Here is a 57671-nt window from a genome sequence, read left to right as displayed (position 1 = left end):
TTCACCGAACTGGTGCAGATCAAGATGCGCCTGGAGATGAATGATCCGACCCTGACTCCGGAGGAGATCGCCCGTGTCGAAACCGTGGTGCCGTACAACCTGGATGCCTGGGACGGCTACGCGTATGAGCGCGAGGTGCTGCTCGGCCTCAGCCGCTCGCTGGACAAGAATCTGGTCGTGCTGGCAGGCGATACACACAACGCTTGGGCAAGTGATCTGGAAACGCTCGACGGTTCGGCAGTAGGCGTGGAGTTTGCCACGGCATCGGTGTCATCCCCTGGGCTGGAAAGCTATCTGGCCGTGCCGCCCGAGGCGGTCGGTCAGACCGAACAGGTCATCACCACGCTGGTGGATCCCCTGCGTTATCTCAATGCCAACCAGCGCGGTTATCTGATCGTCACCTTCACTGATGAGCAGGCTCAGGCCGACTGGCGCTTCGTCGACACCGTCAAGCAGCGGGATTATGCGATGGATGATACGCGCGCCAAGACGCTCGTTACCCGCATCGGGGCAGCCAACCGGCGATTGATCAGCAGCGGCGTGTTCTGACCGCCCTCGAGGCCGGTCAGGGATCGATGCGCCCGCGCAGCGCCTTGATCTTGCCCCGAGACGTCTTGCTGTCGACGCGCTTGCGCTTGGCCGCTCTGCTGGGCTTGGTCGGGCGACGCTGTTTGCGGATCACTACCGCCTCGTTGATCAGCTCCTGCAATCGGCGGATCGCGTCTTCCCGATTCTGTTCCTGATTACGATACTGCTGCCCCTTGATGATGATGACACCGTCACGGGTAATGCGATGATCTGATAGCGCCAGCAGCCGTTCCTTGAAAAAGTCCGGCAGGCTGGAACGACGAATGTCGAAGCGCAGATGGATCGCACTGGATACCTTGTTCACGTTCTGGCCGCCAGCGCCCTGCGCGCGGATGGCGGCGAACTCCAGTTCCGACTCATCCAGCGTTACATTGTGAGACAGTTCGATCATTGCTATTCCCGATTGAACTAAGCGAAGCGGATAGGACTCAACAGCGTAAAGGAGAAAAGGACGATGCACAAAACGCCGTTGATCAGTGCACTCTTGCTCGCTTCGAGCCTTGCGCATGCCCAACAGACCCCGGTCGAGGAAGATGATTCGGATTTACCGGACTGGACCGTAGACAGAATCGACCCCTGGCATGACAACGTGTCACGCTGGGTTACCAATACCTCACGCAGTATCGATGGATTCTTCGGAACCGACGATTACCGCGCGGTGAACAATGAGTCGTACCTGCGTCTGACGCAGGAGTTCGAATACATGCAGCGCGAAGGCTTCGATTCGGACACAGGAATACGCTTCAAGCTCGACCTGCCCACTACCAAGGACCGGTTGCGTCTGATCATCGAAAGTGATCCCGAAGAGAACCGCGGCACATTGTCCGAAGAACCCGGACAGCGCATCCTGCGCGACCGCAACGTCAGCAGTAGCTCGATCATCGGTCTCAGTCAGTTCGGCGGTGATGACAAGACGCTGGGCTGGGAGACGCGTGCGGGTGCCGGGGTGAAGTTCCGCTTTCCGCTCGACCCCTATGTGCGGCTGACCGCAGAACGCCTGTGGGATGTCGGTGACGGTCCGTGGCAGCTCGATTCGTACAATCGCGCTTCCTGGTTCAACAGCGATGGCTACTCCGTGCGCACCCGCTGGGACTTCGGCAGACCATTGGATGAAGCCCGGCATCTGCGCTTCATCAGCAATGTACAGTGGCGCGAGGAGTACGACACCCTCGAGTTCGCTCAGAGCGTCGAGCTCAATCGGATTCTCAGCGAACGCAGCGCCCTGCGCTACGCTGCGGCAGCGGTCGGCAGCAGCCTCTCGCGCCCACGCATGGATGACTACGTCGTGCTGGCGCAGTACCGCCGCGACCTGCACAAGGACATCCTGTTCTTTGATGTGGTGCCGGAGCTGCGTTTCACCCGCGAGCACGATTTCGACCCACGGGTGGGCATCACCTTTCAGTTCGAAATGTATTTCCGCGGAGAAATCAGCAACAGGAACCGGTCAAGCGCCGGGCTGGACGGCTCCAGCAGCTCAGTAGCCCGCGATATCGCGCTCGCCGGCCGCCGAGCCGGCCCTCAGGGCATGGTGGCGCGCGGCCCCGCGCTGGAGGAAGGACACTATCCAGCGCATCATTAACGGGCCGTCAATCTCCGCATTGAGCGAGGCGTGCCCTGCACGCAGTCGCTCGGCGGGGATCATCCCTTCGCGCGCCGTCATGAGGTCTCGCGAGTAGCCCTTGCAGAATTCCGGGTGGCCCTGGACGCTCATGAAGTGCTCACCGTACTGCACCAGGTAGTAATTACAGAATTCACTCTGCGCGAGCACCTCGGCCTGCGGCGGTAACAACATGACCTGGTCCTGGTGACTGACGATCAGATCCAGCTTGTCCTGCCACGGCTCCATCCAGGGTTTGCGGTCCATGACCCGGTTGAACGACACCCCTACGCCCCAGCCCTTTTCCGATTTGCGCACCTCGCCACCCAGGGCCTGCGCCATCAGCTGATGACCGAAGCAGATACCCACCAGCGGCTTGTGCCGCTCCCACAGTTCGACAACGAAAGCCTGCAACTCGGCAATCCACGGCAGCCCGTCATACACCCCATACTTGCTACCGGTTGTCAGGTAGGCGTCACAGTCGTCGATCCGCGCCGGCAGATCACCGTCCTGAGTACGGAACACTTGAACCTCGGCCGCCGGTATATGCTCGCGCAGCAGTCGCAGGAACATTTCGGGATAATTTCCGTGTCTGGCCTGCAGACTGGCGGTCACATCATCGCACTGCAACAATCCAAGCTTCATTCAACGCCTCGCAACCTGCTTCGTATCAGTCCCGCTCGCCGATATCTTCATTCCACACCTGCGGCTGCTCGCGGATGAACTCGCGCATCAGCTTTATGCAGGTTTCATCCTGCAGCACCGTCACCTCGACGCCGCGCGAGCGCAGCAGCGCTTCTTCGCCCTGAAAGGTGAGGTTTTCGCCGACTATGACCCTGGGGATTCCATAGAGCAAGATCGCACCGCTGCACATTGGGCACGGTGACAGCGTGGTATAGATCACCGATTCGGCGTACACCTCAGCCGGTTGCCGGCCTGCGTTCTCGAAGGCAGCCATCTCGCCGTGCAGGATGGCACTTCCATCCTGCACACGCAGATTGTGGCCCCGGCCGATAATTCGCCCGCGATGTACGATGACCGACCCTATCGGGATGCCGCCTTCGCTCAATCCTTCGCGCGCCTCGTCGATCGCCGCTTGCATGAACTCGTCCATCTCTTTTCTCCGCCAGATTTCTGCCGTTTGTACCATCTCTGCAAACAATGCGCCGCCTCAGGGCTGATCGGTCCAGCCCGGCACACCGCGGCGGATGACCTGCGAGAAGTCTTCACCGTCCTCGATGGCACGTGCCCGCTCGGTAAAGTCGCCCCGCGCCCTGAGCTCCTGCAGCGGCTCATCCTCGAGCCCGCCTACGTCCTTCACGTACTCCGGGAGCCGCGCAGACAGCAGCAGCCGATGATCCAGAGGCAACCCGTCAACGATGCGTCGCATCATGTTGTAGACGATGATGGTGCAGTTGGCGGTGACCGTGTGATAAAAGCGGGCCTCGCCGGCCAGCTCGTTGGCCTCATCGACGTAGGCCATGAACAGATCACGCATGGCCGTTTCGGGCATGGTCACGCGGTAGATGTGCGTAGCCTCGCCGCGCACGTTGCTACGTACCCGCACGGCATCGTTTTCATCAGTCGCCAGCACGTTGAGTTCGAACTGTTTGAAAAATCCGCCAATCGCCGAGAAGCTTTCATTACGTTCGCGGCGAATCTCGACGGTGAAGGTGATGAACTCGCCGTCATCAAAGCCGAAGGACACCAGGATGTGGGCGATGCCGGGCATGCCCCATTCCGACGTGATCAGATCCACAGAGCGCAGCCTGGACAGGTCGAACCGACGCGTCTCCCAGCGCACGTCGTAATCTTCCTGGGTGCGCCAGGTGAAATTGCGCACGTTCTCGAGCGTGACTATGTCGCCCTGGACCTGCCCTGTGGTGATATGCGCCAGATCATCCGCCCACTGACGGTCATGTGAAGGATCGAGACGGCCCCACCAGATCATCAGCACTGCGAACATGAGGATGTACAGGCCGGCTCCCGGCCATGCGCGGCCGCTCCAGACCAGCCAGACCGCCATCAGCGCCAGTATGGCCCATCCTGTGCAGACACCGGCGCGTAGCGGCGCCGGCCAGGGCAACTGATACCACAGGGCAAGCACTGCCCAGGCGCTGGACAGCAGAACAACGAGGATGAACAGAACGAAGACAATCATGCGCAGCATCGGAAGGCTCAGGTGTAGCGCCTACATTACTGCAACGAGGCGGAGAACGTATCGCACTCTTGCACGTTTCCGCTATCGAAGCCGCGGCGGAACCACGCCATACGCTGTTCGGAGGTGCCATGGGTGAAGCTGTCCGGCACCACATCCTGGCCCGAGCGACGTTGCAGCCGGTCGTCACCGATGGCTGACGCGGCAGTCAACGCCTCAGCCAGATCGCCAGGGTCGAGCAGATCGCGCTGATTGTTCGCGGCATGCGCCCAGATGCCGGCGAAACAGTCCGCCTGCAATTCCTGGCGCACCGACAGCTCATTGATCTCGGCTTCGCTCTTGCCGCGACCCGCCTGCCGAACCCGTTCCCCGATACCCAGCAGATTCTGGACGTGATGACCTACTTCGTGCGCAACGACGTACGCCTGAGCGAAATCCCCCGGCGCCCCGAGTTGCCTGTCCAGATCGCGGAAGAACGACAGATCCAGATAGACCTGGTTATCGGCAGGACAGTAGAACGGACCCACGGCTGCGCTGGCAGTACCGCAGGCAGACCGGACACGGTCGGCGAACAGCACAAGCGTCGGTTCCTGGTAGCGTTCACCGGACTGGGAAAAGACCTGATTCCAGGTCTCCTCGGTGTCAGCCAGTACCACCGAGACAAAGTCGGTCAGCTCCTGCTCTTCGGCTGTCAGCTCACGCGACGATTGCGCTACCCCGGGGCTCTCCCCTTGCAGCGCTGGCAGCAGATCGATACCCAACATCTTGGCCCCAATGAAGGCCAGCACGCCCAGCCCCAGGAGGATGCGACCGATCCTGGTACGCAGCAGAAACGGCAAAAAGCGCAGCAGCATCATCATCCCCGCTCCGCTGGCACCTCCGCGCAGGGGTTGGCCACGTCGATCTTCGATGTTGTTGCTCTGCCGCCTGCCTCGCCAATCCACTCTGCCGCTCCCTTTCGTTTGGGCCACACCCGTATACCAGTCGATGAGGCAGCGTCGCAACGCTCTCTGATCGTTAGGGTCCAACGAAGCGGAAAAATTCAGCCGGGTATTGCGGTTAGTTGACCGCCGACGGATGGCGGAACGGTTAAAGCCAATCGAGAGAGGCAATGCGGCGACTACGCCAGCTGCAGCAGGTTACCGCGGCGATCAATGGCGATGAACTGGGACACTATGCCTGCCTGGATCTGTTCGGTCATCAAGCGCAGCGGTTTCTCCGCTTCGTCACTGTTGGGGGCGATGCCCCCGCGGCCGTTCATTGTAGATACGAAGGCCACATCCCAGCTCATGCCGGTGCGTGCCGACTCGTCGATCAGGGTCTGAAAGTTCGCGGCCTCCTGCGGTGTCTTGTCAACGCACAGGACCGGGGCCAGCGCCCCACCCTCGCCCTGTTCGAACAGCAGACGCTGGTCCTCTGTCGCCCCGTCAGGCAGTTCGGCACGGGCGAAAACGAACAGCAGCCGCTGCGGCTCAGGCTGCGCCCGAGCCGCGTTAATGAGGTCTGAGTAAGAATGAATGTGCATGGGTCTGATCCGAACAGATAACGTTCGTTCAGGCTAACAGAGACGCCGACCGGCATCTGGAGCAAAAGGGGTGGCTTCGATATGCATCAAGAGGTACTGCTTCCTGCAAGAGGTACTTACTGAAGGTTCACCCAGACAGCGAAGCCGCCCAGGAACAACCAGAACGACGAAAAGAGCCACGGCGTGCGTTTGGAAAACACAAGGCTCTTGCGCTGCCCCGAGTGGCTCGATTCCCAACTGGAGAATAGCGGCGAATCATCATAGGCCTGACCGATCGAAGGCTCGTAGCTGAGCAGGCCGGTCTGCTTGTGGTACCAGTGGTCGATGATGTCGCAGGCGGCCTTGATTCCCGGCCAGGCGCTGATCGAACTGAGAATGCCGAATAGCGCGAGCGTTGCCGGAACCACCAGCGTGAAGATGTCGCCCCATTCGGGGTTGGTATTGGCCATGGAAGAGGAATAGGCGATTACCAGAAATGACTGCGCAGACAGATACGCATTGGTGCGGCTGGACAGATTGCTGGTTTCGTTGTGAATTTCCCGACGATAGAAATCCAGCCGATCCTTCGGGGAGACGAACATTTCCGTCTCGATTTCCCGTATGGCCTTTTCCGGCGTCTGTGGCGTGATGATCATGTGCAACCTTACTGCTTGGGCTGATCTTCTATAGAAGCGCCGTCGGCCAAGGAGTTCACCTCATTCGGCCGACAGGTCTCAGGGGCCGGCCAGCGCAGGTGGCCGCAGCCGACGAGCGAGGTTCTCGGTAAAGGCCTGCGCGGCGGGCCAGCGTAGATGTATGGCGTCCACGAATCCGTCCTCGTCAGGCGCCCACTCCCGATCGGCGTTCCAGTACTGTCCCCCGGTACCGGCCAGAGCCGCCATCAGCTTGGCGTCGAAGCTGCGGAGTAATTGCCCATCCGGGTCGACCTGCGCCTTCCAGGCGGGGTGCAGCGGCGTCGACACCACCGTGAATGTGCGCCCCTCCCGCTCCAGACGCCTGGCCAGCTGACTCAGCGCGGTGAAACACTCGGGGTCGAGCGGCTCGGGCTCGCCATAGAACAGGCCTCGATTTCTGGCCGTGGTCAGCGGTCCCGCCCCGGATGGGGTAAACCGCAAAGGGTCCATGCTCTGCGGATCGGTCCTGCGTTCCTTGACGACGGCTGCGTTGCGCAGCAGCGACGCAGGCGCGAAGTAACGCATGTAGTACTGCCATGGCCAGGTGTCTTCATACACATAGCGGTCAGCATCTTCACGATTGAACACGGCATCGCGATTGACCGAGCACTGTCCGAAGTCGATCGGATCGACCACCATGACCACATCAGTGACCCCCGGCTCACGATCGAGCAGCCAGTCGGCGACATACAGCGTCTGATTGGCGTGCAGCCCGCAGAACGCGCCATTCATCGGTCGCAGTCCGGGCGCGTGTCGAGACAGGGTCGAGCTGTCCACATGACGCCAGGCTACCGACGAGCCGATGATCAGCAGATTCGGATCGACGACCGGATGATCACGCATGAAAGCGAGCTTTTCGTCGATACAGATGCTGTTGGAAAACGCCGGCGCGGGTAGATGGCCGGTTTCACCAAGCGCGGCCAGCAGGCCGGCGAACGCGACCATGCTCAGCAGCAGTCCCGCCAGCATGCCGACGAAATAACCTCCAGTACCACGTTCACCGCCGATATCCGGCTCGGCCGAGGCGGCATCACGGGCGTTCATGCGAGTTACCCTCCACTGAGTTTGCTGCTGATCAGCTGTGCGAAATGCCCGACGTTGCGCAACGACTCGAGCTCCGCAGTACGGAATTTGACGCCGAAGCGTTGCTCGGCGGCCACGATCAGGCTGACGTGAGCCAGGCTGTCCCACCCTTCGACATCCGGGGCCGATGTATCCCGCGTGATGACCAGCTCATCGTCGTCGAAGACGTCCTGAAACAGCGGCTGCAGTTCGTTCAAAACCTTGTCTTCAGTCATGCGATATGAATCTCGATGTGATGGGATTGAGGTGCGGCCGATCCAAGGTCGAGCCGCCAGTAGGTGCTGTTCGCGTCGGCGTGCGCAGGGCTGGCTTGCTGGGCGAATCCGAGACTCGGATAATGCTCTGCGACCATGCCGTTGCGCTCGGTCGGCCGATACTCGCCCATCATCGAACGATACCCGGCTGCGACCGCGAGCCGGACCAGCACCTCCAGCATGGCAACGTCCACCTGGCGGCCGAGGACGCGGCAGCTCATCAGCCAGCTGTCGATGAACAGCGCACCGTCGACGTGCTCGTCCGGGCGACCGAGAATGACGGCAATCAATCCGTTGTCACCGAACTTGTCTGCCAAGCGGAAGGCCAGCGCCAGGCAACGCGCATCGCTGGCGAAGCGGTCGACCTGCGCCTCGCTGTAGCGCCGTGTGGTGAGATTGAACTGGTTGGTCTTGTTGATCAGCTGAGCGGTGCGCGGCAGCTCGGCGGGACCGACGCGTGCGGCCTGCATCACCATCTGCAGGCCGCGCAGATAACCGTCCATATCGGACGCCTGGCCAAGTGCGGCCTTGCGCTCGGCGTTCAGCGCATAGCTGCGACCGCGCGTGGCGTCGTCAGCCGTGAATGACACCGCTTCGAAATACCCGCCGGCCGCGACCCGGGCGGGATACCCGGCGATATCATCGGGTAGTTCCGGAACCGCAACCTGAGGCAGTTCGCGGCGCACGATGTCGCGCTCGGCCGGGTTGTCATCAACGAAAACCAGACTGTCGAGTCCGATGTCGAGCATCGAGGCGATGCGCCGCAGATTGCCCGCCTTGTCCTCCCAGTTGGCAACGAAGGCTGCGACATCACTACGTTTGAGCACCATTTCCGGGTGCTCGAAAGCCGCCTCGGCGACCGCCATATCGTTCTTGCTGCACACCGCCAGGATGATCCCGCGGTTGGCCAGCTGGGCTACATAGTGTTGGAATGCCGAAAACGCTTCGCCCGTCGGGCTGCCCTGCCCCAGCTGAATGCCGTTCACGCCATCGTCTCCGACCACGCCGCCCCACAGCGTATTGTCCAGATCCAGCACCAGGCATTTGCGGGCGAGTCCGGCACCAGCGGCAAGGATACGAGCAAGATGGTCGGCATACAGCGGCGCCAGGTTCGGGCTGACCAGTTGCTTGGCCTGATGCCAGCGAACCGGGTCGGCCAGTCCTTCGCCATAGGAGCCCTGCACGGCGTGCCAGGCGAGATCGAGTAGCAGCACACCCTCGTCACGCGCTGCGTGACGGATGGCATCGTTGAGACGCAGCAGCACGTTGAGCGGAGCTGCGGGCACCAGCGCCTCGTAGGAGCCGAACAGCGGCGGGTCCATCGGCACCAGCGTCTGCTGGATCACCTGCGCAGCGAAGCGCTCCCGGGCGCGGCGCCAGAGCATGCGCAGCTCTGCCACCCGGTCATGGATGGCCGCGGCGACCTCTTCGACACCCGCCTGCAGCGGCAGGCGGATGGGCGCATCGTATGCATCGAGCGCCAGCAACACGACCTCCGGGGCAAACCCGGCAAGCGGCGCGTCGTCCGCCAGCAGCGCCTGGTGATACATGCCGTAGGGCGCCACATGTACCGACAGAGCCAGGCGGCGTTCGAGTGCCGCGACACGCAGGGCGGGCACCAGATGGTCAACCGTATGCGAGGCGAGTATCGCCACGCGCAGCGGCGTCAGGCCGGCAGCGCGGGCGGATTCATCGCCGAGCTGTGAGAAGCCTTCGCTGGCCAGACGATCGAGTTTGTTGGTGAGCATGAAATCGCGACGAAAGCCCGCGAGCCGCGCCACGGTCAGCAGCCGCTGCACGGGCTCGGTCTGGCGTTTGGCTTCAGCGATTGCCGCGCCAAGATCCTCATGCGCAGGCAACCAGGACAACTGTTCCATCAAGGACACTCCGAGCAGGGTCAGAATTGAAAGTAGAGGAACTCGGTCGGTGCTTCGGAGAAGGCCACGGCCAGCGCGAAGAACCCGGCGACACCAACCGCCGCGCCCATGACCGGGGTCGGGCGCCAGGTCATCAGCGGCACCCAGCGTTCCGTCCAGCTTGGCTGGGCATCGAAGTTCAGCGCGGTCCGCACCTGCCGCATCCACTGCTCCACATTCGGCAGCGCCCAGATCACCACCAGCAGCGCCGCGACCATGAGCGCATCACCACGGGCGAGATTCCCCCGCTCACCGGACAGCCCGAGCATGCCGGACAGCATTGCCATCGCCGCCGACACGCTCTCGGCCCGAAAGAACACCATGGCGATCACCACGCAGCCGAAGGTCAGCAGAACCGCCGTCACGCGATGCACGATTCGGTCGCTATCGAGCTCCCAGCCCCGGCGGACTTTCCACGCGCGCCAGCCGTGCGCGACGACCAGATAGAAGCCGTGCAACAGGCCGAATACGGCGAACTGCCACCCTGCCCCGTGCCACACCCCCGAGATGAACATGGTAAGAATCGTCGGGTAGGCCACCAGCGCAGCGAACGTGCCGGCGGTCATCTTTCCGCGACGCGGCTGCGGCTTGCCGGCCGCCATGCGGGCCCGGGTCATCCGCAGCACGATCGGGTTGTAGATGTACGCTGTGAGAAAGCGGGTCAGGGTCATGTGCCAGCGTGACCAGTAGTCGATGACGTTGCGCGCCTTGAACGGACTGTTGAAATTGACCGGAAGACTGATACCGAACAGCAGGGCCAGACCGATGGCCATATCGCTGTAGCCGGAGAAGTCGAAGTAGATCTGCAGCGTGTAGCCTACCGCGCCGGTCCAGGCGTCAAGAAAGCCTGGGATGGTGCCCGCAGCCGCTTCGGCGAAACTCGGCGACGCCATCTCGCCAAGCGGGTCGGCGATCACCACCTTCTTGAACAGGCCCAGCAGAAAAACCGTGCCGCCGATGGCCAGGCCGGCGAGTCGCGGGCGGAACATGTCGCGGTCGCGAAACTGCGGGAGCATCTCGCCATGGTGGGTAATCGGGCCGGCTATCAGCTGAGGGAAGAAAGCGATGAACAGGCAGTAGTTGAAAAAATCATGTTCCTGCACCTCGCCGTCATGCGCATCGACCAGATAGGCGATCTGCTGAAACGTAAAAAAGGAAATCGCCAACGGCAGGATGATGTCGTCAATGCCCCAATGCGTCCCAAACGCTGCATCGAGAGTGCCGAACAGGAACTCGGTGTACTTGTAATACCCCAGCAGCGCCACGTTCGCCGCGACCCCAGCGATCAGCACCCCGCGCGACGGGTGACGCAACAGGTAGCCGCCGAGCAGAAAGTTGGCCACGATGCTGCCGAACAGCAGAGGCGTGTAGGCAGGATTCCACCAGCTATAAAAGAACAGGGAGGCCAGGGCCAGCCAGATCACCGCGCCGCGTTGGCGACCGGTTCCGGCCAATAGGAAGAAACCGAAGAGCACCACTGGCAGGAAGCCGGCAATGAAGATCGTCGAATTGAACAGCATGGTCCATGCCTCGTTCGTCGCGTCTGCCCTTATGTCTTTCCACTGGCGACGCGTCACCGCTGTCTCGATACGTCCCTGCGAGCTGTCTCCATGCCGAGTCCGACCGGGCCTGTAACTTTAAGTTTCGAAACATCCGGACGAGTGGCGAGCGGAACGCCAGCCGGTAGCAGCTGTCGAGGGATTACCAGCAAACACCATCGAAGCACCCGGTCCAGCGCCCTCGGAGCCTGTGCCAAGATCCAGGAGCACAGATGATTTCCCCAGTGGTGAGGTACTCCGTTCTGCTCATGTCCACCCTCCTCGCAGCCTGCTCGGATGACGCAGATCAGCAGCAGGGATCACGGCCGCCGCCTGAGGTGGCCGTGATGACGATCGAGTCGCAGCCCGTGCAGAACGTCATCGAACTGCCTGGCCGCGTAGAAGCGGTCCGCACCGCCGAGGTGCGGGCTCGGGTCACCGGAATCGTGCAACGCCGGCTCTATGAGGAAGGGACGGAAGTCGAAGCGGGCCAGGAGTTGTTCCATATCGACCCGAGGGAAACCCAGGCCAATCTGAACTCGGCCCAGGCCGCGCTGAAAAGCGCACAGGCCAATGCTGCCAACGCCACGCGCAACGCCGAGCGCTACGAGGAACTGGTGCAGCGCTCGGCGATCAGCCGGCAGGATTACGACGCTGCGGTCGCCGAGGCGCGTACCGCGCGCGCCAATGTGTCCCAGGCCCAGGCTGCCGTGGAAAGCGCGGAGCTGAGCCTGGAATACACCCGCGTCACCGCCCCGATCGACGGTGTCGCCGGTCGCGCCGATGTGACCGAGGGCGCGCTGGTCAGTGCTGCCAACGCCACCCTGATGACCCGCGTCGAGCAGAACGATCCGATCTACGTGAACATCGCCCAGTCCAATTCCGATCTGCTTGCGCTGCGCGCGCAGTTCGCCGCAGGCCAGCTGGTCTTGCCCGAGGACGGCAAGGTCGAGGTGCGTTTGGTGCTGGAAAACGGCGCCGAGTACCCGCATCCCGGCTACATCGACTTTCTCGCCATGACTGTCGACCGGTCCACCGGAACCGTCGCTGCCCGAGCCCAGTTTCCCAACCCTGACCGGTCGCTCCTGCCAGGCCAGTTCGTGCAGGCCCGGGTACTGGCCGGCTCCCGGCCCGAAGGGATTCTCATCCCGCAGCGTGCAGTGATGATGAACAACCGCGGCGGCAGCGTGATGCTGGTCAATGATGCCGGCGAGACAGAGAGCGTGCAGATCGTTCTGGGCGACATGCGCGGCAGCAACTGGGTGGTGCGCGGCGGGCTTGAGCCCGGCCAACGGATCATCGTTGATGGCTGGCAGGGTGTGCGTCCGGGGACCGAGGTCCGCACCCGCCCCTTCCAGCGGGAAGAGACGCCGACGCAGAACGCGGCCACCACCGGCGAGCAGAACTGACATGTCGCCAACCTTCTTCATCCGCCGGCCGGTTCTGGCCTGGGTCGTCGCGCTGGGCATTCTGCTCGGCGGTCTTATCGCGCTGCGCGATCTGCCCGTCGAACAGTACCCGGAGATCGCTCCCCCGGCGCTGAACATCAACGTCACCTATCCGGGCGGGGATGCCCAGGTGCTGGAGACCAACGTCACCCAGGTGATCGAGCAGGAGCTCAACGGCGTCGAAGGCTATCTGTACATGGATTCGACCAGCCGCTCCAACGGCAGCGCGCAGATCGAACTGACGCTGGAGCCCGGCACCGACATCGACACCGCCCAGATGGATGTGCAGAACCGCCTGAGCCGCATCGAGCAGCGCTTGCCGGAAGAGGTCCGGCGCCAGGGGATCCGTGTTTATCAGGCCAGCTCGAGCTTTCTGCTGATCATCGCCATCCGCTCGGAAAGCGGCGCCATGAGCAGCCTGGATCTCGGTCACTTCGCCACGACCGACATCGTCGATGAACTGCGCCGGGTGCAGGGGGTCGGTGACATCCGTGAGTTCTACACGCCTTACGCCATGCGCATCTGGCTGAACCCCGATCGGCTGGCAAACTTCGGCATGTCGGCCAGCGAAGTGCTGGCCGCAGTGCGCGAGCAGAACAGCCAGGCCGCTGGCGGCGCGATTGGCGACACGCCTCTAGCCGAAGGCATCGAGATCAACGCGCCGATCGAGACCCAGGGCCGCTTCACCACACCCGAGGAATTCGGCGAGATCATCCTGCGGGCCAATCCCGACGGATCGGCCGTGCGTCTTCGCGATGTTGCGCGCGTCGAGCTCGGTGCGCAGGACTACACCTCGCGCAGCGAACTGAACGACAAGCCGATTGCCGGGCTCGCAGTGCAACTGTCGCCCGGCGCCAATGCGCTGGAAACGGCCAGCGCCGTCAAGGCGCGCATGGCTGAACTGGAAAACAGCTTTCCCGGGGGTATCAGCTGGAGCGTGCCGTACGACTCCACACCGTTCATCTCATCGTCGATCAAACAGGTGCTGATGACCCTGGGCCAGGCGATGCTGCTGGTGATTCTGGTCATGCTGGTCTTCCTGCAGAACTGGCGCACCACGGTCATCCCGACCATCGTCATCCCCATCACGCTGATCGGCACCTGCCTCGGGCTCTGGCTGCTGGGTTTTTCGATCAACCTGCTCAGCCTGTTCGGCATGGTACTGGCGATCGGTACCCTGGTGGACGACACCATCGTGGTGGTGGAGAACGTCAAACGGTTGATCGACGAGGAAGGCCTCTCGCCCTACAAGGCGACAGTGCAGGCGATGAATCAGGTCAGCGCTGCGATCATCGGCACCACCCTGGCGTTGATCGCGGTATTCGTCCCGCTGGCGTTCTTTCCCGGGTCCACCGGGGGCATCTATCGACAGTTCGCGGTAACGCTGTCGATCGCCGTGGCCATCTCCACCTTTCTCGCGCTCACGCTTACACCCGCCCTCTGTGCCAGTCTGCTCAAGCCGCGTGACGACAGCGGCAACAAGCGCCTGAGCCAGCGCGTATTCAAGCCGTTCAACCGCTTCATGGACGCCACCACCACGCGCTACCACGCCGGCGTAGGAAAGATGCTCGCGCACCCGCTGCTGTTCCTGCTGGGCTTTGCGGCGTTATTGGCGCTTACCGCGTTCCTGTTTTTGCGCATGCCAACGGCGTTCCTGCCGGAAGAGGATCAGGGCTCGGTGATGACGGTGGTGCAGGCACCGCCGGGCGCTACCATCGACCGCACCGCGGAGGCCATGAAGCAGGTCAAGCGTTTCTACCAGGAGCAGCCGGTGGTGGACAATGTCCTGGCCGTGTACGGCTTCAGTTTCTTCGGCCAGGGCCAGGCCCATGCGATGTCTTTCGTCCGCTTGACCGACTGGGAGGATCGCCCCGAGCCGGAACAGAGCGCGCCGGCGCTGGTACGCAAGGCCATGGGTGCGCTGTCGCAGGTCGCCGAAGCCAGGGTGATCGCGCTCAATCCGCCGGCTATCCCCTCGCTCGGGGTCGCCGGTGGCTTCAGCTTCGAGCTGGAGGACCGCGGCGGTCGCGGGTACGACGCACTGGTCGAGGCGCGCAATCAGCTGCTGGGCATGGCCAGCCAGAGCGACATTCTGGAAGGTGTACGTCCCGAGGGCGCGGAAGACGCACCCCGCCTGCGCGTGAGCATCGACCGTATTCGCGCACGGGCACTCGGGCTCTCGATCAGCGAGGTCAATTCCACCCTCAGTTCCACCTTCGGCAGCGCCTACGCCAACGACTTCAACCTCGATGGACGGGTTCTGCAGGTACTGCTGCAGGGCGACGCACCGCATCGCATGACACCGCAGGACGTCCTCGATCTGAAAGTGCCCAACGAGGACGGCGAAAACGTGCCGTTCGGCTCCTTCGCCAGCGTGGAATGGACGCAGGGCCCGACGCAGCTGCATCGTTACAACGGCTATCCGGCAATGAGCATTTCGGGCAGTGCCGCCCAAGGCCATACCAGCGGGCAGGCCATGGATGAGATGGCGCGGCTGGCCGAGCAGTTGCCCGAAGGCTTCGGATACGAATGGTCCGGCGCCTCGTTCCAGGAGCAGCAGGCCTCCGGCCAGGTCGGCCTGCTGCTGGGCCTGTCGTTCATCATGGTGTTGATGGTGCTGGCAGCGCTGTACGAAAGCTGGACCATTCCGATTGCCGTGCTGCTGGTGGTCCCGTTGGGCGCACTGGGCGCGATCCTGTTCGCGATGATGCGCGATCTGCCGGCCAACGTGTACTTCAACGTCGGGCTGGTGACCATCATCGGGCTGTCGGCAAAAAACGCCATTCTGGTGGTGGAGTTCGCCATCGAGCAGGAAGCGCAGGGCAAATCGGTGACCGACGCCGTCATGGATGCCGTACGCATGCGCTTTCGGCCGATCCTGATGACGTCGCTGACCTTTATCCTCGGCATGCTGCCGCTGGTGCTATCCAGTGGCGCCGGCGCCGCTGGACGCATCGCCGTGGGCACCGGCGTCATGGGCGGCATGATCGTCGCCACCGCCTTCGGGCTGTTCTACACGCCGCTGTTCTACCTGGTGATACGCCGCTGGCTGAGCAAAAAGAAAATCCAGCCGGATGAGGACGAGCCGGACCAGGCCCAGGCGTAACCCCTTCGCGTCGAGCCCGCCCCCCCCGTAGGAGCGGGCATGACCGCGAAGAAGAATGCACCAAACCCTTCGCGCCCAGGTGCGCTCCTACATCATCAGAGTGCCAACTGGTAGGAGCGGCGCCCTCGCCGCGATGGGTTTATCGGGCTCTGCTTTAGCGCCCGGCCGACGCACCTACCACCCCGCCGGGTTCGTATGTCTGTAGGAGCGGACCTGGCCGCGAAGAAGAATGCACCTTACCCCCTTCGCGCCCAGGTGCGCTCCTACATCACCAGAGTGCCAACTGGTAGGAGCGGCGCCCTCGCCGCGAAGGGGTTTATCGGGCTCTGCTGTCGCGCCCGGCCGACGCGCCTACCAACCCCTGGGCTCACACTTTTGTAGGAACGGGCATGACCGCGAAGAAGAACGCACCAGCCCCCTTCGCGCCCAGGTGCGCTCCTACATCGATGCGTCTGGACCATCGTAGGAGCGGGCATGACCGCGAAGAAGGATGCACAGAACCTGGTAGCGCACGAGACTGCTGCTACAAAAAACCGCGGGCCGCTGGGTTACTCCGCCTCGATCTCGATCCAGGTCGGTGCATGGTCGCTGGCCTTGGGCAGGTCGCGCACCCAGCGGTCGACGCCGGCGGCACGCAAACGCGGAGCAAGCTCGGCATTGAGCAGCAGATGGTCGATGCGCATTCCGGAATTCTTCGGCCAATGCTGGCGAAAGTAGTCCCAGAAGGTGTAAATCCGCTCCTCCGGATAGAGGTGCCGCAGCGAATCAACCCACCCCTGGTCGAGCAGACGCTGATAGCACTCGCGGCTTTCAGGCTGCAACAGCGCGTCCTTCTTCCAGGATCGCGTGCTGTAAATGTCGAAATCAGTCGGAATCACGTTGTAATCGCCAGCCAGCACCACCGGATGTCCACAATCGAACAGCCCCTGGGCATGCGAGATCAGTTGCTCGAACCAGGCCAGCTTGTAATCGAACTTGGGCCCCGGTTGCGGATTGCCGTTGGGCAGATACAACCCACCAACCACCACGCCATGGGCGGCCGCCTCGATATAACGGCTCTGCGACGTGTCGGGATCGTCCGGCAACCCCTGTCGAATCGGCAGTGGGTCCATACCTCTGGCAAGAATGGCCACACCGTTCCAGGACTTCTGGCCCTGCCAGATGGCGCCATACCCGGCCGCGCGAATCTCGTCGATGGGGAAGGCATCGTCCGGCGCCTTGAGTTCCTGCAGACAGGCGATATCGGGCTGCTCCCGCTCCAACCATTGCAACAGGCTCGGCAGGCGCGAACGAATACCGTTGATATTGAAGGTGGCGATCTTGAGCGTGCTCACGGAGGCTCCCGAACTGGGAAAAATCTGAAGTGACACGCGGCGCTGGCACGCCGCGCGCGGGCGACTTATTCGCCGTTTAGACGTTCCTGCTTGGCGAGGAAGTCCTCTTCGAGCATGGCGTCCTTGACCTCTTCTGGGGACTCATCCAGCAGCGGATCGGCCAGCCGGCCTGGTGATACCGGATGCGTATCCAGTCTGCCGGTCAGATGATCGAGCGCATGCCGTGCCTTCTCAGCGGCACCTTCGACTGCCAGCAGGAGTGAATCGGCCTTGTGCGTAACCGACATCGACTGATGCCCCTTGGGCCGGAACTCGATCTGGCATCGCTTGTCATCCGCACCGGATTTATGTGCATTTTCATCGCTGACGTGAACCTCCACCCGCGTCAGCAGCTCATCATAGCGCTCGAGGCGCTCGACCACGGTCGAACCCACCCATTCCTGTAGATCAACGCTGCCCTGGATCTGATTACTGTTTACCTGAACTTGCATAGGGGTCTCCTCGTGGTGACTGCGTATACCTTTGAGGCGGTCAGTCGCCCGAGGTTCAGGTCGAGTGCCGAATGGTTCAAGCCCGCCAGCGCAACGGAACTCCTGCCGGCAACGGGCTATCACACCTGTGATATCCGGCCGTTCAGCCCTGCGCTGCCACCAATTCGAAAAACAGGCTCGCCTCCATGATCACAGCTCGCCCCTTCTACGCCCTGCCGCTGATTATCAGCGGTGCCGCCGTTGCCCAGGATCCGGTACAGGAACAGACCGATGATCTGAAAGCCTCCGAAGTCGAAATTGTCGGGCATGTCCTGCAACCTGCGGAAACATCCGTTTCGCCCGACCAATTGGCAGTGCCAGCCGGATTCGAGGTGAACGTGTTCGCCGAGGATCTGGTCAACCCGCGCATGATTGCCGTGAGTGACGACGGCACTGTGTATGTCACCCGGCAGAAGACCGGCGACGTGATGATGCTGCGCGATACCGATGGTGATGGCACCGCCGACGAGCGACGTATCGTCGCCAACCGACCGAACATGCATGGCATCGCCATCGATGGCAACACCGTGTACCTCGTGACCATCAAGAACCTGTACCGCACCCGGATCCTCGAAGATGGCAGCTTCGAGCCGCTGGAGCGGCTGCTCGATGATCTGCCCGATGCCGGTCAGCATCCGAACCGGACCGTGGTGATCGGGCCGGACAAGGCGCTGTATCTGAGCGTCGGTTCGACCTGCAACAGCTGCAACGAGGCCAATCCGGAGAACGCCACAATGCTGCAGGTGAAGCCGGACGGCTCGTCGCGCAAGGTGTTCGCCAGCGGCCTGCGCAATACCATAGGCTTTGGCTTCGAGCCCGAGACCGGTCGGCTGTATGGTCTGGATCACGGCACCGACTGGCTCGGTGACAACGTCCAGCACGAAGAGCTCAATCTGATCCGCGAAGGCTCCCGCTATGGCTGGCCGTACGTTTACGACGACGGCAAGCCCAATCCGGCGGACGCACCACCCGGCGGCATCAGTCACGAACAATGGGCGCAGCGCAGCGTCAATCCGGTGGGGCTGTATGTTCCGCATGCGGCGCCCATGCAAATGGCGTTCTACACCGGTCAGCAGTTTCCTGACGATTACCGGGGCGATGCCTTCGTCGCCATGCGCGGCTCGTGGAACCGCAAGCCGCCATCCGGCTACGAGGTAGTGCGCATTCATTTTGAAAGCGGCAGGCCAATTGCCTTCGAACCTTTCGTGACCGGCTTCCTGACGCAGGATGGCGACCAGTGGACACGCTCGGCGCGGCTCGCCGGTCTGGCTCAGGCGGGCGATGGATCACTGCTGGTCTCCGACGACAGCGGCGGCATCATCTATCGCGTCAGCTATTCCGCCGACGCCGCGCAGTCCGCCGAGCCGGTGCAGATGACCCCGACCAACCCGGAGGGCGCATGGGTCGGCATGCTCGATGACCAGCAGGTGAACCGGCAGGAGCGTCCGCCCGCTTCGAGCAAACTGGCTACCGATCTCTTGCAGCACGACGGCCCGGGTCTTCAGATCAGCTCCGCCGCCTTTGAGCCAGAGACCAGCATCCCTGCCGAGCACGTGGCCGAGGAAGACGATATCTCGCCCGCCCTGAGCTGGCAGGCCGGGCCGGAAGGAACGCAGAGCTACGTGGTTATCATGGAAGATCCCGACGCCTCGACCGCCAGCCCCTTCGTGCACTGGCTGTTGTACGACGTTCCGGCCGACGTCACCGAACTCAGCCCCGGGATACCCGGCATGCCACGCTTGACGCAGCTTGACGGCGCCTATCAGGGCCAGAACGATCGCGGCACGCTGGGCTACTACGGCCCCCGCCCACCCAAGGGTGAAAATCCGCACCGCTACCACTTTCACGTATTCGCGCTGAACAGCAAGCTCGGCCTGCCATTCGGCGTGGGCCGTACCCCCCTGCTGGAGGCGATGCGCGACAAGGTGCTGGCCAGCGGCACGCTGGTGGGTACGTACCAGCGACAGTAAATCTCCCCCAATGTAGGAGCGCACCTGGGCGCGAACGGGGTCTGGTGCATTCTTCTTCGCGGCCAGGTCCGCTCCTACACAGGCTCGGACTCATCGATGTAGGAGCGCACCTGGGCGCGAAAGGGGGTTTGGTGCATCCTTCTTCGCGGCCAGGTCCGCTCCTACACAGGCTCAGACGCGTCGATGTAGGAGCGCACCTGGGCGCGAAAGGGGTCTGGGCATGCTTCATCGCGGTCATGCCCGCTCCTACTCTCTGGCGGAAGATTCTTCGTATTCGGCAAGCGCCTGCTTGCACCCCGGCCCGACGCTCTCCCCATCACCGCGTTCGACCCAGGGCAGGACCGCCAACGGCGGCGCAACCAGCGCACCAACGATGCTCACCGCGCCTTTGGCCAACAGACTGCCGGTATCGACCGACACCTTGGGGTCAGCCAACGTACCCTTGAGGAACACCGGCGTATCCACCGCAACGATGCTGAAGTCCTTGGGATGCGACTTGATGACCAGATCAAGCTCTTCGCTACCGAAGTCGATGGTGCCGCCGCCGGTAAAGTTGGTGTCCTGGGTATTGATGTAGAACTGCTCGAATTCGGCCAGCCCATCCTCCGTAGCCAGACGCACATAGGTGCAGCGCAGCGGCACGCTATCGTCATCGGACAGCGCCGCGACGAGCGACTCGGCGACGTCCAGACCGACCAATTCCGTTGCCAGCATATCCATCTCACCACCGGACATGGCCAGTTCGATCACCCCGTCGAGGCTACCCATCAACTCGCGGATCGATTCGCCAGCGGCGCGCAGATCACCCTTGCCACCAAGAATACCGGCGCTGTCCTGGGCAACCTGGGGAAGGTCGGCGCTGCGCAATAGCGGCTTCAGGTCTACCTGTTGCATCTGCAAGGAAAGATCACCCTGCAGCGCCGGCTCCTGGGCATTCAGGCTTCCCTGTACACGGACCGTACCCTGGCTCACGCCGAGCGCCAGAGGGTCGATACGAAGGATCCCCTCCTCCAGCGTCACATTGAGCTCCACGCTGTTCAGAGGGACATCCTTGGCCAGGATTTCATCGGCGGAATAGCGTACCTCGGCATCCAGCAGACCCATTGGTTGCAGATCCAGCGGTTCGTCGTCGAGAACCCGATCAGCGCTCTTGAACTGGTCCGGATCCTCCTTATCGGCCTCGTCGACCGCCTCGGCCGCCTTGATCACGTCTCGGGTGCGCAGCTGCCGCGAGTGCAGCGTGGCCCATAGCATCGGGCGGCCGGAATAATCCAGCCGCACGTCACCACTGATATCGCTTTCACCGATCTCGAGCTTGAGCTCGTTGAGCCGCAGCAGCTGATCTTCCAGCTGCAGCCGGCCGGAACCCTCATAGCCCGGCAGATCGGGCAGATTCAGGCCGGTCACGGCGTTAAGCTGCGCCGGCGTGGGGCCGGATATATCGAAGCGCAGGTCTGCCGCCTTGAAATCGAGCGGCTGCGTTAGCGTGCCGTCAACATGGGCGCGGGTGTCCGCCGCGGTCAGCGATCCCTCCACCGGATACGGCTGATCCGGCGCGGTGAGATCGAGCAGTGGACCGAGGCTCAGATCGAAGCGTATCGGTTCTCCGCCGCGGCTACCCTCGCCCTGGACCTGCATTCCCGGCGCATCGGTATCCGGCAGGTCGCGCGCGGTGATGGTGGCCTCCACCGAGAGGTCCGACGCCGGATTACGATAGGCAAGCTGCGTGTCGTTGACGATGACGGCGTTGCCATCAAACCGGGCACCGAGGTCGCCATCCAGGGTGCCCAGCTGGCCGAATCCCAGCGGCTGCAAGGCAGCGCCCAGGTTCAGCTGATCGAGCTGAGCATTCAGGTCGGTACGCAGGGTGTCCTCATCCACTTCGAGCCAGCCGCTGGCCTCCAGGCCGCCATCGCCCTGCTGTGCGTTGAGCTGTTCCAGCTCCAGCCTGCCCTCGTCCAGCCCCGCCTTGATCGAGAGATCCGTGTACCGCGCGTCGCCCAGCAGCAGTTCGTCGACCGTCACATCAATGCGTCCTGCGTACTCGCGCAGCATGGAAAGCCGCTCGGCCATGCGCTCATCCCAGGCCGGCTCCCCCTCGCGCTCCTGTTCTGATTCGCGGGCCTCTTCAACGCCCACGTCTGCACCGCGCTCACGGTCTGCCGGCGGCGGCGCGTCTTCACCAAGCATCTCCGCGATGCCGAACTCGTTGAGATCGATACGTTCGGCCTGCAAGTCAGCCTCGACGCGCGGCGTATCGCTGAGTTCGAGTGAAATGGATCCGCTCATCCTGCTGCTGCCAGCACGCGCCTGGATGTCCTCAAGCTCCCACCGATCGTCTTCATGCTGCACACGTGCCTGCATGTTCACCGGCGGAATGGTCAAGCCTGGTTGATCGAGGAGGCCCACCAGATTTTCCAGCTGATCGGCGTTGGGCGCGTCGATGTCGAGTTGGCCACTCAAGGCTTCGAGGCGATACACGTTGAGCGATTCACCCTCGAAGTTCACCTGCATGTCACCAAGTTGCGCATCCACGCTGACCGGGTAGGCGTTGCCTTCTTCCAGTGCCTCGGAGGGCGCTCCGCCGCTGGCGTTCAGCTGAAACGGCTGGCCCTGGAAGCTGCCGTTACCGTCGACGCTCAGCTGCCGCTCCTGCTCGGTTTCCTCCGTGGCGAAGGTAACGGTGATATCGGCGTCGAGACTTTCGTCCTGATAGGTGAATTCACCGTCGCGCACGCGGATGATGTCCGGTTGAACAGCCGGCTCCTTGTCCTGCTTCTCGTCATCACTGGTCAGAGCCTCCCAGTTGGTCGTGCCGTCCTCGCGGCGAGCCAGATGGACCTGCGGCCGTTGCAGATCGAGCTCTCCGAGCGCGACCTTGCCGCTCAGCAGCGAGCCCACCTTCAACGACGCCTCCAGCGCATCGACGCTGAGCATTTGGTCATGTTCGGCCCAGTCGGTGTTGCCGATGGTGACGTCACTGGCGCTAATCCGAAGTGGAAACCCCCAGTCGATATTCAGATCGCCGATGCTGACGTCACGATCATCGAGGCGCTGGCTGATCTGGTCTTCAATGACGCCGCGCGCCCAGCGGGTTTCTATCGCCACGGCGGCCGCCACTACCAGCGAGAGCAGAATCAATATGACGATCAGAACAATACGGCCGACTTTAGCCACGAACGGGCTCCCGGGAACACCTGAAACGCAAAAATCGTGGCCGTTTTCGTACGAGCAAAACGGCCACGTCGTTCATAGGTGGACTCGACACCCTCTGGCTTGTTCCTGCTTTCGGGTATCGAGTTGAAGGAGTGATCTTTCAATGCGCCGCTTCAAGTGTTGATTAGCGGTCGATTTCAGTGCGCTTGCGTAATCTGGTTTTGCGGTAAAGACCGCTGGAAAAGTTCCCACTCCGCTCGAATAACATCAGTGGAAAGATAATAACTATTGCGCTTGGCGTGGCCGATACTGTGCGGATCATCAAGATCGGTGTACCACTGGTAGTCGAGACCAAAGCCGAGGTTTATTCCCAGTACAGCCTTGTCCGATCCGTACAACGGCCCGCCCGACATGCCCATTGTCAGGGGCGCATCATGAGTGGCGTAGGCGACGCTCGAGGGCTTGTCTTCGAGCACCACACGCGTCGACTTGGCCTGCCCCTTGCCATGGATGGGGAACAGCATGGCACCGCTGTACCCGACGGCGACCACCTGCTCGCCAGGCACCGGCTCGCGCCATTGCGGCACCGGACCTTCAGCCTTGCGCTTGATGAACACCAGATCGCAACCTGTGCTGCAACGATGAACGACATTATCGGTAAACGGAATGTGGGCCGCGGTAACCGCGTACTCCTCATTCCATTGGGTGGCCGTACCCATGAACACCATGGGCGCTGGCAGACTGGAATACACAGGCTGACTTCCTGTGTAGTCAGATCCCGGAGGCAGAGGTTTTGTAAATCCGTTACAACCTGAGAGCAATCCTAGCAAGAGTGCCGCCGGCAAAAAATGAAACGTGTCCATGATTCGCCTTGTTCTTTGCTTTCAACGGAAGTCGAGAAGTTTGAATTACGGGGTCCAGATATCCTTTTTCGTACCAAGTGCGATCCGAGATCAAAGTGATATCGAAACAACATCTCGAATTAATAAACAATGTGTAGTGCGTAAGTAGTGACACATCGCCACATCCGAAAGTTCAGCGCTTCGCTTGGCTGTGCCGGCAAACTGTGAGCTGGGCGACACTTTCCCGGCAGAGGAAAATCGGACGCGATGAACATCGCCCCGCTCGGAGGGTCCACTGAACAGGATCGATCGATTGGAGGAACACATGAACGAACTTAAAACGCTATCGGCTGCACTGTTTGCAGCGACCCTGGCACTGGCCTCTACCGCCGGCGCCCATGAACACGGCCATGACACCGAGCACAATCCGCACCACGACTCCCCCGCTGAGGATGCCGGCGGCACGCCCTGTGAAAAAGGCGTCGGTGGATCGGTAGAAGTACCGTCAGCCGGAGGCGGCGCTGAAGAGACCACACCCTATGACGACGTAGGCGATCTGGAAGACGATGAGGGCGATGACGGTGTGCGCGGTACCGTGACCGGCGAAAAGTCGCTGCACGAAACGCAGGAAACGCGCTGATCGGCGCGAGCGTTCCGCTCCGAAGCTACATGCCCTCGGAGCGGATGCTCAGCGTCATGGGGTCGTAATCCCCGCCAAAGAACTGGTCTAGCACCTGCTGAAACACGTCCCGCTGTGGGCTGGCGAGCGCGAACAGCGTCATGCTCGAGCGCAGCTTCATGTCATCCGGCGAGCCCATGATCTGCCGCGCGGATCGATTTCCCCAGGGCAGGAGCGCCGCAGCACATCGCTCAAGCCGCTCTCCGAGCACCGGATGATCCAGATAGGCTTTCGCTTCATCCAGCGTCGCAATCGCATACCGGCGGGCCATGTCGCTCTGCCCCAGCCCGGCGATCTGCGGAAAGATGAACCACATCCAGTGCGACTGCTTGTGACCGGATTGCAGTTCGGCCAGAGCGCGTTCGTAGATACCGTTCTGGGCTTCCACGAAGCGCTCCAGATCGTAGCCTGCGGCGGCTTCGGTAATGCCTTCCCGAGCTCCCACTAGCCGGGCACCTCGTTCTCGTCGGTGTCGATGTTGCGCTTGATCTTCTCCGCATCGACCTTTTCCAGATTTTCGGAATTCACCGCACCCTCTGGTGCGCCCTCTTCCATCTCGTCGTACTCGGTCGGCTTCTTCGGATCGTTGGACATGTGAACCTCCTCGGTGAACAGTGCGTGCATAGCCTTCGATTCACCGCCGAGGTGGTAGTTCGATGCGTGCGGATGCCGGCGAGGGAAAATAGCAGCCGCCCTGCCCGCCGCCCGCCAACCCTGCCAAGCGAACCAACCGCCGTCTGCCTGGTCGGTTCTTGCAAAAGCCTCTGCGCACCCTCAAGGTAAGCACATGAGCCTGGTCAAACGCATATATCGCAAACTCAACCCCACCCGGGCGGAAGACCTGGCGCCCGCCTTTCGGCATAGCGAAGAACACCTGCCCACCCTTTGGCTGATCGGCAAGACCGGTGCTGGCAAGTCCACCCTGATCCGTACCCTGACCGGCTTGAACGAGATCGAGGTCGGGCGGGGATTTCGACCGTGTACGCAAACCGCTACCCAGTACGACTTTCCTCAGCAGACGCCTGTGCTGCGGTTTCTCGATACCCGCGGGCTGTCCGAAGCCGAATACGACCCGGACGAAGACATCCGCGCCTGCGAGCATCGCAGCCATGCGCTGGTGGTGGTGATGCGTGCCGATGATCCCGAGCAGTCTGAACTCCTGGAAGCACTCAAACGCATCAAGCGCTCTGGCAAGGTTCGCAACGCCCTGCTCGTGCATACGGCAATCGATACGCTGGATTCCAAGCGGGAAAGCGATAAGTGCGTGTTGCATAACCAGCAGGCGGTCGAAGCCGTCTGGGGCGAGATCACCGGGGTCCCGGTCGATCTGATCGGACGCGATGGCAAACCGGTCGGTGTCGCCAGACTGGTAGAAGAACTGGGGCGGTTCCTGCCGATCGTCGCCGAGCTGTTCGAGCGGCGCGGCAAGAGCACGGCAGAGGAAAAGAACTTTCGCAAGTTCAAGAGCGAGATCATGTGGTACGCCGGCGCCGCGGGCGCCACGGATGCCGTCCCCCTGGTCGGGCTCGTCGCGGTACCGGCCATCCAGACCAAGATGCTGCACAGCCTGGCCAATCACTACGGCTTGCCCTGGAACCGTCGGCTGCTGACCGAACTGCTCGGCGCCATGGGTGCCGGCTTCGGTGTGCAGTATGCATCCAGGCTGGGGTTGCGGCAGCTGATCAAGCTGATCCCGGTGTATGGGCAGACGGTAGGTGCCGCGTCTGCAGCAGTCACCAGTTACTGCGTGACCTATGCGCTTGGACGGGTCGGCTGTATTTACTTCTTCAACAAGATCAGTGGCAAGCTCACCTCGCCTGAAGAACTGCAGGCGGTGTACCGGAAGGCCTTCAAACACATTTTGCCGGTAGCCCAGGATGACGCTGAAAACAACCGTTAAGGCCATGCGTTCTGCGGCGCAGCTGTCCGATCGGATCACGCCGTTTCTGCTGATTGCCGTGCTGTTGCCGATCGCGCTGCTGGCCGCATTCGGCGTCTACGCCATCATCCGCTACAACTACATTCTTACGTTCGTCGGCCTGCTCGGCCTGTGCACGATCCTGGTGGTACTGCCGTTCTTCTTCGCCCGCAAGCGCAAACTCAAACGCGCCCCGCCGGCGGAGCCGGAATTGCTCGAACAGATGGAGACGCCCGATTACTGGACGCCGCTGGACCGGCAGGTGCAGCAGGCGATGCTGCCCGAAGTCCGTGCGCTGATCCAGCGCCGGGACAGCTGGCGGGTGATGCCCGACGATGCCCTGCTGCTGGCCCGTGGCGTGGCCGCGTACTACGGCAAGGGCAAGCGCCACGCCGAGTGGGCCTTTTCGCCTATCGCGCTGCTGGCCATTGCAGAAAAGCTTTCGCAGCGCTACCGCCGCACCTTGAAGGAGCACGTGCCCGGCATCGATCACCTGAAGATCTCCCACGTGCTCTGGCTGGACGAAAAGACCGACCAGTTCGCCCCCGCAGTGAAGATCTTCAACGTCTATCGAAAGGTGCGCATGCTCACGCCCGAAGGCATGCTTGCCGAGTTGGGTAGCCAGGCGATCGGGCAGTCGTTCGAAGGGCTGAGCGATGAAATGCAGGAGCGGCTCAAGCGCCTGCTGCTGCTTGAGGTACTGCGAGCTGCGATTGATCTGTACGGCGGCCATCTTCGGTTCGACGAGGAGGAGCTGTCCGTCACCGCCGCGACGATCAGGGATGACGAGCGCCAGGCCGAGAAGCCCGAACCCATACGCATCTGTCTGATCGGCCAGACCGGAGCGGGCAAGTCATCGGTCATCAACGCGCTGACCGAGGGCTGGAATGCCGAAACCAGTGCGCTGCCAAGCACCGATCGTGGGTTGGTCTACGAATGCAAGGTGGACGGCATTCCCTTCCTGCGCCTGCTCGACCTGCCAGGGCTGAACGGCGATCCGAAGCTGGAGAAAATTCTTTTCGAAGAGATGGTGCAGTCCGACATGGTGCTCTGGGTACTGCGCGCCAACCAGCCCGCCCGCAAGCTGGATCAGGAATTTGGCAAACGATTTGAAGAATGGCGGCAGAAGCATGTGCATGTGCAGTCGCCGCCCACCATCGGCCTGCTCAACCAGGTGGATCGGCTGGGCACGCACAACGACTGGCATCCACCCTACGACCTGGACAGCACGGACCCGAAAGCCGAGCTGATCCGCGAGGCGCTGGACTTCAATCGTGAGGTGCTGCACCTGGATGAGATCCTGCCTGTTTGCGTATCGCCCGAGCGCGAACAGTACAACGTCGACGCCCTGCGTGACCTGCTCAACGAGCGGTACAACAAGGCGCTGAACGTGCAGCTCAACAGACGACGCCGCGAAGCCGGGGCGTTCTCTGCGTCGAAGGAATTCAAACGGGTGCGTCAGGCAGCCAAGGGCCTTTTCGGTTTGATGCGCAACCGATAGGAAGGGCTCGCAGGATTCATTTCAATGTTGCAAAAGGTCCGGTTTGATAACCCGTTCTTAACCCCGGTATCCCCATACTGTGGCTGTAGAGACCAGAGTGTGTTCATCCGTAGCCGGAGCGGCCCCCAGGGGAATGTCCGGACGGGGTAAAGTCGTGAGTCACCCGTTCCCGAAGAACCGCGACAGCTTGCGAGGCCCACCCCAAAAGTACTCCTTCGGGTCTGTGGCAGGTGTAAACCCCGACTCTACAAAAGGTGTAGTCGGGAGGATCACTGGATCAAAAAGATTCAGGGAAACAACCCGGCAGAGGACACGCTGCCGGGTTTTTTACGTGCGCCTTCACGCTCTGACACACTCTGCTGCGGTGATGGCTACTGGCGTAGCGATACCGCTTTTTTCAAATCGTTATTTCTGAAGAAGCTTGATCGCGCCCAGGCTTATGGTAGCCAGCGTCAGGCCGAGTGCGACCTTCATGAAACCTCGCTGCGTTTGCGTAGAACGTTCGGCTGCGTTGTTGGAAGCCGTCTTCTGACGCTGGTCTGTTTCCAGAATTCTTTCCGCATACCACCGGCGCTCCTCGCTCGTGGAAGCGACTTTCAACCCTTCCCGGAGCGCCTCTATCGTTTTCGAGGACGTGTCCTTATCGGCGCCGATCTGTGCCGCATCCGTCCTGCCGACGTTCGAGGAAATGACAGAAACGCTTTGTAGAGCTTGCTTACCTACCTCCTTGTCGAGGGCAAGCGATGATGTTCTGGTGCTGGCGCTGGCAGGCTTTTTTTTATCCGCCGGCTTATTGGTTTGACCCGGCGGCTCTTTGCGTTGCGGTTTCGCTTCTCCCTTGGCGTCCTGATTGTCGGCGGAGCTGTTCCCGTTGCCATGTGCGCCGCGGGCAAGAGTCAACGTACTGGTTGGCTTGTCCATGCTGTTTCCCTACTGCTGAAAAAGGAAGATAGCCAATTGATATCTCACCTTGAAGGAAATCACAATAGTCTGATGATCGCGTATGCGAAGCGACGCCGGTCAACGGATTTCCCGAACAAGCTTGTGCACCGCCGCTATCTCACCGCTCCAGATCATCTCGTAATGCGACGTCTGCTTGACCGAGACCACCTGTCGCGGCGTCAACAACCCCCAGCAGGTACCCTCTGGCTGACGCACCGAGTGATAGCGGATGCCGGTGGCTCCTGCATCGAGCGCCATGCGGCCAAACTGGCGCGAGGCGCTGTAGTCGGATGGCGAATAGATCGGATCGTTGCGTGCGACCGACAACGCATCCAGCGCACCGGCTTCATCGAACCGCGCCGCCAGCCCACGGAAGGTGAAACGCTCGTAACGCAGCTCAGGGACACGGGACCAGTACGCCTGCTGGTGATGCCGCACCTCGGCAATGGCCGTCTCGATGGTATCGGCCAGATACAACACGCCGAAGGATCCGTCACTGAAGCGCGAACCATCGGGCGTCACATGGGTAAAGGGCGCGGTGGCGTAGGAACAACCGGGAATGCCAAACGGAATATCCGCTCGGGGGATCAGCTCCAACCGCCCGGTCTGGTTCGACAGACGCGGATTGGTCAGCGCCTGGATCGCGAACAGATCCTCGAACTCATCGGCGCTGGCGACATCATCGAAGATGGCGATCGGCGGAAACTTCGAGTTGACCAGCCGATGCGCGAGAACCTGCCGATTTGGCAGCACCGGCAGCTCTCGAGCTGTTACCACTGGCTGCTCCGTAGCGCATCGATGCGTCTGAAGGTTTCATACACGGCAACGAAATCGCCGGTGCTCATGACATCTAGCGGTGAGCGGCCGTAGAAAAACGCATTGTGGTTGGGCATGCGCATGAAGCCGTAGAGGTTCTCGGGGTTGTCGAACACCACCCGCAGGGCCGCATGCATGTTCAACACGAAGCTGACCCGGGTGAGTTGATCCCGGTCCAGATTGATCGACTGCAGGCCATCCTTGCGCTTGGCCCGCGCGTAGGTGCTGTGCGACACACGCAGAATCGCCTCGCCCTGCTCGCCCGTTGCGCCCCACTTGTCCAGAATGGACACGGCAGTGCGCAAACCGGTTGCGGCAGTGGATTTGACTTCGGGAGCAGCTAGAGAGCTAAGCATGGCGAGACCTCGTTTAACGCTGTGCCTACAGACACTATAGCTTATTTATAGTATCTGCAAGCACAGCGCCGCAATGAGAGAACTAGAACCCGTAGGACCGACCTCGCCGCGATGGCGTTATCCGACTCCGCCATAGCGCTCCCGAGGGACTCCGATCCGCATTGTAGGAGCGGGCATGACCGCGAAGCAGCATGCACTCACTCCCGCCCACGCCCCTTCCTACCAACCACACTCCCGCTCCGCCCCTCATCACGTACCCCGAACCGAACGCCGCCGAAGCGCGTTTGCCTGTAAACTCATCTGCGTCTGACCCACGACCCAACAGGACGGCATGTATGCCCGCGGCTTCCCAACACCGCCTCAACATCATTCGCGCCGCGGCCACGCTGTTTCGTAAGCAGGGCTATGCGCGCACCGGGCTCAACGACATTCTTGCCGAGAGCAAGGCGCCAAAAGGGTCGCTGTATCACTACTTCCCCAAGGGCAAGGAACAGCTCGGCGAAGAGGCGCTGCGCTATGCCGCGCAGCAGGCCACCGACACGCTGGTCAGCTTGCGGGCTGACAACCCGAGCGCACCCGCCCTGCTCATGGCGTTCGCCAACCAGTTGATTCAGTGGCTGGAAGCCTCGGCGTATCAGGACGGTTGCCCGATGGCCACGACCATACTGGAGACCGTCCCCCGCGCATCCGGCCTCACCGCAGCGGCGCAAAAAGGTTTTGCTGCATGGAGCGATATTTTCGCTCAGGCGCTACTGGCCGACGGCGCCACACCGACCGATGCCCAGCGGCTCGCCAGGCTGACGATCGCTACCCTGGAAGGCTCTTTGATACAGGCGCGCGTCGAGCAGAGCGGGCAACCGATCATCGACTCTGCCGAAGAAGTGGCCGGCCTCATGCGCGCCCGTACCCCACGAGACTGACCCCCTGCCGCTTATTGTGCTTGCAATAAATACGTTTGCGCCTAGATTATGGTGACTGGTCTACATGACCCGACCTATACCAATCGCAGGAGCGCAGCATGGACACCGCATTTGCCCCACCCGCAGGATTTGCCCGCCACACCCGGCGCAGTGGACTAACCGACCCCTGGGAGCCGATATACGCCGCCACGGGTGAGGAGACCTTCAGCCTCGGCATCATGGCCGACGAGCCACACGTCAACAGCCGCGGATTCGTCCACGGCGGGCTGCTTTCCGCATTGGCTGACAACGCCATGGGGCTGAGCTGCGCCCGGTTGATCGACAACGTCGGCGGGCTGGTCACCATCAGCTTGAACACGGATTACATCGGGACGGCCCACAAGGGCCATTGGATCGAAGTGCGCGCCGCGCCCACCCGCCTGGGCCGGTCGCTGTGTTTTGCCGAAGCGAAGATCTATTCCAACGACGAGCTCTGCGCCACCGCCAAGGCGGTATTCAAGGTGCAGATCAAGACCAGCCAGGGAGCTGCCTGAGATGACGGACAACAACGAACTGCTCGAACGCCTGCGCGGCATCTCCCGCCTTGCGGAGTTCAATAGCTGGCTGGGACTCGAGGTGGTCTCCGCTGCCCCGGGCGAGGTCGAGCTGCACATGAGCTGGAAGAAGGAGATGGGGCAATACAGCGGCTTTCTGCATGCCGGGGTTCAGGGCGCCTTGATCGACACCGCCTGTGGCTTCGCCGCGGCGACGCTCAGCGGGCATGTGCTGGCTTCGCAGTTCACCGTGCGCTGTCTGCGCCCCGCAGTGGGCGACACCTTCCGAGTGGTGGCAAAGGTGATCAAACCCGGCCGCCAGCAGATATTCACAACCGCCGAGCTCTACGCCACCAAGGACGGAGAAGAAAAGCTCGTCGCCACCGGCGACACCCTGCTGGTGCCATCCCAAGCCTGACCCGACCTGGCCTTGTAGGACGGAAGGGGCCGCCGAGGCCTGGCCGCGAAGGGGTTGCTCAGACGCCCCTTTCGCGCCCAGGTGCACTCCTACATCAAACCAGTGCCCACCCCGACGTGTAGGAGCGGACCTGACCGCGAAGAAGGTAGTACGACGTTCGAGACCACCCCGGAAATGTCGATCCCGACTCCTTACACGTACTGATAGCGCAACACCCGCTGCTTGAACTTCTCCAGGATCACCTGATCGATCAGAGTCGCCAGAATCGCGATCACCACGATGTTCATCATCACGCCAACCATGTCGGCAATCTCACCGGAATACGCCAGCGACCGCCCCAGACCCTGTCCGAAACCAACCAGCATCTCCGCCGAAATCAGCGCACGCCAGGCATTACCAAAGGCCAACTGGGCACCGGTGATCAGCTCCGGCATCACCGCAGGCAGATACACGCGCTTGAGCAACTGCCAGCGCGACGCACCCATCACCCGAGCGGCGGACACATGCACCGGCTGCACGCTTTCGGTCGCGTTCATCACCGACAGCGCCATCGGGAAGAACGCGCCCAGCGCCACCACCACGATGATCGGCAGACTGCCAAACCCCATCACGATCAGAAACAGCGGCACCCAGGCGATCGACGGAATCGACTGCAGAATGATGATGGCTGTGCGCAGCGTCTCGCGGAAGAAGAACAACACACCGCCAATCAGGCCAAAGCCGATACCGAACAACAGCGCAAAGCCGTAACCGGTTCCCAGGCGGCTCATGCTGCCCATCAGCCCGTCGAGAAACTCCTGCTCCGTGACCGACTGCAGCAGCCGCGCCAGTACCACCGGAATATCCGGCATCAGGAAGTCCGGCAGGCTCCATGCCGCGGTTTGCCAGATCAGCAGAATGAACAGCACCGCCAGCACCACGGCGAGGTATTTTTTCGGCCCGGTCAAACGACGTCCCTGGCTCATGCGTGCACCTCCGTCTTGATCCCGAGCAGCGCGAGAATCTCCTTGCGCTGCGGCGCCACGCCGGACAGGTCATGGCTGCGCTCGCAATGCTCGAAGCTGAATTCCTTGAGCACCTGCGTCGGCCGCTTGCTGAACACCATGATGCGGTCAGCCAGGTACAGCGCCTCGTCCACGTCGTGCGTCACCAGCATGACCGACGGCTTGTGCTCCTCGATCAGCTCATGCAGCACATCCTGCAGCGCCATACGGGTCAGCGCATCGAGCGCGCCGAAGGGTTCGTCCAGCAACAGAATCTCCGGCTTGACCATAAAGGCACGGGCCAGGGCCGTCCGCTGACGCATGCCACCGGATACCTGGTGCGGATAGTAGTGCTCGAAGCCTTTCAGCCCTACCCGCTCCAGCCAGCCCTCGGCAGCGGTGTACGCTTCCTTCTTGCCGACATTTTGCAGCTCAAGCGCCATGGCGACGTTGCCCTGCAGCGTCAGCCAGGGGTACAGCGCGTGCTCCTGAAACACCAGCGTGCGCTGCGGGTTGGGTGCGGTGATCAGCTTGCCATCGCCCAGCACCCGGCCCTCGGTGGGCTTTTCCAGCCCGGCGGCCAGATGCAGGAGTGTGGATTTGCCACAGCCGGACGGACCGACCAGCGCGACCAGTTCACCTTCGGCCACTTCCGCCGAAAACCGTTGAATGACTTCCAGGCTGCCGAAGCGCTTCCTGACGTCCTCGAACTTCAATTGCATGGGTTAACAACTCACTTGAAGGATCCGCCAAGCGGAACGAAAGGCGCCCGACAGGTTGCCGGGCGCGCTACACGATTGGGCAGGCGTTACAGTTCGCGCGCCTGCTGCCAGGACAGATCGAGAATCTTGCTGGTATCGAACGCGCCACCGTCGCGGGTCTTCAACGAGCCCTGATCGCGCATGATGTCGGCCAGTTCCTGAATGCGGCTGATGTCCTGCTCGCTCAGCGAAGCATCGAAGTCCTGCGTGCTGATGGCTTCCTCGATCACCTTCTCGCGCGGCAGCTCGCCACGGTTCAGGGTCTTTAGCGTCGGCTCGGCGATGAAGTAATCGGCGATCAGTTCAGCCGCCTTGGCCGGTTCGTTCTCGAGCATCTCGATCGCATCACGCTGCGCATCGAGCGAGCTCCAGATCACATCCTTGCGCTTTTCCAGCGTCTCGCCAGAGGTGATCACCACCATGCAGGGGAACGGCCACACTTCGCCAATCTCGTAAATCTGCTTGACCGGCGCCACCAGCTGCGCGATGCGGTCATAGGGCTCGAACAGGAAGGCTGCATCTGCCCGACCGGAGACCAGCGACTGCACCGCCACCGCCGGGCTCACGCCCATGATGTTCAGGTCGCTCGGCTTCAGATCGACACCCTTGAGCGTCACACCGCGCAATACCGCGTCGGCCGTGCTGCCCTCGCGCTGCGACGCCAGCGTCTTGCCCTTCAGGTCCGCCACGGTTTCGATGCCGGTCTCTTCACGCACCAGAATCGAGTGATAGCCGCGCTGCGCGCCGCCCACCACCTTCAGATCCGCACCGCGCGAGGCCCAGGACACCGCATTGGTGAAGCCCAGCACGCCGGTATCCAACTGCCCACCGACGATGGCCTTGATCAGGTCGGTACCCGAGCTGAATTCCACCAGCTCCACGTTCAATCCATGCTTTTCATACAGGCCCGCCTCTTTGGCGACCATTACCTGCGCATCGTCCATTACCCGGATGAACCCGACCTTCAACGTCTCCTGCGCCTGCGCAAATGCGCTCACCAGCAACAATGCCGGAACCAACCATAGCTTTGCTTTCATGACCAACCCCTTTCTGAAAGACGGCATACAACCGATTGCCTGGATGAGAATTAGTTCGGGGAGTTTACAGGATGGGGTGGGGTTGTGCTTGTTGGGGTGCTGCGCCCGCCCTCGCCTGACGCTCTCAAGCTAGATAGACTCAGCTCAGCCAACGGATGTCATTACATGAATTACTACACCGATAACGCTGATGCACTCTTCAATGCTTACCAAGCTCTTCCGCCCGATGCAGTCCATTCGGCATGGGGTCATCTGCTTCCACAACAGCCTGGCCTCGCTTGTGACATAGGTGCTGGATCCGGTAGGGATGCTCGGTGGTTAGCCGCCAAAGGTTGGGACGTCACTGCAGTCGAACCCAACGAACGTCTCAGATCACTCGCTGAGCAGTCTACTGCTGCCGCGTTGTGCGCGCCTGGATCAGTTATCTGGCTCGACGACGCCCTACCCGACCTGAAACAGCTGCGATCTCTGGACCAAAGATTCCAGCTGATATTGGTAAGCGCTGTCTGGATGCACCTGACGCCCCAACAGCACGAACGGGCAATGAGGATCGTCAGCGAACTGCTCGCACCGGGCGGTTTGCTGGTGATTACGCTGCGCCATGGAGAAGACAACGAAGGACGTTTCCATCCCGTCACGGCTGACCAGTTGATTGCGCTCGCACAAGACCGAGCGTTGATCGCCCGGCATCGTGGTCGACAGCCCGATTTAGCTCGAGCAGGAATTGAGTGGGATTGCCTCGTGTTTCTGCTGCCCGACGATGGGAGCGGCAGTTTGCCTTTGCTTAGGCACATCATCGTCAATGACAACAAGTCCGCCACTTACAAGCTCGGACTACTGCGTGCACTCATCCGTATCGCCGAAGGCGCACCTGGCATGGTGATTAAACGAGATGACGTTTGGGTCGATGTACCTTTCGGCCTGGTGGCTCTGTACTGGCTGAAGATGTACTTACCACTCGTGCTCAAGCACAACCTGATCCAAACCCCTACCGCTGACCATCAGAACCAGAAAGGTTACGGTTGGGCGAGTAGCCGCAGCTTTTACCAGCTCGCAACGCTATCGCCGTACGATCTGCGCGTTGGGGCTACGTTCCATGGGGAAACGGCCACCAGTTTGATCAGCGCGCTTAAGGACATCTGCCGCAACATCGAAGCGATGCCCGCGACCTTCATCACCTACCCAGGGCAAGCCCGCCAGGTCTTTGAGTGCAGTCGTCTCCGTGTTCGCAGCAGCCAGAGCGCGTGGCAGTGCAACAAGCACTCACTAGCTGAATTCGGCACGTTCAGAATCCCTGCTTTTCTGTGGCAGACGTTCTCGCAGCATGCCTGCTGGCTGGAGCCTGCAATCGTCAATGAATGGGCGAAGCTATTGCGTGGCTGGAGCTATCAATACGACGCATCGGTGTACGAGCGCGCCTTGCAATGGAACGAAGACAGACGCGACACGCTTGAGGTGAGAGCGAGGGTGCAGGCGCTGCACGACGCCGGCAGGACGCTCTCCTGCGTTTGGAGTCGCACGAAGCTAAAGGCCGAGAGTTTCGCCGTGGACCATTGCTTCCCCTGGTCACGCTGGTTCAACAACGATCTATGGAATCTGATGCCCACCAGCGAGACCGCGAATAGAGCGAAGGGCGACAAGTTGCCCTCGGCTACGCTGCTGGAGCAAGCAAAGCCGTCGATTCTTAACTGGTGGGAGGAAGCATTTCTGGGCAGCGAGGCATTGTCCAACCGGTTCCTACTGGAAGCGGAAGCTGCACTGCCACTAGTGACAGAGCGCAGCGACGTCGATGCTATATACACTGCGATGCAACACCAACGGACGAAGCTGAAGGCAAGCCAGCAGCTCGCCGAATGGACTTACCAAAGGTGAGGCATAGCAGCCGCCTCGCGCCGATTCTTAATCGGAAGCAACTGAACGGATAATCGACCGAACAAACTTCGTTGGAATCTGCACGTGGCTCAGGGGCTCTAGCGCTGGGCGCAGAATGATTGCGTCACCGAACGACCACACCACGTGCACGTCGCGCAATGCGCAGTCTTCGCTGATCCCCAATGCGCTCATGTCACGATCACAAAAAGCCGGGTCGAGGGCGACCATTTCTGCTTCATAGGCGCCCAGACCCAAGCTGCGGACAGTCTGCTCAGGCAGCGTCGTCAAGCCGCCACTGTAGGCAACGGCAACAATTCCGAAAAACAGGCTGAAATGCATCGCCGCGCTCCAACCGCCGAAGTGAGCCATCGAGCAGATCGTCACCATCAGCGAAAGGATTATCGGGATCGTTAAGACGATGGGATAGTGCCAAGCACCGTTTAGCTCACCTATGAATGGGGCGCTATTGCGAACAACCGCTATCAGCAGCAGCATGAATACGAGCTGCGCGAGATAAGCGATCCAAGCGAAGCTGAAAAAGCTGTAACGCGGCAGATCGAACCGCCATTGCAACAAGCAGCCGAAAAGTAACCCTACGATCGCCGGTACGATCAACGCCGCCACGGTGAAGCTGGCATAGCCGAACAAGACCATCGCCAACACGGCCAGGCCGCACAAGCAAAACGGACCGAAATAAGCCAGCCCAATCAACTGCAAAACCGTACCGCCGCGCTTTTCTTCTGCGTACGGCATGGCGTACTGAAGCTCTTCTTTGATTGGCTTAGTGTTGATGAACAGGTGAAAGAGCAGCGACCCGGGAGCGAACATCGTCATAACGACCAAGCCCACGACTGCGAAGCCGATGCACGCCGCGGCCAGTAGCAACGATGAAAACTGGAACAAGTCAAAGCTTGGGTAAAACTGGTTGCGGTAGAAATATAGAAGGAAAATGGCGAAGCCAACCACCGGAGGCACGGCTTTGCTCAGCAAAGACGCATGCTGCCGAATCAGCGCTTCTGACGATTCAAGCACAGCGTCAATCGGATCTTTGCTTGGCGGGCGGTCAGTCCATTTTTGCATCAGGCTTCCTTGCGAATGTGCGTGGACGGATCATAGCCGCAAGCCTAGCGAGTCGGCTATCCTGGGCGCAGCATGAGCTCAGCTCCCACGCTCCCCTTACGAAACGAGAAAGGAATCCGTTTTGGCCAACATCCGCTGGACCGTCGACGAACTCAAACTAGCTTTTTACCTGTACTGCCAGTTGCCGTTTGGCCAGCTTCACCGAGGCAACCAAGAAATCATTAACCTAGCGGCTAGGCTCGGCAGGACGCCCTCCTCCGTAGCAATGAAACTCAGCAACTTCGCCAGCCTCGACCCAGTGATTACCGGTACCGGACGAAAAGGCTTATCGGGTACCTCCCAGCTTGATCGCCTGATCTGGGATCAATTTCATGACGACTGGCAAAGCCTGGTGGATGACTGCAGCGCGCTGCTCGCCCAAGCTGGGGAGCCGTTGGAGGAAGAAGACCTGAGCTTCGCTCAGGTTCCAGCGGACTATGAGGGACTGACTCGCGAAACGAGGGTTAAGGTGCGAGTCCGACAACGCTTTTTCCGTAAAGCGGTGCTTGCCGGCTACCGAGGCAAGTGCTGTATGTCTGGCACAAGCGAGCCGCGGTTGCTGAACGCGAGTCACATCAGTCCTTGGAGCGTTGACCCAGCGAACCGGCTGAACCCAGCCAATGGCCTCTGCCTCTCAGCTTTGCATGACCGGGCTTTCGATCAGGGATTGATCGCTTTGACTGATGAGCACACCGTACTGGTTAGCGATCGCCTTAAGAAAGCAGAGGATTCCTTCATCAAATCAACCTTGGTGAAGTTAGAGGGCGCTCCGATTGAACTGCCCGATCGGTTCTTGCCGGCCGGTGATATGGTTCGATGGCATCGAGAGAATGTCTTCCAAGCGGGAAACTGAGCGAAAACGGCTGGGCTCGGACCTAGACCAGCCGGTTAAAGACAAAAATAAGTCTGTCCCGTTTTTGCTGCGCTTGAGGCCACGCTAGGCGCATGCGCTCCAGAGCAGCGCAAGCAATCGCATGACTACGCGTCGATAGAGCTTCGTCCCTAGGCGGCCCTGCGGTGACGACAGAAATAAATCTGTCACCTTTTTGAATACACGCTTCCCCTACGAAACGGGTGATGCTCTTTGCTTCTTAGTAGGCACGTGTGTTGAGGTAGGGAAGCTCTGCTCAATCCTAAAGTCCCGTCTATTCCGAGTGCTCTCGGTGCCCTAGCGGCCGTCATCTAGCTCTGCCGCCAAGTACGACTCCAGTTCCTTTTGAAGACGATCCAGATCGTGATTAACCTGCGCATATTCGGTATAGATAATATTCAAATCTCGACGCTCACCTTTCTCCGAAAAGAGGTATCGCGTCACACTTAAATCAAAATCGTTCTGTTCAATCTCATGATGTCCAACCAATCTAGACGGGAAGGAGTGCTGGTAATCTTCGCCGTGTACGCCTCTGATACATTCTCCCAAAGCTCTTAACGTATGACCCTGCGGGACAATCTCTTCACACGCCTTGGTCCCGTCAACAAACAGAATGGATGGATCCTTTTTTTGTTTATCTATCACCAGCAGATATAGCGATATGCTCCGAGGCTTTTGCGCGCTTGTAGGCAGTGCGACAATCATGTCAACTAGTCGTGCCGAGACGATTTTTTTTCTGATCTCCCCTTCTGTTCCTTTGCGAAACAGCATTCCCGAAGGCACGACTACGGCACCTCTCCCGGTTTCTTTTAAGCTACCTATAACAACCTGCAAAAACGCAAAATCCGCATTTGACTGCGGGGGCACACCGAAAACCGCAAATTCACTTTTTGCGAATGCATCTCTGTCCCAATCAGCTGTCGAAAACGGAGGGTTGGCAAGAACCACATCGTGCTTCAGATAAGGCTCTCGCGAGGCGAACGCGTCTGAACAGGAGATACTCCTGGGATCGAGACCATGTATTAGAAACGTCCAACTTGTGATCTTCGCAAGATTTCGCGACCTATCCCAACCGCTCAACGAAGCGTTGCCGAGATCGCACCCGTCTTTTCCCAAGTATTTCCCCGCCTGCAACAATAGCTGGCCCGAACCGCACACTGGATCAAAAATGGTGTCGCCAGGCTTGGGATCGACCAAGTAGACCATTAGCTCAGCTAAGTCTTCAGGAGTCTGGAAGATCCCATCTAGTCCGGCCTGCGGAGCTAAGCTCGCCCGGAACTTGTCGAATAATTCAGATATATCAAATCCGGCTGGATGCTCAGCTGTGTTTAAGAGAATTTCCGCCACGCTTGCGAAGAAATTCTCCATGATGGGGTCTATATGTACCCTGTGTGAAAGCGCGAGTATTGCCTCTCGAAGTTCGAGACTGGGTTGCCCGAAACAGCGATCCACCACCTTCGCGTATCCGCTCATACTATCCAAATCATGGATCGACCGAAACGACTGGGGAGCAAAACCTAAGTCACTTCCTTCAGCGCGACTATCCATGATGTTATGGTTTCTCACCTGCCACAAAACGAGAATCGCCAGTAACGCCTCGGCCACCATGTCTTTTTCAGCAACCGTCATCCGCGCGGTTCGGAATATCTCAAAGATTTTATCAATTGCCATAACGAGTACCCGAGCCCCTGTTAAGTATCCTATAACAGAGGCCATGGCTCAGCTCACTCCCAAGCTCTATAGCCTTACGGAGTGCTTTACGTCTTTCTAACCAATTAGCATAAACCGCGGCAATCTTCTTCTGGTCCTCTAGCAACGGGCTAGGAATAGATATGGTTTTTAGATTTTTTACACTTATGTGCCCTACAGTGGTTCCAATACGTAATGAACTGATCGCTCCATGACCATCTGTTGAATTCAAATACCAAAGCAAGAAAAGAGGCTCTATTATTTTGGTATTTGGCCGGATCACAGCGACCTGATTCGGAGCAGTGGTTGGTCCTTCTAAAGAATCGCTTATGTACATCACATCGCTTCTCTCCCCCCTAAGGGGTATGACTAACTCTCCTCCTTCGAATTCAAACGAAAGCCTTTCTGGATCGACGTTTGCCCATGACAGATGACCTCCCTCGTAAAGGCCTTCTCGTATATCTTTAATTTGAAGAAGCCGTACTCCCGAAGACGGTTCGGCGGCCTCTGCCTTACCACGGAATACGTGACCTGCACATACCGATGCAACAGTTTCAAGCGTCTTGAAATCAGTGGCCACTAGGCTTCTCCTTCACTACCGAGGCGCGCAAAGAGAAATGCATCGTATCGGTTTGCTGCGTCTCGCTCTTCTGTGAGACCTGCAAGTATTCCATCGAAAGATTGGGGTGAACTATGAGATACAGTGTAAACATCAACGCTGCTTCCGAACGCCCTTTAGAACCCTTACCCTGTGCCACAGAGGCCTCCTATCGCCAACGTGGCGCCACTGCAGTAGGGCGCCCTGACACACAGGGTAGGAGAATTTCGCGATGGCGTCAAGATATTATGCATGCCTACTGCAGCACAAATGATCCGTCAGTAGTATTGATTGATGTAACTGTAGGCCTTCTCAAACAGCTCCTCATCCGCATGCAGCTTGTATTTGAAGAGAGCCTTTCGCAATGCCTTTTTGACCTCACGCTCACCGGCCTGCGTGCCTTGCCAGCCTGGGAAGCGGACCAGTCGCACGATCTCGTCGATGTCTGCCACCACGCGCTCGACTATGATCGGCGTCTCGGAGGTCTTTACCTCGATGAACAGGTCGGTTAGCGCCGCCTTGCCACGATTCTCGTCCTCTTCAGGCGGAACCTCCTTCTCGGCCTGCAGCGTCTCCTTGGCGATCTCCAGCAGTTGCTTGAGAAATTCAACGCTGTTGACCTGCCCAGACTCGAAGCGGTCTTTCAGCGCGTCCAACCGCTCGGAGAGCTGTTTGAACTTTGGGTTGCCTGCGTGCTTGCGCATACGCCGACTCAGTTTGATCTCGATTTCCTTGGCCTTCTTAGGGTCAGGGTTCGACAGCACAGCCTCCAGCAGATCGGCGTCCAGTACCAGCGTGTCTAGGTCATCCCGCACGGCGTCCACATGCACGTTCTGGTGGATCAGCTCGATGGTCTTGGCACCCAGCGAGTGCCAAATCAACTTGCCGTGACCACTGGAGGGCTGCACCGATTGGTACACCTGCGACAGCCACTTGTAGTCCTTCTCGAAGGGGCCCAAAACCGTGTCCGGTGACAGCGCCTCCCAGATCTTGTTGAGCACGCTGTACTCGGTGGCAAAATTGTCCCGTATTGCATTGTTGGGCAGGCACTGCTGGGCGGCGATCAGACCTTCGTAACCCTCCAATGTACGGTCGCAGCCGGTAAAGAAGGCCAGGCATTTCTGCATGGCTTCTGGCAGTTTGTCTTTCAGTTCCTGGATGTTGCTGACCACCTGCTTGACGCTTTGGTCGTCGAATTCCAGTGCGGCCGCCACGTCATCAAAGATACCGAGGTAGTCGACGATCAGGCCGTGGGTCTTCTGTTCGGAATAGGTGCGGTTCACCCGGCAAATGGCCTGCAGCAGTGTGTGGTCCCGTAACGGCTTGTCCAGGTACATGGCCTGCAGAATGGGCGCGTCGAAGCCCGTCAGCAGCTTGGCCGTGACGATGATCAGCTTCAGCGGATCAGCTGGGTCACGGAAGCGATCCAGCAGTCGCTCTTCTTCGTCGCGGCTTCGGTCGTAGGGCGCGTACTCCGGGTGTTCTTTTTTGTCCGCCGCCTGCACCGACATCACGATGTCCGTGGCCTCGGGCGGCAGCAGCTTGTCCAGCTCGACCTTGAACAGCAGGCAGGACTCCCGGTCGAAGGTGACAATCTGGCCCTTGAAGCCGTTGGGTTCCACCTTGGTCTGATAGTGCTGAACGATGTCCTCGCACACCTTGCGAATGCGCTCGGGCGTCTTTACTAGCACCGCCATCTTGGCAGCGGTCTTGGCGAGGTTGTCCTTATCCAGATCTGACAGGCCGCCGGTCAAGTCCTTATAGGCGGCGTCCAGCGCCGCCTTGTCGATGTGCAGGTCAATCAGTCGCGGTTCGAAGTGCAACATCAGCGTGGCACCGTCGCGGATTGACTCCTCGAAGCCGTACCGGCTCATGTAGCCTTTCTCGTCCTCCTCTGCACCAAAGGCGTAGAAGGTGTTGCGGTCGGCACGGTTGATCGGCGTGCCGGTCAGGCCGAACAGGAACGCATCGGGCAGGGCCTCGCGCATCTTGCGGCCCAGGTCGCCTTCTTGCGTGCGGTGAGCCTCATCGACTAACGCGATGATGTTGCTGCGGTCGTTCAGGCTACCTGTGGCCTCGCCGAACTTGAAGATCGTGGTGATGATGATCTTGCGCACGTCCTGAGCCAGCAGCTGCTGCAGCTTCTCGCGGGTATCCGCCTTTTCCAGGTTGGGAATGTCCGCTCCGGTGAAGGTACCGGTGATCTGGCTATCAAGATCGATCCGATCCACCACGATCAGCACGGTGGGATTCTTCAGGCCGGCATGCATGCGCAGCTTCTGCGCGGCAAAGACCATCAGCAGAGATTTGCCCGAGCCCTGGAAGTGCCAGATCAAGCCCTTCCTGGGGTAGCCCGCCAGCACGCGCTCGACGATCTTGTTGGCCGCTTCAAACTGCTGGTAGCGGCAGATGATCTTGATGCGCTGCTTTTTCTTACTGGTGGCGAACAGGGTGAAGCTGCCGAGAATGTCCAGCACCACATGTGGGCGCAACATACTTTCAGCGGATAGTTTGAGCGACTTCAGAGGGTGGTGCTGACCATCGTCAACGTCGCCATCCAGATGCCACGGCCCCCAATCCTTGACCGGCAGGCCGATGGACCCGTAGTGGTAAGCCTTGCCTTCGGTCGCCACCGAGAACACGTTGCAGACGAAGAGCTCAGGCACGAACTTCTCGTAGTCGTCGTGTACCTGCACCGCGCCATCGATCCAGCTGATGCACTTCTTGACTGGCGTTTTGGCCTCGATCAGCACCAGCGGCAGCCCGTTGACCAACAACACCAGATCGGCGCGGCGCTCGGTGGGGCCTGCGCGGTAGATGAACTGCTGGGTGACGATGTACTGGTTCTGCGACAGATCATCCAGGTCGATCAGCCGCACCGGCACATGCTCGTTGTTGGGGCCGAAGGGCATCGAGCGCTCACCGCGCATCCAGGCGGTCATTTCCTCGTTGGCGCGGATCAGGCCATCCGATCGCACCGACAGCACGATGGCGCGCAGCTTGTAGAGCACCTCGTCGGCGCGGTCGGGCTGGGCGGCAATCTCGGGGTTTAGGCGGATCAGTGCATCGCGCAGCCAGGGTTCGACCAGCACTTCCTGGATCTGGCGCGGCACCTCATACGGAGCAGCGTAGCGCCAGCCGATGCCTTTTGGGCTGGGACCGTAGCTGGCTTGAGGTTCCTGGGCGGTGTTGGCCGGGACAGCCTTGACAGGGCCGGCGAGCAGATCGCGGACGTAGGCTTCGACTGTGTTGGATTCCGTAAAACTCATGAGAACACCTCAGCTAACAATTGAAGACGCAGCCGTTTGGCATCCTCAATCCTATTGGCAAGAAGTTCCTGATCAGAAGCAATTGAAGATAGAAGAGCAGAAATCCTTTTCTGCTCTTCTATGTTCGGCTGCGGAATATCGAGTTTCTTTAGATCAGATGTGTTCAGGTGCTGAATGGTCGAGCCAATTACAAGTTGTGACAGGCGTCTCTGTCCGACTGCACTGTTAAGGTAGTAACTGGCGAAATATGGGTCGAGCTGTTTTGGATCAGGACGGGTAATGATCAAAGCATGACAGTTTGCGCCCGCATATTCCTTTGGAACTACGGCAGTTTCACCGATGTGCCCCGACTGGACAGTGAGAATGTCTCCCTCAAGGAGCTGACTTTTCTTTGAGGATTGGTGAAATTCTTCTGAAATGTAGGTTACCTCGTCCAGCTTCAATCTGTTCCGACGAACATTTTTTGAGACAAGGTAAGGAACACCGCCCTCCGCAACATAGTGTTGAGCAGACTTTCCAACAAAGCCATTTGTGACAAATAGAGAAACTTCATCGATCCTTTTATTTGGCCAATTATTTGACGATGACTCAAAGAACTCTTGTGCAGTGCTTTCAAAAACGTTCCGAGCGGCACGTTCTGCTTCTTGGAGCGATCCGATCATTTCGTCTGCACAAGATAGACTGAGAGTTATGTCTTTCTGGTCTTTTATGGGCGGCAACGCAAACTCGAAGTCCGCCAAGCTCGTCCAGTTTGTGCGTGGGCTCAGCGAGCCTGCCGACGTGCCCACCGCATGATCGAAGAAGGCATCCGTCTGGCAAATGAAGGGCAGCAGCTCCGGCAGCAAGACTTGTGCGTCCTTGGTCTCCAGCACGTAGATGTCCCCGGAACACACCCCGGAGAAATCCGCTACAGCCACCTTGCGCTGGTAAGCGCGTCGCTTGCCGAACAGCACCTGCCCAGGTTGAAACAGACTGGTGAAGGTCACGCCGTCCGCGACGTTGCCCCAACTGCGGATGCGCAAATCACCTGGTTCGAGATGTTCCAGACCGACATAGCGTTCAATGCCATCGGCTAGCGGATCTTGACTACGTGCTTTCGAGAGGCGCACCACATCGCCGAACTTCACCCGACGCCAGCCGGGCTTCAGGGTTTTATTGTTCTTTTCAGACACGCTCGATGTCTTCCGTAATCAGTCCATCCAGCGTTTCCACCAGTGCGTCCATCTGTTGCCAGAACGCGCGACCATCGGTTTGCCATTGGTCCCAGGTAGAGCGCAGCGATACCGCGTCACCATTGCTGTCGGTAGCGATGGCGGCGGCAATGCGCTTCACGTACAGCGGGATCGAGAGGTTGCCGGCATTGGCGCTGATTTCGGACAGGGTGGCGACCTTGGCGAAACCAGGCACATCGCTAAACGTCTTGTATGCGGTCAGGATGCGTTGCTGGTGCTCGGGCTTCAAAAAGCTCTGCGCCCGTTCCCGGGTGACCTCGTTCACCGCATCGATGAAAATCACCTTGCCCTTGCGAGCGGCGGCCTTCTTGCGGTTGCAGACGACAATGCACGACTCCATCGGGGAGTTGTAGAATAGGTTGGGGCCTAAACCGATGACGGCTTCGACCCAGTCCTGCTCGACCATCTTTGCGCGCATGGCCTGTTCTTCGTTACGGAACAGCACACCGTGAGGCCAGAGCACGGCACTGCGCCCCTTGGCGGTGAGGCTGGTCAGGATGTGCTGCTGGAAGGCGTAGTCGGCACGGCCCTGCGGCGGCGTACCCAGCGAGTTGCGGCCCCATTTGTCACTGCTCCAGGCCTCGCGATTCCACTGCTTGATGGAGTACGGCGGGTTGGCCAGGATCACATCGAATTGGCGCAGGCGGTCGCCTTCGATGTGTTTGGGTTCGGCTAGGGTGTCACCTCGGATTATTTCGAAGTCTTCCACGCCGTGCAGGAACAGGTTCATGCGGGCGATGGATGAGGTAATGAGGTTGCGCTCCTGCCCGAAGAGCTTGAGCGTGCGGTATTCGCCGCCCGAGCGCTTCACTTCGTCCAGTGCAGAGATCAGCATGCCGCCGGTACCGCACGTGGGATCGTAAATCGACTCGCCCTCCTGAGGTGCAAGAAGTTGCGTCATCAGGTGAACGACAGTGCGGTTGGTGTAGAACTCAGCTGCCGTGTGACCTGAATCGTCCGCGAACTTCTTGATCAGGTACTCGTAGGCGTTGCCCAACTCGTCCTCGGGCACACTCGCAACCGAGAGTGTCTGCGTCGAGAAGTGCTCGATCAGGTTCTTCAGCGTTTCGTCGGGCAGGCGCTCGCGGTTGGTCCAGGGTGCATCGCCGAATATGCCATCGAGCAGATCCGGGTTGGCAATCTCGATAGCCCGAATGGCCTTCTGAATGGCTGCGCCCACGTTCTTGGGTGCCTGGCGAACATCGTTCCAGTGCGCGCCCTCAGGAATCTGGAAGCGGTGGTTCTCCGCGAACTGCGCGTAGGAGAGGTCGCCGCCTGAGTTGGCCAGAGCCGCTTGGTATTCCTCCTCCCACACATCCGACACGCGCTTGTAGAACAGCAACGGAAAGATGAACTGCTTGTAGTCGCCGGCGTCGATGAGGCCGCGCAGAAGCACGGCGGCGCTCCAGAGGTAGCTTTCGAGTTCTTGCTGGCTGATGCGTTTGTTTGGGTAACTCATTGCAGCCAGCCCCCTTCAGTCATGACCTGCGCGAGCCGCTCTTCGGCTTCACGGCAGCGGGTGAGCGCGTCCTTGAATGCCGCGATAGCATCGGGCAGCGGTGGGATGTCTTCCTGCAATGGCGGCAGGACATAGCGCGAAATGTTCAGAGTCCAGTCCTCGGCTTTGATCTCGTCGAGGCTGACCACGCGGACCGCGTCCTGCACATCGGCAAAGCCGCGATACCAGCCGAGGATATCGGCGGCGTGCTCGGGCTCCAGATAGTTTTGCGCGCGCCCTCGGCGGAACAGGCGTGACGCATCGGCGATCAGAACATTCTTCTTGTGCTTGGCCGGCTTGCGCTTGCGCAGGACCAGGATGCACGCGGCCAGGCCGGTGCCGTAAAATAGGCTGGGCGCCAACCCGATCACAGCCTCAACCAGATCCATCTCCAGCAGTTTCTGGCGGATGCTACCTTCCACACCTTTGCGGAACAGTGCGCCCTGGGGCAACACCACTGCCATCCGGCCGCTGACGTCGGCCATCGACTTGACCATATGCTGCACCCAGGCGAAGTCACCGCTGGATGAAGGTGGCAGGCCGGCAAAGTTGCGGCCAAAGGGATCGTTCAGCCACAGGTCCTCGCCCCACTTTTCCAGCGAGAACGGGGGGTTGGCGATCACGCAATCAAATGTGGCCAGCCGGTCGACCTCGAAGAAGGCCGGGTTACGTAGGGTGTCGCCACGCAGCACCTGGAAATCTTCAATGCCGTGCAGGAACAGGTTCATCCGCGCGATGGATGAGGTGGTGAGGTTCTTCTCTTGCCCGTACAGCTTGCCCCACAGCCGCTTCACATCGCCATGCTGTTCCTTCACGCGCTGCACGGCGGCCAGCAACATGCCGCCTGTACCGCAGGCCGGGTCATAGATGGTCTCGGCTTCTTTGGGATGGAGCATGTCGATCATCAGCCGCACCACGCTGCGTGGGGTATAGAACTCCCCGGCCTTTTTGTTGGTGGCGTCGGCGAACTTCTTGATCAGGTATTCGTAGGCATCGCCAAGCAGGTCCGAATTGACGTTCTTGTTGCCAAACGGCAGCTTGGAAAAGTGCTCGATCAGATCCTTGAGCAAGGCGTCAGACAGCCGATCTTTGTTTGACCACTGGGCATCGCCGAACACGCCGTACAGGGTGTCGGGGTTGGCTTTCTCAATCTCGCGCATCGCGCGCTGAAGGGCCGTACCGACATTGCTGGCTTTGGTGCGAACGTCGTTCCAGTGACAGTCTTCCGGGATCTGGAAGCGATGCGACTCCGGAAACCAGGCCAGTTGCTCGTCGCCGGTCTCATCAACAATCTCCTGGCACTCCTCGTCCCAGACGTCGCAGATGCGCTTGAAGAACAGCAGCGGGAAAATGTAGGTCTTGAAGTCAGCCGCATCCACCGGGCCGCGGAGTATGTTGGCGGATTCCCAAAGATGGTTTTGGAGCTCCGAAAGAGATAGGTGCACGGTGTTCAACCAAACGGGGCCTTCTCAGCATCACAGCCGAGATCAGCGAGGACCATCGCGTGCGCCAACAGCATTGGAACCCCCACAAGCGGTCCCCAAATGAACGAAAAAAATCCAGCCGCCGCAAGGCAACTGGATTCCTGTAATTGGTCGGGACGGAGTGATTCGAACACTCGACCCCTTGCACCCCATGCAAGTGCGCTACCAGGCTGCGCTACGCCCCGACGATGCTTTGATTTGTCTGCCAAAGCGGGTCGCATGATACATTAACCGCCTGAAATGAGAAAGGTTTTTTTCGGTTTCAGGCCGTTGTATCAGTGCGCTTTCAACACCTGCAATACCTCTTCAAGCTCGGAGATCGTTTGACGGATCAGCTGCTTGAAGTGGGTGACATCTTCCTTGGCTTCGTCGCCGGACAGGCGCTGACGGGCGCCGCCGATGGTAAAGCCCTGGTCATACAGCAGTGCGCGGATCTGGCGGATCATGAGCACGTCCTGACGCTGGTAATAGCGACGGTTGCCACGGCGCTTGACCGGTGACAGCTGCGGAAATTCCTGTTCCCAGTAACGCAGAACATGAGGCTTGACTGCGCAGAGGTCGCTGACTTCGCCGATGGTGAAGTAGCGTTTGCCGGGGATGGCCGGCAACTCGGCATTATGAGTGGGTTCCAGCATAGGCTTCTACTCGGGCCTTGAGTTTTTGTCCGGGGCGGAAGGTGACCACGCGCCGGGCAGTGATTGGGATCTCTTCGCCGGTCTTGGGGTTGCGACCGGGACGCTGGCGCTTGTCGCGCAGGTCAAAGTTGCCGAATCCGGACAATTTGACCTGCTCGTTACTCTCCAGAGCATTGCGGATCTCTTCGAAAAACAGCTCGACCAGTTCCTTGGCTTCACGCTTGTTGAAGCCGAGTTCCTCGTAGAGACGTTCGGCCATTTCTGCTTTCGTCAGAGCCGCCATAACCCTTATTTCCTTAACGTGGCATTGAACCCTTGCTCCAGGGACGTAAGTACCTTGTCCATGACAGCGTTCACCTCATCGTCAGTAAGAGTGCGCGATGAATGCTGCATCGTCAAGCCGATGGCAAGACTTTTTCTATTCGGATCAATACCCTTACCTGCGTAAACGTCAAACAGCCTGAGGTTCGTCAGGTTCTCGCCAGCCACATCGCGAATGGTCGCGAGCAGGTCTTCGGCAGCAACGGACTGATCGACCAGCACGGCGATATCGCGGCGCACCTCGGGGAAGCGGGACAGTTCGCGGAAGACCGGCAGGCGCCCTTCAGTGATGGCGCTCAGTGTCAGCTCGAAGGCGAACACCGGCGCTTGTAGATCCAGCTCGCTGACCAGCTGCGGGTGCAGCGCGCCCAGCCAGCCGACGGTTTCGCCGCCGCGGGTAATACGTGCGGTCTGGCCCGGATGCAGCGCCGGATGCTCGGCCGGCTCAAAGCGGAAGCTGGCCAGTGCACCGCCCTGCCCCAGCACGGCTTCCACGTCGCCTTTGACGTCATAGAAGTCGAGCTTGTCGTTGCCGTTGGCCCAGCCTTCCGGCTGACGGGTGCCGCAGGCGATACCGGCGAGCATCGGCTGCTGCAGCAGTTCGCCATTGGCTTGCGGGACGAAGCGCAGGCCGCTTTCGAACAGGCGCACGCGCGACTGCTGGCGGTTGAGGTTGTGCTGCACGGCCTTGCTCAGGCCCGGCCACAACGAGGTGCGCATGACGGCCATGTCGGCTGAGATCGGGTTGGCCAGGGCCAGCGGCTCGACTTCGGGATCGAAGAGTTTGTTCAGGCTCGGCTCGACGAAGCTGTAGGTGATCGCTTCCTGATACCCGCGTGCCACCAGCAGGCGACGCAGGATCGGCAGCTCGCCGCGGGTCTCCGGCTTGGCGGTGAGGTTCAGCGACGCGGTCGGTGCGCTGACCGGCAGACGGTTGTAGCCGTACAGGCGCGCCAGTTCTTCAATCAGGTCGATTTCCAGGCTGATGTCGAAGCGGTGGCTGGGCACGGTGACCTGCCACTCGCCTGCTCCGCTGGCCTTCACGGTCAGGCCCAGGTTGCTGAGGTACGCCTCGATATCGGCTTCCGGCAGTTCCATGCCGAGCATCTGGGTGATGCGCTCGTTGCGCAGGGTCACTTCGGCGATGGTCGGCAATGCGCTGGGCTCGACGGCTTCGATCACCGGGCCCGGCTCGCCGCCGACGATGTCCAGAATCAGTGCGGTGGCGCGCTCGATCGCTTCGCGCTGCAGCTGCCAGTCCACGCCGCGCTCGAAGCGGTGCGAGGAGTCGGTATGCAGGCCATAGCCGCGCGCCTTGCCGGCGATGGCGATGGTGTCGAAGAAGGCGCTTTCCAGGAACAGGTCCGTGGTCTTGTCGCTGACGCCGCTGTGCTCGCCACCCATGATGCCGGCGATAGCCAGCGGGCGCTCATGGTCGGCGATGACCAGGGTGTCGCTGCGCAGGGTCACGTCCTGGCCGTCGAGCAGGGTGAGCTTCTCGCCCTCCTCGGCCATGCGTACGCGGATGCCCCCCTTGACCTCGGACAGGTCGAAGGCATGCATCGGCTGGCCCAGCTCGATCATCACGTAATTGGTGATGTCCACTACCGGGTCGATGCTGCGGATGTCGCTGCGGCGCAGGCGCTCGATCATCCACAGCGGCGTGCCGCGGGACAGATCGACGTTGCGGATGACGCGACCCACATAGCGCGGGCAGGCCTTGGGCGCGACCAGCTCGACCGGACGGGTTTCGTCATTGGCGGCCGGTACGGCGTCGATCTGCGGGCGCGCGACCGGTGCGTTGTAGTTGGCGCCGACTTCACGGGCTAAACCTGCGATCGACAGGCAGTCGCCGCGGTTCGGCGTCAGGTCGACTTCGATGATGGCGTCGTCCAGGCCCAGGTACTCACGCAGGGTCTGGCCTACCGGCGCATCGGCGGGCAGCTCGTACAGGCCGGAATGGTCTTCCGACAGCTTGAGTTCGGCAGCCGAACAGAGCATGCCGTGCGATTCCACGCCGCGCAGCTTGGCCTTCTTGATCTTGAAGTCTTCGCCGAGCACGGCGCCGACCTGGGCAAACGGGATGCGAATGCCGGCACGCGCGTTGGGCGCACCGCAGACCACCTGAAACTGCTCCTTGCCGTCGCTGACCTGGCACACGCGCAGCTTGTCGGCGTCCGGATGCTGCTCGGCGCTGATGATCTCGCCCACTACCACGCCGCTGAACTCGCCGGCGGCCGGGGTGACGCTGTCGACTTCCAGGCCGGTCATGGACAGGCGGGCGACCAGCTCGTCACGCGTGACCTCGGGGTTCACCCAGCCGCGCAGCCATTGTTCACTGAATTTCATTATCGTTTCCTGCTGTCAAAAGGTTTGCTCGGGTGCGGCGGTGTTCAGCGAAACTGCGCGAGGAAGCGCAAGTCGTTATCGAAGAACAGGCGCAGGTCGTTCACGCCATAGCGCAACATGGCCAGGCGCTCGACGCCCATGCCGAAGGCAAAACCCTGATACTGCTCGGGATCGATTCCCGCGGAGCGGAACACATTGGGATGCACCATGCCGCAGCCCATCACTTCCAGCCAGCCGGTTTGCTTGCACACGCGGCAACCGTTGCCGTTGCACATCACGCACTGCATGTCGACTTCGGCGGACGGCTCGGTAAACGGGAAGAAGGACGGACGGAAACGCACGCCCAGGTCCTTCTCGAAGAACACCCGCAGGAACTCTTCGATGGTGCCCTTGAGGTCGGCAAAGCTCACCTTGCGATCGACCAGCAGGCCTTCGACCTGGTGGAACATCGGCGAGTGGGTGATATCCGAATCGCAGCGGTATACACGGCCCGGGCAGACGATGCGGATCGGCGGCTCCTGGGTTTCCATGGTGCGCACCTGAACCGGCGAGGTGTGGGTACGCAGAAGCGTGTTCGCATTGAAATAGAAGGTGTCATGCATTGCCCGGGCCGGGTGGTGGCCGGGAATGTTGAGCGCCTCGAAGTTGTGGTAGTCGTCCTCGACTTCGGGGCCTTCCGCGACGGCATAACCGACGCGGGTGAAGAATTCTTCGATCCGTTCCAGGGTGCGGGTGACCGGATGCAGCCCACCGGATACCTGGCCACGGCCCGGCAGCGTCACATCGACCCGCTCGGCGGCCAGCTGCGCATTCAGCGCGGCGGCTTCCATATCGGTCTTGCGCGCGTTGAGCACGCTCTGCACCTGTTCCTTGGCTTCGTTGACCATCGCCCCGACCTTGGGACGTTCTTCGGCGGGAATGTTGCCCAGGGTCTTCATCACCTGGGTCAGCTCGCCCTTTTTGCCGAGGTATTGCACACGCAGCTGCTCAAGCGCATTGATGTCAGCGGCCTGCTTGATTGCGTCCAGGGCTTGGGAGACCAGGGCGTCGAGGTTTTCCATTAACACGCACTCCAGAAACAAAAATAGGGGAAGAGCTTTGAGGCTCTTCCCCTATCATTGACGTTGCCATCCGGAGCCGAGGCTCCGGTGATTGTCGTAACGAGGGCTTAAGCCAGGCTAGCCTTTGCTTTCTCGACAATCGCGGTAAACGCCGCTTTTTCGTTCACGGCCAGATCGGCCAGAACCTTGCGATCGATTTCGATGGACGCTTTCTTCAGGCCAGCGATCAGACGGCTGTACGACATGCCATTCTGACGAGCACCGGCGTTGATACGGGCGATCCACAGAGCACGGAACTGACGCTTGCGCTGCTTGCGGTCACGATAGGCATACTGACCTGCCTTGATGACCGCCTGCTTGGCAACGCGGAACACGCGCGAGCGCGCACCGTAGTAGCCTTTGGCGAGTTTCAGGATTTTCTTGTGACGCTTGCGCGCCATTACACCACGCTTAACACGAGCCATTCTTTAATTCCTCAACCTAGACTTAACGGAGGCGCAACATGCGCTCAACTTTCTGGACGTCCGACGCATGCAGCTGGTCGGTGCCACGCAGTTGACGCTTACGCTTGGTGCTCATCTTGGTCAGGATGTGGCTCTTGAAAGCGTGCTTGTGCTTGATGCCCTTGCCAGTCACTTTGAAGCGCTTGGCGGCACCACTTTTGGTTTTCATCTTTACTTTTGCCATGTTCATGTACTCCGCATTTAGCGTTAATAAGATAACCATGAGGCCTGGCGTTGCCCCGGAGGTTACTTTTTCTTCTTGGGAGCGATGACCATCATCAATTGACGACCTTCCATCTTCGGGTGCTGTTCAACGGTGCCGTATTCGGCGAGGTCAGCTTCGACCCGCTTCAACAACTCCATGCCCAGCTCCTGATGGGCCATCTCGCGACCACGGAATCGTAGCGATACCTTGGCCTTGTCCCCTTCAGACAGGAAACGAATCAGGTTACGCAGCTTGACCTGATAGTCTCCCTCTTCCGTCCCAGGACGAAACTTGATTTCCTTGATCTGAATCTGCTTTTGATTCTTGCGCGCGACCGCCTGCTGCTTCTTCTTTTCGAAGAGGTGCTTGCCGTAATCCATGATTCGGCAAACGGGCGGGGCCGCGTCTGGAGAGATTTCAACCAGGTCGAGCTTGGCTTCCTCTGCGGCTGCCATCGCTTCCTGAATGGACACGACACCGATTTGTTCACCTTCGGCGCCAATCAGGCGTACTTCGCGCGCCGTAATGTTCTCGTTGATCGGCGGGCGCTGTACGGCTTTTTTGTCTTGTCTCATCTCGCGTTTAATCTTTATAGCTCCGAATTCGGGCGGCCTCGGTGTGCGACAGCGCGGGACAGGAATTCGGAGAACTCGGCAACAGTCATGGAACCCAGGTCTTTACCCTCTCGCGTGCGCACGGCCACTGTGTGCGATTCGACTTCTCTATCACCTATCACAAGTAGATAGGGAGTCTTGTGCAAAGTATGCTCCCGGATTTTAAAGCCGATCTTCTCGTTTCTCAAGTCCGCTACGGCTCGATAACCCTTTTCATTGAGGGTTTTCTCGACTTCTTTGCAGAATTCGGCCTGATTATCGGTGATATTCAGCACCGCGGCCTGAGTCGGCGCGAGCCACGCAGGGAAATCGCCCGCGTAGTGCTCGATCAGAATACCGATGAAGCGCTCGAAGGATCCGAGGATCGCGCGGTGCAACATGACCGGTGTCTTGCGGCTGCCGTCCTCGGCAACGTACTGCGCACCCAGGCGGCCCGGCAGCATGAAATCCAGCTGCAGGGTGCCGCACTGCCAGACGCGACCGATACAGTCACGCAGCGAAAATTCGATCTTCGGACCGTAGAAGGCGCCCTCGCCCGGCTGCAGATCCCACTTCAGCCCGGCCTTGTTCAAGGCAGCCTCGAGACCTTTTTCCGCCTGATCCCATAACGCATCATCGCCGACACGGCTTTCCGGACGGGTGGACAGTTTGAGCTCGACGTCATCGAAGCCGAAGTCCTTGTACACCTGCAGCGTCAGCGCGATGAAGTCGGACGCCTCGGACTCGACCTGTTCGTCGGTACAGAAGATGTGAGCATCGTCCTGCGTGAAGCCGCGTACGCGCATCAAGCCATGCAGCGAACCAGACGGCTCGTTGCGGTGACAGGAACCGAACTCGGCCAGGCGCAGCGGCAGCTCGCGGTAGCTCTTCAGGCCCTGATTGAATACCTGCACGTGGCACGGGCAATTCATCGGCTTGATCGCGTAGTCGCGACTTTCCGACTCGGTGGTGAACATGGCGTGGGAGTAATGCTCCCAGTGACCGGAGCGCTCCCACAGAACGCGATCGACGACCTGCGGGGTCTTGATCTCTTTATAGGAAGCGCCACGCTGGATCTGGCGCATGTACTGTTCGAGCACCTGATAGATGGTCCAGCCGTTCGGGTGCCAGAACACCATGCCGGGCGCTTCTTCCTGGGTGTGGAACAGGCCGAGGCGCTTGCCGATCTTGCGGTGATCGCGCTTCTCGGCTTCTTCCATGCGCTGAATGTAGGCAGCCAGCTGCTTCTTGTCGGCCCAGGCGGTGCCGTAGACGCGCTGCAGCTGCTCGTTCTTGGCATCGCCACGCCAGTAGGCGCCGGAAATGCGGGTCAGCTTGAAGGCCTTGAGGAAGCGCGTGTTCGGCACGTGCGGACCGCGGCACATGTCGACGTATTCTTCGTGGTAGTACAGGCCCATCGCCTTTTCGTCGGGCATGTCTTCGACCAGGCGCAGCTTGTAGTCCTCGCCACGGCCGTTGAACACCTCGATAACCTGCTCGCGCGGCGTGACCTTCTTGATCACGTCGTACTCGGTGTCGATCAGCTCGCGCATGCGCGACTCGATCGCTGCCAGATCTTCCGGGGTAAAGGGGCGCTCGAAGGCGATGTCGTAATAGAAGCCTTCTTCGATCACAGGGCCGATGACCATCTTGGCGGTCGGGTACAGCTGCTTGACCGCGTGGCCAACCAGGTGCGCGCAGGAGTGGCGAATGATCTCCAGCCCTTCCTCGTCCTTGGGCGTGATGATCTGCAGCGTGGCGTCGTGTTCGATGACATCGCAGGCGTCGACCAGACGGCCGTCGACCTTGCCGGCTACGGTGGCTTTTGCCAGGCCAGCGCCGATAGATGCAGCCACGTCGGCTACGGATACGGGTTGTTCGAACGTACGCTGACTGCCGTCAGGAAGGGTAATAACGGGCATGTGCCGCTCCTTCTCAGTGGTGACCCCTACGCAAGGCCACGTGATGGATAACTGCCATTCGCTGTGTACGATGCAGTTCAGGCGGCACACGATCGCCGACAGCCCGATGGGCCACTGCAAGGTCGTCACGAATGACTGAGAGAAATGCCCGGCGACGTGCGCCCGGCGGGAAGCGGAGCACTCTATCACAAGTGTTCTGGGGCTTGTAGCGTTGCGGTGGATTGTGGGGTTGGGTGGGTGCGGTTGGTAGGAGCGGCGCCCTCGCCGCGATGGCTGCCGCCTGTGAGGATGTTATCGCGCCGGGGGCGGCGCTCCTACCAAAACAGGTGCCAGGGGGCGTCCGTGCATTCTTCTTCGCGGCCAGGTCCGCTCCTACATTCCCCAGGCGGCACCGTGCAGGTGTAGGAGCGCACCTGGGCGCGAAGGGGTTTGTGCGTTCTTCTTCGCGGCCAGGTCCGCTCCTACATTCCCCAGGCGGCACCGTGCAGTGTAGGAGCGCACCTGGGCGCGAAGGGGTTGTGCGTTCCTCTTCGCGGCCAGGTCCGCTCCTACATTCCCCAGGCGGCATCGTGCAGGTGTAGGAGCGCACCTGGGCGCGAAGGTGTGCGGATTCTGCTTCGCGGCCGGGTCCGCTCCTACATCACAAAATTAGCCGCGCAGTTGGGACGTATCGGGGTTTACCAATCGCCGCGTGAGGGGTCCATGCGATAGGCGTCGGGGCCCAGGTCGCTCTTTTCCGGGTCATACCGTTGATACGTCCGTCGATCAGGGTCGCTCAACTCCCGCTCGCGCTCTTCGGCCGACACCGATCCGCGCTCGTCGTCGGTATTCAACAACTCAAGCGGTTCATCCGCCGGGGCATCTCGAAACCGGTTGAGGTTCACGCCGCCCTTTTCACCCGCATCGCGGACGACAGGGTCGCCGGTCGAGTTCTGCGCCATCGCATCGATGGAGAACGCACTGGCCAGCGCCACGCTGGCACATATCATGATAAGCCGAGGCTTCATGGGTTGCCTCCTGTTCCAGTTTAGAAGTCACGTAAGCGGTTGGTCACATTATCTTGATATTGCTGATATTCATCACGGTCGAGACCGCCGCTGTTGTCGGTGTCGAAGCGCTCGAACAAGGTCTGATCAAGATCGCGCCCTTCCAGCGGATCGAAGGATTCGGTGTTGTAGCCGAAGCCGTCATGCTCGGCGTCCGTTCGCTCGGACATTGATTCGTCCTCATCACCGTGCTCGTGATGGAACTCGTCCATTTCGATGGCGCCGGAACCGTTCACGTCCAGGTCCGAGAAGCTCGCTTCGGTTGACTGCGCCTGTACCGAAGCAGCCATAACCAGAGCCAGTGCGGCACCGGCGGGAATCGCTTTGGTGAGAAATGCCATGTCGACCTCCGATTGAACTGCCTGAGAATCTAGACCCCGAGGGGCTGGCTAGTTCAAGTCGGGGCGACGGGTGTAAGGGTGTCGGAATGGTCTGGGCCCCTGTTCAATACCAATTCGTGCCAGGGCTGTCAGGTAAAGGACGGGCGTGGAAACCCAACCGGCGACGGTGCACCGTCCGTATCGCTTTTTCCGCGCCTTGCAGTGCCGCCGCAGAGCCATGCGGACGGAGCGTTGCTGAACGGCATGGCTTTGTACCAGAGCAGTGGGCTTGTCTTTGCGGTGGGCCCCGGTGAACCAGTCCCTTTTTAGTGAGATGGGTACGCCGGAATGCTGCCGTGTCGGCATGGGTCGGCATGAGCATCCGGCAACTCCGCAGTCGCCCCTCCCATACGGAGCCTGCGATCGACGGGCAAACGCAACCGAGCCGGATGATTCCGACTACAGCCTCGAGGCCGCCCCCACCAATGAGCGGCGCATGCG

53 protein-coding genes and 1 tRNA gene (1 of these 54 running past the window's edge) are annotated in these 57671 nt (G+C 60.4%); 13 read left to right on the top strand and 41 right to left on the bottom strand.

The genetic code is table 11. The features are described from left to right. Positions 1-549, top strand: the end of a protein-coding gene (locus tag KEM63_RS07780; protein ID WP_223655645.1) for an alkaline phosphatase D family protein. The gene continues 1221 nt to the left of window position 1, outside the view; 549 of the gene's 1770 nt are visible here — the last part of the coding sequence; its start codon lies off the left edge, out of view; its stop codon occupies positions 547-549. 16 nt (positions 550-565) lie between these two features. Here KEM63_RS07780 and arfB read toward each other — a convergent pair whose 3' ends face one another. After that, positions 566-979: an alternative ribosome rescue aminoacyl-tRNA hydrolase ArfB gene (gene arfB, locus KEM63_RS07775; protein WP_223655644.1), complete on the bottom strand. Its 414-nt coding sequence runs from the start codon at positions 977-979 to the stop codon at positions 566-568. Between the two features lie 63 nt (positions 980-1042). On the opposite strand from arfB, the gene KEM63_RS07770 reads away from it, so the two are divergent. Continuing rightward, positions 1043-2167: a hypothetical protein gene (locus KEM63_RS07770; RefSeq protein ID WP_223655642.1), complete on the top strand. Its 1125-nt coding sequence runs from the start codon at positions 1043-1045 to the stop codon at positions 2165-2167. On the opposite strand, the gene KEM63_RS07765 is transcribed toward KEM63_RS07770, so the two are convergent. From KEM63_RS07765 to KEM63_RS07720, 10 genes are all read right to left on the bottom strand, one after another. After that, positions 2063-2830, bottom strand: a complete 768-nt coding sequence (locus tag KEM63_RS07765) for a glutamine amidotransferase-related protein (RefSeq protein WP_223655641.1) — start codon at positions 2828-2830, stop codon at positions 2063-2065. The genes KEM63_RS07770 and KEM63_RS07765 overlap by 105 nt on opposite strands. Positions 2831-2855: 25 nt before the next feature. Then, the gene (locus tag KEM63_RS07760) at positions 2856-3299 is read right to left on the bottom strand and encodes a nucleoside deaminase (RefSeq protein ID WP_223655639.1); all 444 of its coding nucleotides are present in this window, start codon (positions 3297-3299) and stop codon (positions 2856-2858) included. A 57-nt stretch (positions 3300-3356) separates the two neighbouring features. Further along, positions 3357-4355 (bottom strand): Lnb N-terminal periplasmic domain-containing protein, encoded by a 999-nt coding sequence (locus tag KEM63_RS07755; RefSeq protein WP_223655638.1) that lies wholly within the window; start codon positions 4353-4355, stop codon positions 3357-3359. Between the two features lie 26 nt (positions 4356-4381). Further along, positions 4382-5287, bottom strand: a complete 906-nt coding sequence (ypfJ, locus tag KEM63_RS07750; protein WP_223655637.1) for a KPN_02809 family neutral zinc metallopeptidase — start codon at positions 5285-5287, stop codon at positions 4382-4384. Positions 5288-5463: 176 nt separating this feature from the next. Beyond that, positions 5464-5868 carry a ribonucleotide reductase subunit alpha gene (locus tag KEM63_RS07745; RefSeq protein ID WP_223655636.1) on the bottom strand — a complete coding sequence of 135 codons (405 nt, stop codon included), beginning with the start codon at positions 5866-5868 and terminating at the stop codon, positions 5464-5466. A gap of 116 nt (positions 5869-5984) precedes the next feature. Beyond that, positions 5985-6449: a hypothetical protein gene (locus KEM63_RS07740; protein ID WP_423747855.1), complete on the bottom strand. Its 465-nt coding sequence runs from the start codon at positions 6447-6449 to the stop codon at positions 5985-5987. A gap of 132 nt (positions 6450-6581) precedes the next feature. Further along, positions 6582-7586, bottom strand: a complete 1005-nt coding sequence (locus tag KEM63_RS07735) for a hypothetical protein (RefSeq protein ID WP_223655632.1) — start codon at positions 7584-7586, stop codon at positions 6582-6584. A 5-nt stretch (positions 7587-7591) separates the two neighbouring features. Then, entirely contained in the window at positions 7592-7840 is a 249-nt protein-coding gene (locus KEM63_RS07730) for an acyl carrier protein (protein ID WP_223655631.1), read from the bottom strand. Beyond that, entirely contained in the window at positions 7837-9756 is a 1920-nt protein-coding gene (locus KEM63_RS07725; protein WP_223655630.1) for an HAD-IIIC family phosphatase, read from the bottom strand. Before KEM63_RS07725 ends, KEM63_RS07730 begins: the two co-directional genes overlap by 4 nt. Before the next feature lie 20 nt (positions 9757-9776). Then, positions 9777-11315 (bottom strand): MBOAT family O-acyltransferase, encoded by a 1539-nt coding sequence (locus KEM63_RS07720; RefSeq protein ID WP_223655629.1) that lies wholly within the window; start codon positions 11313-11315, stop codon positions 9777-9779. A 251-nt stretch (positions 11316-11566) separates the two neighbouring features. Between KEM63_RS07720 and KEM63_RS07715 the strand changes: the two genes are divergently transcribed. Together KEM63_RS07715 and KEM63_RS07710 are read left to right on the top strand one after the other, a co-directional pair. Beyond that, positions 11567-12742 (top strand): efflux RND transporter periplasmic adaptor subunit, encoded by a 1176-nt coding sequence (locus tag KEM63_RS07715; RefSeq protein WP_223655628.1) that lies wholly within the window; start codon positions 11567-11569, stop codon positions 12740-12742. A 1-nt stretch (position 12743) separates the two neighbouring features. Continuing rightward, positions 12744-15887 (top strand): multidrug efflux RND transporter permease subunit, encoded by a 3144-nt coding sequence (locus tag KEM63_RS07710; protein WP_223655627.1) that lies wholly within the window; start codon positions 12744-12746, stop codon positions 15885-15887. A gap of 548 nt (positions 15888-16435) precedes the next feature. On the opposite strand, the gene xth is transcribed toward KEM63_RS07710, so the two are convergent. Together xth and KEM63_RS07700 are read right to left on the bottom strand one after the other, a co-directional pair. Continuing rightward, positions 16436-17221 (bottom strand): exodeoxyribonuclease III, encoded by a 786-nt coding sequence (xth, locus tag KEM63_RS07705; protein ID WP_223655625.1) that lies wholly within the window; start codon positions 17219-17221, stop codon positions 16436-16438. A gap of 65 nt (positions 17222-17286) precedes the next feature. After that, positions 17287-17712 (bottom strand): HPF/RaiA family ribosome-associated protein, encoded by a 426-nt coding sequence (locus KEM63_RS07700; protein ID WP_223655624.1) that lies wholly within the window; start codon positions 17710-17712, stop codon positions 17287-17289. Positions 17713-17897: 185 nt separating this feature from the next. Here KEM63_RS07700 and KEM63_RS07695 point away from each other — a divergent pair, with 185 nt between their 5' ends. Beyond that, complete coding sequence (locus KEM63_RS07695) at positions 17898-19721, top strand: YbhB/YbcL family Raf kinase inhibitor-like protein (RefSeq protein ID WP_223655622.1); 1824 nt, start codon at positions 17898-17900, stop codon at positions 19719-19721. A 246-nt stretch (positions 19722-19967) separates the two neighbouring features. Here the strand turns inward: KEM63_RS07695 and KEM63_RS07690 are convergent, their stop codons facing one another. Further along, positions 19968-22898, bottom strand: a complete 2931-nt coding sequence (locus KEM63_RS07690) for an AsmA family protein (RefSeq protein ID WP_223655620.1) — start codon at positions 22896-22898, stop codon at positions 19968-19970. Between the two features lie 176 nt (positions 22899-23074). Further along, complete coding sequence (locus KEM63_RS07685; RefSeq protein WP_223655618.1) at positions 23075-23629, bottom strand: serine protease; 555 nt, start codon at positions 23627-23629, stop codon at positions 23075-23077. 415 nt (positions 23630-24044) lie between these two features. Between KEM63_RS07685 and KEM63_RS07680 the strand changes: the two genes are divergently transcribed. Next, on the top strand, positions 24045-24359 hold the full coding sequence (locus tag KEM63_RS07680; protein WP_223655617.1) for a hypothetical protein: 315 nt from the start codon (positions 24045-24047) through the stop codon (positions 24357-24359). A 25-nt stretch (positions 24360-24384) separates the two neighbouring features. Here KEM63_RS07680 and KEM63_RS07675 read toward each other — a convergent pair whose 3' ends face one another. Together KEM63_RS07675 and KEM63_RS07670 are read right to left on the bottom strand one after the other, a co-directional pair. Then, positions 24385-24843 carry a DUF1810 domain-containing protein gene (locus KEM63_RS07675; RefSeq protein ID WP_223655614.1) on the bottom strand — a complete coding sequence of 153 codons (459 nt, stop codon included), beginning with the start codon at positions 24841-24843 and terminating at the stop codon, positions 24385-24387. Beyond that, on the bottom strand, positions 24843-24992 hold the full coding sequence (locus KEM63_RS07670; RefSeq protein WP_223655613.1) for a hypothetical protein: 150 nt from the start codon (positions 24990-24992) through the stop codon (positions 24843-24845). The genes KEM63_RS07675 and KEM63_RS07670 overlap by 1 nt, the downstream gene beginning before the upstream one ends. A 193-nt stretch (positions 24993-25185) precedes the next feature. On the opposite strand from KEM63_RS07670, the gene KEM63_RS07665 reads away from it, so the two are divergent. Together KEM63_RS07665 and KEM63_RS07660 are read left to right on the top strand one after the other, a co-directional pair. Continuing rightward, complete coding sequence (locus tag KEM63_RS07665) at positions 25186-26298, top strand: YcjF family protein (protein WP_223655611.1); 1113 nt, start codon at positions 25186-25188, stop codon at positions 26296-26298. After that, the gene (locus KEM63_RS07660; protein WP_223655609.1) at positions 26276-27817 is read left to right on the top strand and encodes a GTPase family protein; all 1542 of its coding nucleotides are present in this window, start codon (positions 26276-26278) and stop codon (positions 27815-27817) included. The genes KEM63_RS07665 and KEM63_RS07660 overlap by 23 nt, the downstream gene beginning before the upstream one ends. Before the next feature lie 405 nt (positions 27818-28222). Here the strand turns inward: KEM63_RS07660 and KEM63_RS07655 are convergent, their stop codons facing one another. The 3 genes from KEM63_RS07655 to KEM63_RS07645 form a co-directional block, all read right to left on the bottom strand. Next, the gene (locus KEM63_RS07655; RefSeq protein WP_223655608.1) at positions 28223-28738 is read right to left on the bottom strand and encodes a hypothetical protein; all 516 of its coding nucleotides are present in this window, start codon (positions 28736-28738) and stop codon (positions 28223-28225) included. A gap of 99 nt (positions 28739-28837) precedes the next feature. After that, on the bottom strand, positions 28838-29536 hold the full coding sequence (locus KEM63_RS07650) for an RES family NAD+ phosphorylase (RefSeq protein WP_223655607.1): 699 nt from the start codon (positions 29534-29536) through the stop codon (positions 28838-28840). Further along, positions 29530-29931, bottom strand: a complete 402-nt coding sequence (locus KEM63_RS07645; protein WP_223655606.1) for an MbcA/ParS/Xre antitoxin family protein — start codon at positions 29929-29931, stop codon at positions 29530-29532. The genes KEM63_RS07650 and KEM63_RS07645 overlap by 7 nt, the downstream gene beginning before the upstream one ends. A gap of 335 nt (positions 29932-30266) precedes the next feature. Between KEM63_RS07645 and KEM63_RS07640 the strand changes: the two genes are divergently transcribed. The 3 genes from KEM63_RS07640 (at position 30267) to KEM63_RS07630 (ending at position 31802) form a co-directional block, all read left to right on the top strand. Next, positions 30267-30851: a TetR/AcrR family transcriptional regulator gene (locus tag KEM63_RS07640; RefSeq protein WP_223655605.1), complete on the top strand. Its 585-nt coding sequence runs from the start codon at positions 30267-30269 to the stop codon at positions 30849-30851. Between the two features lie 98 nt (positions 30852-30949). Next, positions 30950-31384, top strand: a complete 435-nt coding sequence (locus tag KEM63_RS07635; RefSeq protein ID WP_223655604.1) for a PaaI family thioesterase — start codon at positions 30950-30952, stop codon at positions 31382-31384. A gap of 1 nt (position 31385) precedes the next feature. Continuing rightward, positions 31386-31802 carry a PaaI family thioesterase gene (locus tag KEM63_RS07630; protein ID WP_223655602.1) on the top strand — a complete coding sequence of 139 codons (417 nt, stop codon included), beginning with the start codon at positions 31386-31388 and terminating at the stop codon, positions 31800-31802. Between the two features lie 191 nt (positions 31803-31993). On the opposite strand, the gene KEM63_RS07625 is transcribed toward KEM63_RS07630, so the two are convergent. The 3 genes from KEM63_RS07625 to KEM63_RS07615 form a co-directional block, all read right to left on the bottom strand. Further along, positions 31994-32767 (bottom strand): ABC transporter permease, encoded by a 774-nt coding sequence (locus KEM63_RS07625; protein WP_223655601.1) that lies wholly within the window; start codon positions 32765-32767, stop codon positions 31994-31996. Beyond that, positions 32764-33507: an ABC transporter ATP-binding protein gene (locus tag KEM63_RS07620; RefSeq protein ID WP_223655599.1), complete on the bottom strand. Its 744-nt coding sequence runs from the start codon at positions 33505-33507 to the stop codon at positions 32764-32766. The genes KEM63_RS07625 and KEM63_RS07620 overlap by 4 nt, the downstream gene beginning before the upstream one ends. An 86-nt stretch (positions 33508-33593) precedes the next feature. After that, positions 33594-34583: an ABC transporter substrate-binding protein gene (locus KEM63_RS07615; RefSeq protein WP_223655598.1), complete on the bottom strand. Its 990-nt coding sequence runs from the start codon at positions 34581-34583 to the stop codon at positions 33594-33596. A gap of 165 nt (positions 34584-34748) precedes the next feature. Between KEM63_RS07615 and KEM63_RS07610 the strand changes: the two genes are divergently transcribed. Then, entirely contained in the window at positions 34749-36455 is a 1707-nt protein-coding gene (locus KEM63_RS07610; protein WP_223655597.1) for a class I SAM-dependent methyltransferase, read from the top strand. Between the two features lie 27 nt (positions 36456-36482). Here KEM63_RS07610 and KEM63_RS07605 read toward each other — a convergent pair whose 3' ends face one another. Continuing rightward, a complete protein-coding gene (locus KEM63_RS07605; RefSeq protein WP_223655596.1) occupies positions 36483-37535 on the bottom strand; it encodes a hypothetical protein in 1053 nt (350 codons plus the stop codon). 121 nt (positions 37536-37656) lie between these two features. On the opposite strand from KEM63_RS07605, the gene KEM63_RS07600 reads away from it, so the two are divergent. Next, positions 37657-38427 carry an HNH endonuclease gene (locus tag KEM63_RS07600; protein WP_223655595.1) on the top strand — a complete coding sequence of 257 codons (771 nt, stop codon included), beginning with the start codon at positions 37657-37659 and terminating at the stop codon, positions 38425-38427. A gap of 315 nt (positions 38428-38742) precedes the next feature. On the opposite strand, the gene KEM63_RS07595 is transcribed toward KEM63_RS07600, so the two are convergent. From KEM63_RS07595 to KEM63_RS07515, 17 genes are all read right to left on the bottom strand, one after another. Continuing rightward, the gene (locus KEM63_RS07595; RefSeq protein WP_223655594.1) at positions 38743-40116 is read right to left on the bottom strand and encodes an HsdM family class I SAM-dependent methyltransferase; all 1374 of its coding nucleotides are present in this window, start codon (positions 40114-40116) and stop codon (positions 38743-38745) included. Then, positions 40106-40714, bottom strand: a complete 609-nt coding sequence (locus tag KEM63_RS07590) for a restriction endonuclease subunit S (protein ID WP_223655593.1) — start codon at positions 40712-40714, stop codon at positions 40106-40108. The genes KEM63_RS07595 and KEM63_RS07590 overlap by 11 nt, the downstream gene beginning before the upstream one ends. A gap of 296 nt (positions 40715-41010) precedes the next feature. Next, positions 41011-44001, bottom strand: coding sequence for a type I restriction endonuclease subunit R (locus tag KEM63_RS07585; RefSeq protein WP_223655592.1), 2991 nt, complete (start codon positions 43999-44001; stop codon positions 41011-41013). Continuing rightward, positions 43998-45173, bottom strand: coding sequence for a restriction endonuclease subunit S (locus tag KEM63_RS07580; RefSeq protein WP_223655591.1), 1176 nt, complete (start codon positions 45171-45173; stop codon positions 43998-44000). The genes KEM63_RS07585 and KEM63_RS07580 overlap by 4 nt, the downstream gene beginning before the upstream one ends. Continuing rightward, entirely contained in the window at positions 45166-46692 is a 1527-nt protein-coding gene (locus KEM63_RS07575; RefSeq protein WP_223655590.1) for a type I restriction-modification system subunit M, read from the bottom strand. Before KEM63_RS07575 ends, KEM63_RS07580 begins: the two co-directional genes overlap by 8 nt. Then, positions 46689-48185, bottom strand: coding sequence for a type I restriction-modification system subunit M (locus KEM63_RS07570; protein WP_341481928.1), 1497 nt, complete (start codon positions 48183-48185; stop codon positions 46689-46691). The genes KEM63_RS07575 and KEM63_RS07570 overlap by 4 nt, the downstream gene beginning before the upstream one ends. A gap of 138 nt (positions 48186-48323) precedes the next feature. Continuing rightward, positions 48324-48400 (bottom strand) — tRNA-Pro (locus KEM63_RS07565). Between the two features lie 90 nt (positions 48401-48490). Then, positions 48491-48850 (bottom strand): MerR family transcriptional regulator, encoded by a 360-nt coding sequence (locus KEM63_RS07560; protein WP_223655588.1) that lies wholly within the window; start codon positions 48848-48850, stop codon positions 48491-48493. Next, positions 48831-49133 (bottom strand): integration host factor subunit alpha, encoded by a 303-nt coding sequence (gene ihfA / locus KEM63_RS07555; protein WP_093392173.1) that lies wholly within the window; start codon positions 49131-49133, stop codon positions 48831-48833. The genes KEM63_RS07560 and ihfA overlap by 20 nt, the downstream gene beginning before the upstream one ends. 5 nt (positions 49134-49138) lie before the next feature. Beyond that, on the bottom strand, positions 49139-51520 hold the full coding sequence (pheT, locus tag KEM63_RS07550; RefSeq protein WP_223655587.1) for a phenylalanine--tRNA ligase subunit beta: 2382 nt from the start codon (positions 51518-51520) through the stop codon (positions 49139-49141). A 44-nt stretch (positions 51521-51564) separates the two neighbouring features. Beyond that, positions 51565-52581 (bottom strand): phenylalanine--tRNA ligase subunit alpha, encoded by a 1017-nt coding sequence (pheS, locus tag KEM63_RS07545; protein ID WP_223655586.1) that lies wholly within the window; start codon positions 52579-52581, stop codon positions 51565-51567. Between the two features lie 107 nt (positions 52582-52688). After that, entirely contained in the window at positions 52689-53045 is a 357-nt protein-coding gene (rplT, locus tag KEM63_RS07540) for a 50S ribosomal protein L20 (protein ID WP_093392170.1), read from the bottom strand. Positions 53046-53067: 22 nt separating this feature from the next. Then, complete coding sequence (gene rpmI, locus KEM63_RS07535) at positions 53068-53268, bottom strand: 50S ribosomal protein L35 (protein WP_223655585.1); 201 nt, start codon at positions 53266-53268, stop codon at positions 53068-53070. 62 nt (positions 53269-53330) lie between these two features. Further along, positions 53331-53882, bottom strand: coding sequence for a translation initiation factor IF-3 (gene infC, locus KEM63_RS07530; RefSeq protein WP_223655842.1), 552 nt, complete (start codon positions 53880-53882; stop codon positions 53331-53333). Beyond that, positions 53879-55804 carry a threonine--tRNA ligase gene (gene thrS / locus KEM63_RS07525; RefSeq protein ID WP_223655584.1) on the bottom strand — a complete coding sequence of 642 codons (1926 nt, stop codon included), beginning with the start codon at positions 55802-55804 and terminating at the stop codon, positions 53879-53881. The genes infC and thrS overlap by 4 nt, the downstream gene beginning before the upstream one ends. A 677-nt stretch (positions 55805-56481) precedes the next feature. Then, on the bottom strand, positions 56482-56811 hold the full coding sequence (locus tag KEM63_RS07520; protein ID WP_223655583.1) for a hypothetical protein: 330 nt from the start codon (positions 56809-56811) through the stop codon (positions 56482-56484). 20 nt (positions 56812-56831) lie between these two features. Then, positions 56832-57191, bottom strand: coding sequence for an EF-hand domain-containing protein (locus KEM63_RS07515; protein WP_223655581.1), 360 nt, complete (start codon positions 57189-57191; stop codon positions 56832-56834). Between the last annotated feature and the right edge of the window lie 480 nt (positions 57192-57671).

This window comes from Halopseudomonas nanhaiensis, from assembly GCF_020025155.1.
GTDB lineage: Bacteria > Pseudomonadota > Gammaproteobacteria > Pseudomonadales > Pseudomonadaceae > Halopseudomonas > Halopseudomonas nanhaiensis.
This window is presented reverse-complemented; position numbering and strand designations above follow the sequence as displayed.

Coding starts and splice junctions, on each gene's coding strand:
- rpmI (WP_223655585.1), bottom strand. CDS start 53,268: ATGGCAAAAGTAAAGATGAAAACCAAAAGTGGTGCCGCCAAGCGCTTC.
- KEM63_RS07635 (WP_223655604.1), top strand. CDS start 30,950: ATGGACACCGCATTTGCCCCACCCGCAGGATTTGCCCGCCACACCCGG.
- arfB (WP_223655644.1), bottom strand. CDS start 979: ATGATCGAACTGTCTCACAATGTAACGCTGGATGAGTCGGAACTGGAG.
- KEM63_RS07760 (WP_223655639.1), bottom strand. CDS start 3,299: ATGGACGAGTTCATGCAAGCGGCGATCGACGAGGCGCGCGAAGGATTG.
- KEM63_RS07645 (WP_223655606.1), bottom strand. CDS start 29,931: ATGCTTAGCTCTCTAGCTGCTCCCGAAGTCAAATCCACTGCCGCAACC.
- KEM63_RS07765 (WP_223655641.1), bottom strand. CDS start 2,830: ATGAAGCTTGGATTGTTGCAGTGCGATGATGTGACCGCCAGTCTGCAG.
- KEM63_RS07655 (WP_223655608.1), bottom strand. CDS start 28,738: ATGGACAAGCCAACCAGTACGTTGACTCTTGCCCGCGGCGCACATGGC.
- KEM63_RS07720 (WP_223655629.1), bottom strand. CDS start 11,315: ATGCTGTTCAATTCGACGATCTTCATTGCCGGCTTCCTGCCAGTGGTG.
- KEM63_RS07770 (WP_223655642.1), top strand. CDS start 1,043: ATGCACAAAACGCCGTTGATCAGTGCACTCTTGCTCGCTTCGAGCCTT.
- pheS (WP_223655586.1), bottom strand. CDS start 52,581: ATGGAAAACCTCGACGCCCTGGTCTCCCAAGCCCTGGACGCAATCAAG.
- KEM63_RS07680 (WP_223655617.1), top strand. CDS start 24,045: ATGAACGAACTTAAAACGCTATCGGCTGCACTGTTTGCAGCGACCCTG.
- KEM63_RS07610 (WP_223655597.1), top strand. CDS start 34,749: ATGAATTACTACACCGATAACGCTGATGCACTCTTCAATGCTTACCAA.
- KEM63_RS07640 (WP_223655605.1), top strand. CDS start 30,267: ATGCCCGCGGCTTCCCAACACCGCCTCAACATCATTCGCGCCGCGGCC.
- KEM63_RS07515 (WP_223655581.1), bottom strand. CDS start 57,191: ATGGCATTTCTCACCAAAGCGATTCCCGCCGGTGCCGCACTGGCTCTG.
- rplT (WP_093392170.1), bottom strand. CDS start 53,045: ATGGCTCGTGTTAAGCGTGGTGTAATGGCGCGCAAGCGTCACAAGAAA.
- KEM63_RS07560 (WP_223655588.1), bottom strand. CDS start 48,850: ATGCTGGAACCCACTCATAATGCCGAGTTGCCGGCCATCCCCGGCAAA.
- KEM63_RS07745 (WP_223655636.1), bottom strand. CDS start 5,868: ATGCACATTCATTCTTACTCAGACCTCATTAACGCGGCTCGGGCGCAG.
- KEM63_RS07660 (WP_223655609.1), top strand. CDS start 26,276: ATGACGCTGAAAACAACCGTTAAGGCCATGCGTTCTGCGGCGCAGCTG.
- ihfA (WP_093392173.1), bottom strand. CDS start 49,133: ATGGCGGCTCTGACGAAAGCAGAAATGGCCGAACGTCTCTACGAGGAA.
- KEM63_RS07625 (WP_223655601.1), bottom strand. CDS start 32,767: ATGAGCCAGGGACGTCGTTTGACCGGGCCGAAAAAATACCTCGCCGTG.
- KEM63_RS07740 (WP_423747855.1), bottom strand. CDS start 6,449: ATGTTCGTCTCCCCGAAGGATCGGCTGGATTTCTATCGTCGGGAAATT.
- thrS (WP_223655584.1), bottom strand. CDS start 55,804: ATGCCCGTTATTACCCTTCCTGACGGCAGTCAGCGTACGTTCGAACAA.
- KEM63_RS07755 (WP_223655638.1), bottom strand. CDS start 4,355: ATGCTGCGCATGATTGTCTTCGTTCTGTTCATCCTCGTTGTTCTGCTG.
- KEM63_RS07730 (WP_223655631.1), bottom strand. CDS start 7,840: ATGACTGAAGACAAGGTTTTGAACGAACTGCAGCCGCTGTTTCAGGAC.
- KEM63_RS07630 (WP_223655602.1), top strand. CDS start 31,386: ATGACGGACAACAACGAACTGCTCGAACGCCTGCGCGGCATCTCCCGC.
- KEM63_RS07665 (WP_223655611.1), top strand. CDS start 25,186: ATGAGCCTGGTCAAACGCATATATCGCAAACTCAACCCCACCCGGGCG.
- KEM63_RS07585 (WP_223655592.1), bottom strand. CDS start 44,001: ATGAGTTTTACGGAATCCAACACAGTCGAAGCCTACGTCCGCGATCTG.
- KEM63_RS07670 (WP_223655613.1), bottom strand. CDS start 24,992: ATGTCCAACGATCCGAAGAAGCCGACCGAGTACGACGAGATGGAAGAG.
- KEM63_RS07620 (WP_223655599.1), bottom strand. CDS start 33,507: ATGCAATTGAAGTTCGAGGACGTCAGGAAGCGCTTCGGCAGCCTGGAA.
- pheT (WP_223655587.1), bottom strand. CDS start 51,520: ATGAAATTCAGTGAACAATGGCTGCGCGGCTGGGTGAACCCCGAGGTC.
- KEM63_RS07710 (WP_223655627.1), top strand. CDS start 12,744: ATGTCGCCAACCTTCTTCATCCGCCGGCCGGTTCTGGCCTGGGTCGTC.
- KEM63_RS07700 (WP_223655624.1), bottom strand. CDS start 17,712: ATGCAAGTTCAGGTAAACAGTAATCAGATCCAGGGCAGCGTTGATCTA.
- KEM63_RS07595 (WP_223655594.1), bottom strand. CDS start 40,116: ATGGCAATTGATAAAATCTTTGAGATATTCCGAACCGCGCGGATGACG.
- KEM63_RS07615 (WP_223655598.1), bottom strand. CDS start 34,583: ATGAAAGCAAAGCTATGGTTGGTTCCGGCATTGTTGCTGGTGAGCGCA.
- KEM63_RS07520 (WP_223655583.1), bottom strand. CDS start 56,811: ATGAAGCCTCGGCTTATCATGATATGTGCCAGCGTGGCGCTGGCCAGT.
- KEM63_RS07695 (WP_223655622.1), top strand. CDS start 17,898: ATGATCACAGCTCGCCCCTTCTACGCCCTGCCGCTGATTATCAGCGGT.
- KEM63_RS07735 (WP_223655632.1), bottom strand. CDS start 7,586: ATGAACGCCCGTGATGCCGCCTCGGCCGAGCCGGATATCGGCGGTGAA.
- KEM63_RS07725 (WP_223655630.1), bottom strand. CDS start 9,756: ATGGAACAGTTGTCCTGGTTGCCTGCGCATGAGGATCTTGGCGCGGCA.
- KEM63_RS07575 (WP_223655590.1), bottom strand. CDS start 46,692: ATGAGTTACCCAAACAAACGCATCAGCCAGCAAGAACTCGAAAGCTAC.
- KEM63_RS07715 (WP_223655628.1), top strand. CDS start 11,567: ATGATTTCCCCAGTGGTGAGGTACTCCGTTCTGCTCATGTCCACCCTC.
- KEM63_RS07605 (WP_223655596.1), bottom strand. CDS start 37,535: ATGCAAAAATGGACTGACCGCCCGCCAAGCAAAGATCCGATTGACGCT.